Source organism: Kitasatospora sp. NPDC059973, from assembly GCF_042737525.1.
Classification (GTDB): Bacteria; Actinomycetota; Actinomycetes; order Streptomycetales; family Streptomycetaceae; genus Kitasatospora.
The window spans coordinates 1-45111 of sequence record NZ_JBHWUI010000060.1; the positions used below are offsets into that span (position 1 = coordinate 1).

The following is a 45111-nucleotide window of genomic DNA, read 5'->3' on the forward strand; positions in this document are numbered from 1 at the left end:
CCCCAGCCGCCCGCCGCCCCGCCCACCGGCCGGCGCCGCCGGCTGGCCGTTCCGCCCGGCCCCGACACCGAGGCCCGGGAGGCCGCCGCGCAGCCGCCGTCGGCGCACGGAACGGCCGAGGGCGCTCCCGGCGCCCTGGAGCTCGCCCGGCCCTCGCTGCCCGCAGCCGGCTCGGACGGACCGGCCACGACCGGCCCGGACGGCCCGCAGCCGGTCGGCACCGGCCTGGCCGAGCTCGCTCCGCCGCGCCCGCTCGGCGCCCCCGGTGCTCCGGGCGGCTCCGGTACGGGCGTTCCGGCCGGACCGGCCGAGGCCTTCCAGGCCGCCCCGGCGGCGCCGGCCGCCGCACCGCAACTGCCCGCCGCGCCCGAGGCCAGGACGGCGCCGCGCCCGATGGCCGAACTGCCCGCCGCCGGTCACGACGACCCCGTCGAGCACCCCGCACGCCCCGTCCCGGCCGGGGACGGCGGCCCGCGCCGGCTGCTGGTCTGGCCCGAGCCCGACCCGGCCACCCGGCAGGCCCTGCAGGACCGCGGCTACCGGCCGGTGATCGTCCGCTCCCGCGAGGAGGTGGACGCCCAGATCGCCGGCTTCCCCGCCGCGCTCTTCGTCGACCCGCTGACCGGCCCGATCACCCGGACCGCCCTGCAGTCGCTGCGCACCGCCGCCCTCAACAGCAGGGTCCCGGTCCTGGTCACCGCGGGCCTCGGCCAGGCCACCCGGGACGCCGCGTACGGCGCCGACCCCGCCGTGCTGCTGCGCGCCCTCGCTCCCCGCGACGGCGAGAACCACGCCCCCCGGGTGCTGCTGGTCGAGGGCGATCCGGACATCGCCGCCGCCATGATCAGCAGCCTGGAGCGGCGCGGCATGCACGTCGAGCACGCGGTGGACGAGACCGACGCCGTCGCCCGCGCCAGCAGCGTGCAGCCGAACCTGGTGGTGATGGACCTCTTCCAGATCCGCCGCCGCCGGGTCGGCCTGCTGGACTGGCTGCGCGCCAACGACCGGCTGCACCGCACCCCGCTGGTCGTCTACACCTCGGTCGACCTCGACCCGCGGGAACTGCCCCGGCTGCGCACCGGCGAGACGGTGCTGTTCCTCGCCGAGCGCTCCACCAGCGCCGACGTCCAGTCCCGGATCGTCGACCTGCTCGGGCGGATCGGCGCGATGGGCGAGGCGGGCGTCGCGGCCGCCGGCTAAACGACCGGGGGCCGGCCACCCGTGGTGGCCGGCCCCCGGGCCCGGCTGTTCCCGCCGCTGTCCGCTACTCCTTGCCGAGCACCGTGACGTCCAGCTCGTCGGCCGCGTAGCCGGCCCGGATGACCTTCTTGTCGAACTTGCCGACCGAGGTCTTCGGCACCGCGTCGACGATCGCCCAGCGCTCCGGCAGTTGCCAGGAGGCGATCCGCTCGGCCAGGAACGCGCGCAGCTCCCGCAGTCCGGCCGTGGCGCCCGGCCGCAGCACCACGGTGGCCAGCGGGCGCTCGCCCCACTTCTCGTCCGGGACGGCGACCACGGCGGCCTCGGCCACCTCCGGGTGGGCCATCAGGTGGTTCTCCAGGCCCACCGAGGAGATCCACTCGCCGCCGGACTTGATGACGTCCTTGGCGCGGTCGGTCAGGGTCAGGTAGCCGTCCGGGGTGATGGTGCCCACATCGCCGGTGCGCAGCCAGCCGTCCTCGGAGAACTTGTCGTCGGGGCGCTCCGGGTCGTGGCCGGCGCCGCCGTAGTACGCGCCGGCGATCCACGGCCCGCGCACCTCCAACTCGCCCGCCGAGACGCCGTCGTGCGGCATCCGCTCGCCGCCCGGACCGGTCAGCCGGGCCTCGACGGAGGCCGGGAAGACGCCCTGGGTGACCCGGTACGGCCACTCCTCCTCGGGGGTGAGGCCGCCGGGGGCCTGGGCGAAGGCGCCGAGCGGCGAGGTCTCGGTCATCCCCCAGGCGTGCACGACCCGGATGCCGTGCCGCTCGTCGAACGCCTTCATCAGGGCGGGCGGGCAGGCGGAGCCGCCGATGACCACCATGCGCAGGCTGGAGGTGTCGTACTCGCCCGCGTCCAGCTCGTCGAGCAGACCGCTCCAGATGGTCGGCACCGCGGCGCTGACGGTGGGCCGCACCCGGGCGATCATCTCGGCCAGCGGCTTCGGCTGGAGGAAGCGGTCCGGCATCAGCATGCCGGCACCGGACATGAAGGCGCCGTGCGGGATGCCCCAGGCGTTGACGTGGAACATCGGGACGACCGGCAGCGCGATGTCGCGCGGGGTGAAGGCGAAGTTGTCGCCGGTGTTGACCTGGAGGGCGTGCAGGTAGACCGAGCGGTGGCTGTAGAGCACGCCCTTCGGGTCACCGGTGGTGCCGGAGGTGTAGCAGAGCACGGCGGCCTGGCGCTCGTCGATGTCGGTCCGCCACGGGAACGTGGTGGGCCGTCCGGCGATCAGGTCCTCGTAGTCGTGCACGGCGCCGGTGAAGCCGGCCAGCACGGACCGGTCGCCGGGGCCGCTGACCACGATGTGCTTCAGGGTGGGGGCGAGTTCCGGCAGGACGGCCGCCAGCAGCGGCAGCACGGTGCCGTTGACGATGATCACGCGGTCGGCGGCGTGGTTGACGATGAACGACAGCTGGCCCGGCGGGAGCCGCAGGTTGAGCGTGTGCAGCACCGCTCCCATGGACGGCGCCGCGAGGTACGCCTCCAGGTGCTCGGCGTTGTTCCACATCAGCGTGGCCACCCGGTCGTCCCCGGTCACCCCGAGCTCGTCCCGCAGCGCGTGGGCGAGCTGCGCGGCGCGCGCGCCGACCTCCGCGTACGTCCGGACGACCGGGCCGGTGCCGTCCCAGGTCGTGACGGTCGACCGCCCGTGGATGGTCGACCCGTGCTCCAGGATCCTGGCGACGGTGAGCGGGACGTCCTGCATCGTGCTGAACACGGGTCCTCCTTGACCGGGCGGCACTGCGGCGGCGACTGCGACGGTCACCGGGCGGCTACTGGGCGGTAATAGCGGCAGTCGAGCCCGATTGTGCCTCTCCACCTGCCCGCTGTCAGCATTCCGGCGCCGTTGCACGGGTCACGGATTCGCCGCGTCGGCCGGGGGCGGGGTCCGTGGGCCGCGTCGGCCGGGGGCGGGGTCCGTGGGCCGTGCCCGCCGCCCGTGACGCTACGGGGCCAGTCCGTCCCGCTCGCGCTCGCGGGCCAGGGCCGCCAGGTCGTCGAAGGTCCGCAGCAGGACGGCCCGCCGCTCCTCCTTGTGCCCGGGGGCGGGCTCCAGCCCGTCGATGCTCTGCTCCCAGACCGCCATGAAGTCCGCCTTCCAGCCCTCGATCGTGGCCGCGGCGGGCAGACCGGCGCCGACGTAGTGGCGGGAGGCGATCAGGTGGAGCAGTTCGAGGTTGCACGGGACGGCCGTGCCCCAGTACTCGTCCGCCTCCAGCTCGACCCGGTCACCGGCCATCGCCTGCTCGACCTCGCCGATCAGCCGGGCCGTGAACTCGCCGAGGTGATCGGCGGCCGTGTCGCTGTCGAAGTTGCCGCTGCCCCAGGTGCCCATGAGTCCTCCGTGATCGGGTCGATCGGTCAGCCCTGTTGTAGCGGGCCGCGCTGACACTGCCGCGGCCGGTCGCACCGACAGCGGCACGCGATACTGGGCGGCATGAGCGACAGTCATGACGATCGCCGGGTACAGCCCGAGCCGGCCGGGTTCCGCGTGCCGTGCCCGTGCTGTTCCGACGGGGTGCGGACGCGGGCGCGGCTGGGCGTCCGGGCCGACCGCTCGGGTACCGGGCACATCCCGGAGACCTGCCGGGACTGCGACGGGCGCGGCTGGCTCTCCCTCGGCCTCCGGGACTGAGCCGCGCCCGCCGGCCCGAGCCGCGGAACCGCACCGGGTGGCCGGGCAGGGGTCGGCGGGTGAGCCGTACCCGCGCGGGCGGGCGGGGGCAGCGACCGGTCAGACCTGCCGGTCGGGGCGGTACAGGCGGACGCAGACCCCGGGGTCCGGCAGGTAGGCCGGGTCCAGGACGTACCCCTGCTCGGCGGCGACCCGCAGGACGTGCTGGGCGCCCGCGCCACGATAGGTCGCGAGGTTGACGCGGATCCGCCGGGGCGCCTCGGCGCCCTTGCCGTTGCCCGGGCGGACCTCGCGCGCGACGATGCGGCGGACGTGGCGGTCCCAGGCGGCGGCGCTGCCGGTGAACTCCGCCCGGAAGGCGCGCGGCCCGACCGCCCAGCGGGCGCCCCAGCGGTCCCAGTAGTCGGGCTCGGGGTGCTTCACCCAGAAGGCCAGCAGGCTGAGCACCCCGCAGACGGGGACGTAGGCGATCTGCAGCACGAGCATGAACGGCAGCAGGAACGCGGACCGGCCCGGCCGGGCGCCCCACGGCGTGCCCGGGGCGGCCGGCGGATCCTGCGGCCCGGGTGCGGACACCCGGGCCGGGGCGGGGTACCGGCGGCTCAGCCGGACACGCGCCAGGTCGCCGCCGGCGGGCACGCCCTGCCAGCCGTAGCGCTCCGCGAGCCGGACCACCCCGGCCGCGCCCAGGCCCCGGTAGAGGCGGACCGCCAGCTTCACCCCGACGGTGCGGCCGAAGTCGGCCCCGACGTCGCCGTCACCGGCGGCGTACCCCGCCTCGGCGAGCCGGATCCGGCGCTCCAGGATCGGGCCGACGTACCGCTCCCAGTCCTCCGAGCGGCCGGTGAGCTCGGCCTTGAGGCGGCGCGGTGGGACGAAGGTGCGGTTGACCTTCAGCCAGGAGTCGGACTCGGGGCCGGACGGGCCACTGGCACCGGTCCAGAGCAGGATCGCGAACAGGGCGACCAGGGCGGCGATCCAGACCGGTGCGTAGATCCACTGGAGGGTGAACTGCAGCAGCACGGAGATCCGGCTGCGGCGCGGCCGGGGGCCGGGGAAGCCGTCGTCGAAGGACGCGGCGGCGGGTGCGGCGAGCCCGGCGGGCGCTGGTTGCGGGGGGAGCGGCTGGGCGTACGGGTTCGGCCCGGCGTACGGCTGGGGCTGGGGCTGGGGGTACGGCTGGGGCTGCCCGTACGGGTCGGCGGCCGGGCTGTACGGCTGCGGGTACGGCTGCGGCTGCGGCTGCGGGTACGGCTGCGGCTGGGCGTACGGGTTGGGGCCGGTGTACGGGCCGCCCTGCGGGTACGGCCCGGGCGGTGGGATCGCGCCCTGCCCACCCGCTCCGGCGTGGTGCCCCTGACCCTCCGACATGCCCGTCCCCCTCCGTGCGGCCGATCGACGGGACACCCTATCCGGCCCGGGTGCCCGGCCCGTCAGCCCGCCAGCGGCGCGTCCACCTGGTTGCGGTCGACGGTGAGCGTGGCGCCGCCGTACGTCTCCGTCACGTTGCCCCGGTACTGGTGGACGCGCTGGCGGTCGGCCCAGAGGTCGGAGGTGAGGGCGCCACTGTCGGCGGTGTCCGCGTGGTCGTCCCAGCGGGCGTACCAGAGCGTGTCGGGCAGCGGGGAGCTGCCCGCGCGGGCGGCCGCGGCGAGGTCGGCGACGCCGGAGTCGAGGCTGGAGTAGAAGCCGGACCGGTAACCGACCGCGTGCAGCCCCTGGGTCCAGCCGAGCGCGAAGTCGACGACGGCCTGGCCACAGGCCGGGTCCTGCATCGGGTACGACTCGATGTCCAGGAACACCGGGCTGCCGTTGCCGAGTCCGACGGCCGTGAGGCCGCGGACCGCCTCGGCCGCTTCGGCCCGCCCCTGCTGGGCCGCACGGGCCGGGTCGATCCGCTGCGGCTTGCCCTTGAGCTCGCTGCACGGCGCCTGCAGCCCGACGTGGACGGGGAGGAAGCGCCAGCCCATCGCCCGCGCCTGGCGGACCCAGTCGGCGGTGAGCCCCGGCTGCGCGCAGCCGCGCTGGGACCCGCTGGTGTAGATGCCGACCGCGCCGTAGGGGGAGGTGCCGCGCCAGGCCCGGAGGGTGTCGAGCGGGGGTGCGGTGCAGGCGTCGAAGGCCGCGCCGCTGTAGAGGTCGCGGACCCGCTGGGCGGGCGGGCCGGACCGGTCGGGCAGGACGGTGGCCCGGATGCGGGGTGCCGCGGCGGCCACCGGAGCGGTCGCCCCGGCGCTCACGCCTGCCCCGTCGATCGCGAGCAGGAGCACGAGGGAGGCGGCGGCCAGGGCCGCGGGGCGGAGATAGCGCACCCCGCCTTGATACTGACGGGCTATCGGACGAATACGGCAACCGCGCCGCATGCCCCGGAGAAGCTCACCCTTTCGGGCGCACCCGTCCGCATCCGTCCGCATTTTGGTAACGAGCTTGCCCCCACGTCACTCCTTACGGCAAACTCGCCACTATGCCCACGTCCCACACCGGCCAAACCACCTCCCCGACGCCGGCCGCCGCCGTCGCCGAGGCCCTTGCCATGCCGCCCGCCCCCAAGGGCGAGCCCGCCGGCGAGCGCGGTGGTTGGCGACGAGGCGGGGCCCCGGGCCAAGGGCTGTCACCGGGCAGGCGACCCGCCGAGCCGTCCGGCCGGCGGTACTCGAAGCTCGTGCGGCGCCCGGAGCGAATCCCGGCGCCGTTCCTGTGTCTGGCCGCGATGTTCCTGGTGCAGCTCGGCATCGCGCTGTCCAAGCCGCTCTTCGACCCGCTCGGGGTGAGCGGCACGACCTTCCTGCGGCTCGGGTTCGCGGCGGTGATCCTGCTCGCCGCCACCCGCCCCAGGCTGCGGGGCCGGCGGCCGCGCGACCTCGCCGCCGCCGGTCTGCTCGGGGTGGCGTCCGCCGGGATGACGCTGCTCTTCGCCGGAGCGATCGACCGGCTGCCGATGGGCACCGCCGCGACGATCGAGTTCCTCGGCCCGCTCGCGGTCGCGCTGATCTTCGCCCGCCGGGCCAGCCATCTGGTCTGGGCGCTGCTCGCGGCCGGCGGAGTGGCCCTGCTGACGCTGCTCGGCGAGGGCGGCGGCGGATCGTCGCTCGACCCGGTCGGCCTGGCCTACGCCTTCGGCGCGGCCGCCTGCTACGCGGCGTACATCCTGTTCACGGACAAGGTCGGCGCCGCGTTCCAGGGGTTCCAGGGGCTGGCGGTGTCGATGACGGTCGGCGCCCTGACCCTGGCGCCGTTCGGACTCGGCCAGGCCTGGGACGGGCTGACCGCGCCCGGCGCCTCGCCGCTGACCCTGCTGCTCGCGGTGGCCGGGGTCTCGCTGCTGCTGCCGGTGATCCCGTACGCGCTGGAGATGACCGCGCTGCGACGGATGCCGCAGCGGGTGTTCAGCGTCCTGGTCAGCCTGGAGCCGGCGGTCAGCGCGCTGGTCGGCCTGGTGGTGCTGGGCCAGCTGCTCGGCGCGGTGCAGTTGGCCGGTATCGGCTGCGTGGTGGCCGCCAGCGTGGGGGCCACGCTCACCGGGCGGCGGTGACGGGGGCGGCGATGACGGGGGCGGAGTGACGGGGGCGGAGTGACGGGGCAGCCTCCTGCACGGAGGGGCCCCGTCGGGCGTCCGTTACGGCCAGAGCAGGGTCCGCGACCACTCCGGGGTGCGGACCGGGCCCGTCCGGGTGTAGCGCAGCCGGACGTGGCGGCGGTTGGCGTCGCCCTGCCAGTACTCCACCTCGTGCGCCCAGAGCGTGTAGACGGCGTGCCCGGCCGCGACGGTGTCCGGAGTCGTCTCCAGCCGGCGGCGGGCGACCGCCTCCGCCTCGTCGTACTCGGCCAGCGAGGCCAGCGGCTCGCTCTGCCGGCCGACCAGCGCACCGACCCGGGCGGCCGGGGAGCGGGTGGCGAACTCGGCCGCCGCGACCTGGTCGGCGGCCCGCTCGACCGTGCCGCGGACCCGGACCTGACGGCCCAGCGGCGGCCAGTAGAGGGTGAGCGCGGCGGCCGGGTGATCGGCGAGCTGGCGGCCCTTGGGGCTGTCCGCGGCGGCCGAGAAGACCCAGCCGGTGCCGGAGGCGTCGACATCGCGCAGCACCAGCACCCGGGCGTCCGGCAGACCGTCGGCGTCCACCGTGGAGAGCGTGGCCACCTGCGGGTCCAGCACACCGGCCGCGAGCGCGGTCGCCAACCACTCGGCGAAGAGCAGGCCGGGCTCGGCCGGTGCCGACTCGGCATCGAAGGACGGCAGCGGGCGGGCCATCGGCGGGCGGCCGAGCAACAGCTCGGGTACGGACCTGGGCGCCGGCCTCGACTCCGGCCTCGGCTCCGGTCCCGGGGCAGGCCTGGCCTCGCCCGGGCCGCTCAGGCCCTCCTCCTCCGCTGCCATCGCGCCCTTCCTTCCGGTTGCCGCGGACGCAGCCCCTCGCCGGCGGGGCCGTCGGGGCCCCGGGCGCGAGGTGCGCTGTCGGAGCGCAACCGTACCGCCGACGGGTGACCGCTCGGTGCGCGCCCTCGTCGGGAGCGGGCGTGGGGACCGGCGCGAACCGGCCGGAGGCGGCTTCCGGCGCGCGTGGGTGGCGGCCGCGCTCCGTCCGGGGCTCCGGGCACGGCGCTCCGGGCACGGCGCTCCGGGGCCGCGCCTTCCGGGCTGGGTGCGTGAACGCACTCGTGGGCGGTGCCGATCGACGGCACCGCCCACGAGGCCGGTTTGCGGTGACCCTTTCCGCTACCCGGTTCCCTGCATCGAGTTGTCTCACTTCGAGCCCCACCGCGAGCGCTCGACCCACTCGCGGTCACCCACCTCCGGCGCCCCCGCCGGCGGTGGCACCCGTTCCCGTCAGTTGAAGACCGGAGCAAAGACGATGTTGAAGTTCTTGTTGGACTGACCGGCCAGGATGGTGCCCGAGTTGTCCTTCACCGCGAGGGTGTTGGCCTGGTTCGAGGCACCGGACCCGGTGGCCGTCTGCTGGGTGGACACGTAGTTGCCGTCGACGGAGCCGAAGACGTTGCCCGTGCCGACGTTGGACACCACACCACTGTTGGAACCGTCGTTGGCCAGCGCGCCGTTGTCGGCGGCGGCGGCGCCGGCGCCCGCCAGCAGCAGACCGGCCGCAAGCGGGGCCGCGACCAGAAGACCGGCCAGCCGGCGGTGGCGAGTGCGAACCATGAGAGCCTCCAAGAAAGCTGTAAATCGTGCATTGTGTGCGGGAGTTCGTCGGCCAGACGAACCCCTGCGGGCTGCGACGCCGAGAGACAGACTTCCGCAACAAATCGACAAAGCACCACCTAGCGCCCCCGTTTTCGCCCGTTAGCGTGATATCCAGGGCGACGGTGAATAACGAGCGCTCCAGCGGACAGTGCGCCGACACACCGGCACTCACCTGGCATTTCGCCCGAACGGTGGCGCCTGGCGCGACGTCGGGGAGCGGCGCGCGGGGAGCACACGAAGAACCAGGCGCACCACCCTGGCGCACGACATAGGCGAACGCGCCCCCTTTGCGGAGGGCCACTCGACCTTGTCGATATATCCAGCCATCCTGCGACTATTCCACCATCCTACTTAGCCCAGGGGAATGCGGCAGCCGAAGGCCCTGGAAAGTCACTCAGGGCTGATTATCAGACCGCCTTGCCGGGGTTGAGAATGCCCAGCGGATCGAAGACCGCCTTCAGCTGCTGCTGCAGTTCCAGCGCCACCGGCCCCAGCTCGCGTGCCAGCCACTCCCGCTTCAGCAGCCCGACCCCGTGCTCCCCGGTGATCGTGCCGCCCAACTCCAGCCCCAGCGCCATGATCTCGTCGAAGGAACGCTGCGCCCGGGCCGACTCCTCCGGATCGTCCGCGTCGAAGATGACGATCGGATGGGTGTTGCCGTCGCCCGCGTGGCTGACCACCCCGATGGTCAGCGCGTGCCGCTCGGCGATCGCGGCGACGCCGTTCAGCATCTCGGCCAGCCGCGAGCGCGGCACCGCCACGTCGTCGATCATCGTGGTCCCCAGCCGGTCCATCGCGGGCAGGGCCAGCCGGCGTGCCTGCAGCAGCAGTTCGGACTCCGCCTGGTCCTCGGCCGGCACCACCTCGGTCGCGCCCGCCGCCCGGCAGATCTCGCCCACCACCGCGAGCTCGGCCGCCGGATCCGGCCCGTCGAAGGCCACCAGCAGCAGGGCCTGGGTCGACTCCGGCAGCCCCATCTGCCCCAGCTCGTTGACCGCCCGCACGGAGACCGTGTCCATCAGCTCCATCAGCGACGGCGTGAGGCCGCGCGCCATCACCTCGCAGACCGCCGCGCCCGCCGTGTCCGCGCTCGGGAACTCCGCGGCCAGCGCCAACTGCGGTGCCGGAGCCGGCCGCAACGCCACCACGGCGCCCACCACCACGCCCAGCGTGCCCTCCGAACCGACCAGCAGCCTGGTCAGGTCGTAGCCCGCCACCCCCTTGGCCGTCCGACGACCGGTGGACAGCAGCCGCCCGTCCGCCAGCACCACGTCGAGGCCCAGCACGTACTCACTGGTGACGCCGTACTTGACGCAGCAGAGCCCGCCCGCGCCGGTGCCGATGTTGCCCCCGATGGTGCAGGACTCCCAGCTGGACGGGTCCGGCGGGTAGGCCAGCCCCACCTCTCCGGCCGCCCTGGACAGTTCCGCGTTCACCACGCCCGGCTCCACCACCGCGATCCGGTTCACCGGATCGACCTCCAGGATGCGGTTCATCTTCACCATCGACAGCACGATGCAGCCGTCCACCGCGTTGGCCGCGCCGGAGAGCCCGGTCCGGGCGCCCTGCGGCACCACCGGTACGCGCAGCTCGGTGGCGGTCCGCAGGACGTGCTGCACCTGCTCGACCGTCTCCGGGAAGACCACCACGGCGGGGTTGCCGGCCGCGCAGAAGCCCGCCATGTCGTGGCTGTAGGCGGCCATCACGTCCGGGTCCACCACCAGGGCCCCACCCGGGAGCCCCGTCGCCAGTCGGTCCGTCAGATCACTCATCGCCGCCTCCGATCGCCGCCCGGCACACGCCGCCCCGGCCTCACGCCGCCGGTCGTACGCGGTCGCGCCGCACGCCGCCGAGTCGTAGGAGATCGAGCCGTACGCCGCCCATCGCCTCTGCCCGCACTCTGCCCCGCCGCCGCACGACCGGCAAGTACGCCGCTCCGGCCCGCCCCTGTCCGGTTCTCGGCCCTCGGTCCACGAAGCGACGGCGCGGGCCGCGGCTCAGACCCGGCGCAGTGCGGAGGACGCCCAGGCCGCCAGCCCCGCCCCGCCGGCGGCGAGCGCGCAGAGCGTCGTCGGCCACCTGGCGCCGGCCACCTCGGCGAGGAGACCGAGCAGTCCGGTGGACAGCACCAGCGCCGCACTCTGGACCAGCGTCAACAGGGCCTGGACCCGGGCGAGATGGTCGACCGGGGCACCGCGGAGCACCAGCGGTCCGAGGTGGCAGGCGAACAGCCCCGACCCCGCCCCGGCCAGCACGCTGCCCGCCACCGCCGTGGCCGGTGCGGACGCCCAGGCCAGCACCGCGGTCCCCACCGAGGCCACGCAGAGCCCGGCCGCCGCCCCGGCTCCTGCCCTGCGCAGGCCGCCCCGCCAGGAGACCAGCCCCGCCACCGCGAGCACCCCGGCCCCCTGTCCACCGGCCGACAGCCCGGCCGACCAGGCGCCCCAACCGTGGGCGCGGGCGAGCAGCGGCGCGAGGAGCGGGACCACCGGCAGCAGCGCCCCGGCCGCGGCACCGGTGAGCAGCAGCGCGGCGCGCAGCAGCGGATCCGCCAGGGCCAGCCGGACCCCGGCCGCCGCCTCGCGCAGCAGCCCCGGCCCGGACGGTCCGCGCCCCGCCGCCTCCCGGTCGGTCGGCCGCGCCGCCGCCGGCTCCACCGGCCGGATCCTCAGCAGCACCAGGAGGAGCACCCCGAAACTCGCCGCGTCCACCAGGGCCGCCCCCGGCAGGCCGCCCGCCGCGACCAGGACACCGCCGAGCGGTGCGCCCAGCAGGGCGGCGGTCTGCCCGCCGGCCTGCCGCAGCGCGAGGGCCCGCGACAGCTGCGCCGCGCCCACCAGGCGGCAGGGCATCGATCCGCTCGCCGGGAGGTAGAACGCGTCGACGGTGCCGATCACGGCAGCCGCCAGGAGCAGCAGCCGGAGCGGCGTGCCCCAGAGCGCCGCGGCGGCCGCGAGGGCCAGGGTGGCGACCAGCATCACCGCGTCCCCGGCGAGCATCACCCGGCGGGCACCGAACCGGTCCGCCACCGCGCCGCCCAGCAGGACCAGGACGGTGCGGGGCAGCGTGATCGCGGTCAGCACCAGACCTGCCGCGCCCCCGCCGTGCGCGGAGGCCGCCCAGCCCAGGGCGAGGTACAGCGCGGCGTCGCCGAGCAGACCGGCCTGGGTGCCGGCCAGCCAGAGCAGGTACGGGCCCGGGAGCGCGGCCCGGGCGGGAGGGTCGGCGGGCTCGGTGCCGGTGTCCGTCGCGGGTGGGTCGGCGGGCGTGGTGCCGGTGTCGGTGGCCATGGCCGCCGACCGTAGGGGCCTCGACCAGGTCGAGGGCAAGGCCACCGACGGCCCCGCCGCGCCCGCTCCCGCGCCTGGCCCCCTCCCCTTGCCTCCCCTCCCCTCCCCTCCCCTCCCCTCCCCTTTCCTCCTCGCCTGACTACAGGCGGACCACCGGCTCCTGGAACTCCGTCACCCAGTCCGCCGGCGCGTCCGGGCACTCCAGGTACAGCTCCCGCGCGTAGCCCGTGGAGCGGTAGCCGTTCTCGTCGATGAACCGGGCCAGCGTCTGGAAGGCGCCCAGCGCGTCGTCCATCGACCCCCGGTGCACGATGGTCGCCGCCTCCGGAATCTCCGGCAGGTCGACCACTTCGAAGCCGTGCTCCGCAGCGCCGGAGACCGTCGCCCCGACCGGCACCGCCACCCGGATCAGCACCGCGCCGTCCCCCTCCGGGATGTCCTCGTAGCGGGCCACGGACGGCCCGGCCTCCGCCACCCCGGCCTCCGCCAGCCGTCGGCAGAGCTCCTGGAACAGCGGCCCGATCACCGGTCCGATGTCCTCCGGCTCGTAGCCGGCCGCGACGGCGGTCAGCTCCGCCACCCGGACCGACGGCACCCGCTTCACCACGACGTCCTGTGCAGGCATGGTTCCCTCGCTCTCGATCGTTCGGAGCCTCGCCTCGACCCGGGCCAGCCGCTGGGCGTCCGCCGCCATCGCGGCGGCCAGTTCGGCCTGCCGCAGCCGCAGCATCCCGCGCAGCTCGGCCGCGTCCACCCGCTCGTCCAGGACGGCCCGCACCTGCTGCAGGGTGAAGCCGAGGTCCTTGAGGGCGATGACGCGGTTGAGTCGGGCGAGCTGGGCGGCCTCGTAGGAGCGGTAGCCGCTGACCGGGTCGACCCGGGCCGGGTGCAGCAACCCGATCGCGTCGTAGTGGCGCAGCATCCGGACCGACACCCGGCCGTGCTTGGCGAAGTCTCCGATGTTGAACATGATGCCTCCAGTGCAGAGCCTCACACCGTGTCATGGTCAAGCACCGGCGCCCACGGCCGGGTCGGGCACCCGGCCCGGCCGTCCGCGCTTCCGTCCGTCCGCCCGTCAGTCCGTCAGTCCGTCACGTCGAACCCCCGCCGCTGCCCCAGCTCCCGCAGACTCCGCTGACCGGGGATGCCGTTGGCGTCCGAGCCCGCGTAGCCGAGGCTGCGCTGGAAGGCCGCGTACGCCTGCACCGTCGTGCTGCCCAGCGAGCCGTCCACCCAGCGCTGCTCCAGGAACCCCTCGTCGACCAGCGCCTGTTCGACGATCCGGACCTCGCCGCCGTAGGTCTGGTGGCCCTGCTCGGCGCCCGGGTCGGTCCGGGCCGCCGCGACGACGTGGGCCAGCGAGACGCGGCGCGGCGAGGGGAGCCGGCCGAGCAGCCGGCGCAACGACTGCTCGCCCGGGACGCCGTCCGCGTCACTGCCCGAGTACCCCAGACTGCGCTGGTAGTCCTGGTAGTTGAGGGTGTCGGCGTCCCGCCAGTCCTCGTCCGGACCGGTCGTGTAGTGCGCACCGTGCCCGGCCGCCACCAGCGCCTCGCCCACCTCGCGGACCTGCGGCCCGTGCGCGCCGTAGCCGTACTCCAGGCCGTTGATCGTCACCCGCCGGCGGACCGGCGCGGTGTCGGACCGGGGCGGCGGCGGCAACGGACCGCCGCCCGCGGCGGCGGCGATCCCGGGCAGCACGACGTCGTAGAACTGCCGCACCCGGGCGTCCCCGGGGCACGACGTACCGCCGTCCGACCACTCCGGGAAGAGCCGGTGGAAGCCGAAGCCCGGGTCGTTCGCGCTCCGGCAGGCCCGCACCGGGATCCCGTGCCGCCCGTGCAGCCAGACGCCGAGCGCGACGAGGGCGGCGACCTGCGCGTCCGTCCACGGATCGGTGTTCTGGTCGTTGCTGGCCGACTCGACGCTCACCGCCCCCGTGCCGTCCGCCCTGCGGTTCGCCCCCATGTTGGCGTCCGCCCGGGTCTCCGTCCCGATGAACTGGCCCACACTGCCGTCGTATCCGACCCCGAAGTGCGACTCCAGATTGGTCGAGTCCCGCCAGTACTCGTAGATTCGGCGCGGCGCCCACGGCGCCGCGATGCTGTGGAAGATCACCTGCGTCGGCACGATCGCCGGCTGGTCGTCCGACTCGGGCTGAAGCTCCAGCTTCTCAGCGCCGGGGTACCAGGCCATCAGTCTCTCCTCGCCGGGCCCAGGGCAGTCCGCCCCTTACGCCCGACACACGAACCCCTCACCCCCTCACGAGCACACCCCCACCCCAAACCCCCCGTTCAGGTGAATTCCACCCCCGGAAACGCAGAAGGCGGGTGCCGACTCGACGTCGGCACCCGCCTTGAGCAGGTGGTTCTCCAACCAGCGGAGAGCGTGGGATTCGAACCCACGGTACGGGGTCACCGCACGACAGTTTTCAAGACTGTTCCCTTAGGCCGCTCGGGCAGCTCTCCAGGCGGAGGTCAGCCTAACGGGTCCGGCGGGGTTCGGTGCACCGGTTTCGGGGTGGGGGTCAGTCGCCCACGCGCTCGGCGAGGGTGACCTTGGTGGTGCTGGTCTGGCCGTTGCGGGTGTACTCGACGTCGACGGTCTCGCCGGGCTTGTGCGTCCAGATCTTGCTGACCAGGGCCGGGCCGTTCTCGATCGGGCTGCCGCCGAGCTTGGTGATGACGTCGCCGGGCTTGAGGCCGGCCTTGTCGGCGGCGCCGCCGGGGGTGACGGCCGGGGTGCCCTGGATGTCGCGGGTCTGGATCTGCGCGCCGTCGCCCTTGTAGTCGTCGTTGCGCAGGACGTCCAGCTTGGCGTAGACCGGCTTGCCGGTCTTGATCAGGGTCTCGGCGACCCACTTGGCCTGGTTGATCGGGATGGCGAAGCCCAGGCCGATGCTGCCGGCCCGGCCGTTGGCCGAGGCGTTGGACTGGATCGCCGAGTTGATGCCCATCACCGCGCCGCCGGCGTCCAGCAGCGGGCCGCCGGAGTTGCCGGGGTTGATGGAGGCGTCGGTCTGCAGCGCGTTCATGTACGAGGACTGCGCGCCGGTCTCGTCGCCGGAGGCGACCGGGCGGTCCTTGGCGCTGATGATGCCGGTGGTGACGGTGGACTCCAGGCCGTACGGCGCGCCGATGGCGATCGTGGAGTCACCGACGTTGACCTTGTCGGAGTCGGCCAGCGGAAGCGGCGTCAGCTTGTCCTTGGGCGGGTTGTCGAGCTTCACCACGGCGACGTCGTAGCCCTCGGCGCGGCCGAGTACCGAGGCGCTGTAGGAGGTGCCGTCGGCGAACTTGACGGTCAGTTTGCCGCCGTTGGAGGCGGGCGCGACGACGTGGTTGTTGGTGAGGATGTGGCCCTCGGTGTCGAAGACGAAACCGGTACCGGTGCCGGACTCGCCGTTGCCCTGCGCCTTGATCGTGACGACGCTGGGCAGCGCCTTCTGCGCGATGCCGGCCACCGAGCCGGGGGCGGGCTCGTTCTTCTGGGTGCTGGCCTGGACGGTGGTGCTCCGGTGGTCGTCCGCGGCGCTGATGCCGTTGTCGTTGCGGTCCGCGACGGCGACGCCGAGCGCCCCGCCCGCCACACCGGCGACCAGGGCGACGGCGGCGATCAGCGCGATCAGGCCGCCGCGCTTCTTGCGCGGGCCGCCGGGCCCGGGGGTGCCGGGGTACTCGGCCGGGTAGCCGAGCGGCCCGCCGGGGTAGCCCGGGCCGCCGGGGGCGGCGGGGCCACCGGGGGCGGCGGGGCCACCGGGCGGGACCTCGTGGCCGCCCCAGCCGCCGAGCGGCTGGCCGGCGCCGAACGGGTGGTGCGGCGCCGGCGCGGCCGGCGCTCCGTACGGGTCGTGGGACGCCGCCGCGACCGGGGCGCCCGGTGTGGCGTACGGGTTGGTGACCGGTGCGGCCACCGGCGCGGCCGGCGCGGCCGGGGCCGGCGGCAGGACGGGCGGAGGTGCGTCGATGTACCCGGCCTCGGCGGCCGGAGCCGCCACCGGCTCGGCGGGCACGGCGGGCGCCGGGTCCGGGGCGCCGACCTTGCTGAACGCCAGCGTCGGCGTGAACCCGCCGGACGCGGGCGCGGCCGGAGCGGCGGGCGCCCCGGCGACGGTGTCCGTCACGGTCCGGTCCGCCTCGGGCGCCGCCTGGACGGGACCGGGCGCCACCTGCGCCCGACCGTCAGGAGCGGGACCCACTACCCCCTGGCCGTCGGAGGGCTGCTCCCCCTGTGGCCCGGTGGGCCCAACCTCGCGCTCGGTGCTCACGGACGACCTCCATAGCTGACAGGACCAACAACCATAGTTTTTCGCACACTCGATTCGATTGCCGTAAGGACCCCTCTGAAGAAGTCATAAGAATCCTTAGCCCGGCCCGACAACGGCCCCCACGCAGGCCCCCGCGGCGGCCCCCCGGCACCCCGTGCGAGGCCGCCCCGCGGCGTCCCGCGATGCGGACCGCCGGACGCCTGGCCTTGGCGTTCACTCCCGCGCCGGTTAGCCTGTCGCTCCAAACTGACACGCGGGAGCTTGGACCCACCAGGCTGAGAGTGCGCCGGTCGACCGTACGCCACGAGCTCCGTGGACGGACCGTCGAGGGGGCGCAGACCGCCGGAACCTGTCCGGGTAATGCCGGCGTAGGGAGTATCGGCCATGCCGCCTGCTTCGCCATCCTCTTCTTCGGGCGCGCCCGCGTCCAAGGGTTTCCCCGAATCGTCCGCGACCGATCCCTGCGACGCCACCGGCGGGGCGGCCGGTTCCACCGGAGCGGGCACCGCCGTCCTGGACCGTCCGGACCGGGCGGACCGGGTCGAGGCCCCGTTCGTCCTCGACACCGAGCCGCCGCGCACGCTCCGCTTCCGGGACCACTTCGCGCTCTGGATGAACCTCGGCGTCAGCCTGATCGGCTTCACCACCGCCGCCACCGTGCTCGGCGCACCCGGCAGCGAGCTGTCGCTGGCCGCCGCCGTCACCGCGATCGTGGTCGGCACCGTGGTCGGCACCGCGATGCTCGGCGTCGCCGCGCTGATCGGGGCCCGGACCGGCGCGCCGGCGATGGCCAACCTGCGCGGACTGTTCGGGACGAAGCTCTCCTACGTGCCGACGGTGCTGAACATCGTCCAGTGCGTCGGCTGGGGCGTGTACGAGCTGCTGGTCATCGCGATGGGCGCGCAGACGGTGGCGCACACCGACGGCTACCGCTGGCTCTTCGTCGTCCTGGCGGGCGCGGTGACCACCGCGCTGACCATCTGGCCGCTCGGCGCGATCGCGGTGCTGCGCCGCTTCGTCGCGGCGGCGGTCGCGGTGGCGATGGTCTACTTCACCGTCCAGCTGGGCCGGGGCGGCGTGTCCGACCCGGGCGCGGGCAACTGGCACGGCTTCCTCCGGGCCACCGACGCGATGATCGCGGTGTCGATCTCCTTCGTCCCGCTGGCCGCCGACTACACCCGGCACTCCCGCACCGCCCGCTCCGCGTTCTGGGGCAGCTTCTCCGGCTACACCGTCGCCCAGGTCTGGTGCTACGTGCTCGGCCTGTTCGCGCTGCTGCAGGCCGACGGCGACGCCTCCCGGATCTTCGACTCGTTCCTGGGCGTCTGGGCCGGCTGGTTCTTCCTGCTGGTGCTGGTGCTGCGCGAGACCGACCAGTCCTTCGCCAACGTCTACTCGACCGCGATGTCGGTCCACAACCTGCTGCCGAAGGTGGACCGCCGGGTGCTGACCGGCGCCACCGGCCTGCTGATCACCGTGCTGGCGCTGCAGATCACCGAGTTCACCGACTCCTACTACGCCTTCCTCGGTCTGATCGGCTCGGTGTTCGTGCCGATGTTCGCGGTGCTGGCGGTCGACTACTTCCTCGGCGCCGGCCGGCGCGGCTGGAACCTCGCCGCCGACGCCCCGTCCCGCTGGCTGATGCTGCTGCCCTGGGCGCTCGGCTTCGCCGTCTACCAGCTGATCGCGCCGACCGCGATCGCCGGCTGGTGGACGGACTTCTGGACCTCCGTGCAGGAGGCCCTGCACTTCACGCCCCAGGAGTGGACCTCGGCGTCCCTGTTCGGCTTCCTGGTGCCGGCCCTGGTCACCTGGGCGCTCACCCCGCTCACCCGCCGGACCCCCGCCGCCTGACGCCCGAGAGGCCCGAGGCCCGACCCGGGCCCGCGGCAGCGCGCCGGGAGGGCCGGACGACGAGGCGCGCGGGCGAAGACGGCCCCGCAGGTTGGGGCCGTCTTCGCCCGGGTGTCACTTCCGCCGCCTATCGTGGACGGCGTGACCAGCCCTGACCTCTCCCCGGCGGCGGCGCGCACCGCGCGGCCCGTCCAGGTGATCGCCCACCGCGGTTCCTCGCACGCCCTGCCCGAGCACACGCTCGCGGCCTACCGCCGGGCGCTCGACGAGGGCGCGGACGCGGTCGAGTGCGACGTCCGGGTGACGGCCGACGGGCATCTGGTCTGCGTGCACGACCGCCGGATCGGCCGGGTCTCGGACGGCCGCGGCACGGTCTCCTCGATGACGCTGGCCGAGCTGGAGGCGCACGACTTCGGCGCCTGGAAGACGGGCGAGCCGAGCGCGGACCCGGACCTGCGCGGCGTCCTGCGGCTGGAGAGCCTGCTGGAGCTGGTCACCGACTGCGGGCGGCCGGTGGACCTGGCGATCGAGACCAAGCACCCGGTCCGTTTCCGGGGCCGGGTGGAGTCCGAGCTGCTGCGGATGCTCGACCGGTTCAAGATCGGCGGGGCGCCGGAGGGCGACCGCCCGCAGGCCCGGATCATGAGCTTCTCCTCGCTGGCGCTGACCAGGGTGGCCGCCGCCGCGCCGGAGTACCCGCGGGTCTTCCTGTTCGAGCGGACGCTGCCCCTGCAGGGCCGGCTGCGCCCGGGCGCCTCGCTGCCCGGCGGGGCCGGGATCGCCGGCCCGGGCATCGACCTGGTGCGGGCCCGGCCCCGGTTGGTGACCCGGCTGCGGGAGCTCGGCCACCAGGTGCACGTCTGGACCGTGGACGAGCCGGCCGACGTCGAGCTCTGCCTGGAGCTCGGGGTCTCGGGGATCATCACCAACCGCCCGGCGGAGGTCCTGGCCCAGCTCGGTCGCTGAACCGGTCCGCCGCGGAACGCCGTCCCTCGCGCCCCACGGGTTTCTCCGGGTATTTCCGGCCCCCTGAGACCCGGTGGCCGCGCGCCCCGCTCCGGAATCACCCGGCACTTCCGCCCCGGCGGACCGCGATCGCTTGGGTAGGGCTCAAACCTTCATCCGCCGTTTTCTGACGGAAATCATGCGTTCTCACGACAGAGGGTGAGCGGGGAATCACCTGCAGCGCACCGTGTGTCGCCCGGCTTGAAATGTCCGCGCGGGATCGCCGTACGGTCGTTTCCGACCCATTACCAAGGGGCATCCATCCCTCGGCATACGCTGAAGGAGGTCCGGGGGTGGCGTTGATGGTGGCGCGTGAAGTGCCGACTTCATCGACCATGGCAGTGCCGCACGGCCCATCGAGTGTCGGGGTCGCACGGCGCCGACTGCGTCGAGATCTACGTGACCGGGAGATACCGGAACCGGTCATCGATGATGCTGTTCTGATCCTTTCCGAACTGCTGAGCAATGCATGTCGTTACGCACGGCCGCTCGGCCCGCTGCCCGTGCTCGGACGCAGCGCCCGGGCCGAGATCGTCGACCAGATCCTCGTCGGCGTCCCCTCCGGTCCGGCCGAGCCGGCCAGGCCGGCCGGTGCTCCCGCGACGGGCGGCCCGGCCGTCCACGCCAGGAGCCGGGACGCGGGACAGGCCCGGCCGCAGGCCCACCCGGACGAGGGCGAGGACAACGGCGGGGTGCTGGTCCGCTGGCAGCTGCACGCGGATGGGGTCCTCACCCTGGAGGTGACGGACGGCGGCGCGCAGACCCGGCCGTCCCCCGCCAGTCCGTCGCTGACCTCGCGCGGCGGCCGCGGGCTGAGCATCGTCGACCAGCTGTCCAGCGACTGGGGCGTGCGCGACGCGCCCGGCGAGGTCACGGTCTGGGCCGCCCTGCCCGCCCGGGCCCGGCACGCCCGGCGCACCGGCGGTGACGCCCGCAGCGCCTGAGCGTCGCCCCCGGCCGTCGGAGCGGGGCCCGGTGGGGCCTCCGCGGGGCGCCGCCCACGGCGGTCCGGGCGTCGCCCCCACGGGGTGCTCCCCGCCCCGGCGCGTGCCCACGGGCCGGGGGAACGTCAGTAGGCTGCCCGGAGCACACCGAAACCGCCACCGGGAGAGCCGCACCATGGGCAAGAAGGCCGCCAAGAAGGCGCCGCAGCGCAGCCAGTCCACCACCGCCGTCACGGGCGAGATCCCCGTGGTCGGGGCCCGCGAGAACTGCCCCTGCGGTTCGGGCCGCCGGTACAAGGCCTGCCACGGCCGGGAGGCCTCGCACGCCGTGCAGGAGCTGGTGCACCGCCCGTTCGAGGGGCTGTCCGGCGAGGCCGACTGGGTGGCGCTGCGCGAGCTGGTCCCGGCCGCGACCGTGCCGCTGACGCTGGCCCCCGGGGTGGCCGAGGCCGCCAACGGCGACGTCCCGTCCGTGACCCTGGCCACCGTGCTGCCGCTGGCCTGGCCGGCGCTGCGCCGCCAGGACGGTTCGATCCTGCTCGGCCTGCAGACCCAGTCCGCCTCCGGCGACCTGAGCCGTGACCTGGCGGACGCCTTGGAGCTGGCGCTGGCCGCCGAGCCCGGCTCGCCCGTGCCGGCCCGCCGGACCGTGCCGGGCGGCCGCCGCCTGCAGGACCTGCTGGACACCACGGCCGAGTTCACGCCCGCCGTGCACACCGGCTTCGAGTTCTGGCTGGAGGACGCCGAGACCGCCACCGGTGAGGTGGCCGCCTCCCTGGAGCGCGCCAACGCCTCGGCGATCCCGACCGAGAAGCTCACCGGCGTGGACTCCGCGTACTGGTGCGGCACCCCGGACAAGAACCACCTGCGCTGGGTGATGACCGTGCCGGAGGAGGAGCTGCTGGACGCGCTGGCCCGGCTCACCGCCGCCGACCTGTCCTCGCTCGGCCCGGACACCCGGCTGGTCGGCTCCTTCCGTGCGCACGGCCTGACCGTCCCGGTCTGGGACCTGCCGCTCGCCATGACCGCCACCGACTGCGAGAAGCCGGCCGCGGAGTTCGCCGAGCGGCTCGCCGCGACGCTGGCCGACCCGGCGCCGCTGACCGGCGAGGAGCGGCGGGCCCGCGCCAACCTGGTGAACCGTCAGGTCACTTTGAACTAAAGGGGACTCGGATCCGGGTGATACGCGTCACATTGGCCGCCGGTACCGCAATTTCCGGGCGGGCAGGGGCTCTTGGAAATTGGCGCGGGCGCGGATCCTTGTTACTGTCTAAAGAGTCCGGTCGCTGGTGCATCCCCCGTCGCCAGCGGCCGGATCTTTTGTTTTCCGGCCCCGGCCCGCTCCGACGGGTGGACCGTGCCCGATCAGTACCCCGGCCGATCGGCCCGCCGGCCCGGCCGCGACGAACGCACCGGCCCCCGCCGCACCGGCCACGGGGGCCGAACGACAGGGGCCGGACGAGGCGCGGAAGCCCCGTCAGTACGCCGAGCGCCCGCTGTCCAGCTGGACCGTCGCCTCGACCAACTCCCCCAGCAGCGGCCCGACCTCGGGCAGCCACACACCGCCGTCGGCCGCCGGACGCGGCGGCAGCACCCAGCGCACCCCGCCGCCCGAGCCGCCGCCCGGCGGCAGCGCCAGGAAGCCGCCCGAGCCGTGGTAGCGCAACGAGCCCGGGACCCAGGGAAGTTGGGCGAGCATCTCGCCGAGCGCCTCCAGTGAGTAGGGGGCGACGAGCATCGCGTAGCGGCCGGGCATCGACAGGACCGGGCCGAGCGGGAGCCGCAGCGCGGCGAGGTAGGCGAGCGCCCGGGCACCGGCCGCCGCGGGCAGGCTGACCGCCGAGACCGTCCCACCGGTCGCCGCGAGCACCGGCGCGTCCGGGCTCTGCCGCTCCCACCACCACCGCACCATCCGGGCGTCGGTGGTGGCCGCCAGCAGTGACGGGTCGTGCGGGTGGGCGCCGGGGACGGAGCAGTCCGCGTCCCCGCACGAACAGTGGCCGCCGACCAGCAGCGTGCCGGGCACCACCGGCCAGCGGTGGTCGACGGCGGCGGCCAGGGCCGCGGCCAACCGGACGGAACGGACTGTCGACCGGCTCCTTGAGTTCTCGCGCATGGCGCTCGTTCCTTTCCGTGACCGCTCGGGTCGCTCCGGCCCCGCCGGCCAGGGGCCGGGGAGACGCCGCACGGGCCCGTTCCGGGCCGGTGGGCTTGGCGGACGGCGTGGCGGGGATGGAGCACGGTGTGGAGCACGACATGAAAGAGCCGCGATGCGAACAGCCCTTGGAACGAGAATCCCGTATGCGACCGGATGGACGCCGCCCGGGCGCGGTTGGTTCCACCGTACGAGTGAGTGACTTCCGGCCGACCCGGCCGACGGGCGGCGAAAGCATACGATCCGGACGGCCGCGAGAGCCGTCCTGACGGTTCTGCCCGTTCTCCGGCGCTCCATGCCCGCGGGCCCGGCAGGGGCGCGCACGAACGGAGCGGGCCCCGGCCGGGCCCGGCGGGGCGGAGAACCGGCCACCCGCGTCGTCATGGATCTGGACATGCCCCGAATGGCCTGTGTAGAAGTGGTGGCATTGCTGTCGATCAATGACGAGTAGTAGCGAATCGAGGCGAATCACGCCCTTTGGCCGTGCTCGCTCCCATCGGCCGTACCTGGGGGATCCGCATGACACGTACCACCGCGTCAGGAGTGGCGGCATGACTGAGTCCCACCCGTCGTCGACAGCCTCCGAGCCGGGCGATCCCCGTCGCCCCCGCGGGCTCTCGGTGCTCGACCATCCGGGCTTCCCCACGCCCCCCGCCGGACCGGCCGGGCAGCCGGGCTGCGCGGCCGACGAGCCGCCGGCCCGTACCGAACCGGCCGGCGGCACCGAACCGCCCGGCGCCCCGGAGGCCCGCCCGGCACCCCCGGCCGGGCTGCAGGACCGTTTGGCCGGACGGCTGTCCGATTTCACCAGCCTCCATGAGCACTCCGAGCGGCTGGCCCGCGCCCGCGGCCTGACGGCCACCCTGGAGGCCGTGCTGGCCTCCGGCGCCGCGCTGCTCGGCGCCGACCGCGCCCTGCTGGTCACCGCGCTGCCCGGCGGCGGCCCCAGCCAGCCGGTCGGGTACGGGCTCGACCGCGCCAGCCTCGGCGCGCTGGAGACGGTGCCCACCGAGCAGAGCCCGCTCGCCCGGCTGCTGCGCGAGCACGACCGGCCCGACCGGCTGCAGTCGCGCGACCTCGCCACCGACCCCGCGATCGGCGCCCGGCTGCGCGAGCTCGCCGGCCACCTCCGCCTCGGCGGCTGCCACGGGCTGCCGCTCGCCACCGCGGAGGACGGCCCGCTGGCCGCCGTCCTCTGGTTCTACGACGAGCCCGCCGAGCCCACCGAGCGCCAGTGCGAGCTCGTCCGCCGGTACTGCGACGTCGCCGCCCCGCTGCTGGCCAAGGAACTCGAAGCGGACCGGGTCCGGCGCACCACCGAGGCGCTCTGCCGCGGCCTGCTCCCGGACCGCCTCCCGCAGCCCGCCGGCCTGCGGCTGGCCGCCCGGCTCGTCCCGGCCGGGCTGGACCGCTCGGCCGGCAGCGACTGGTACGACGCCATCCCGCTGCCGGACGGCACCGTCGGCCTGACCGTCGGCAGCGTCTCCGGCGATGGTCCGGGCGCCGGGCCCTGCTCCGCCCCCGGCGCGGCCGCCGCGATGGGCCGGGTCCGGGCCGCGCTGCGGGCGTACGCCGTCCTGGAGGGCGAGGACCCGGTCTCCGTCCTGGGGGACCTGGAGCTGCTGCTCAAGACCACCGAGCCGGCCCGCAGCGCCACCGCCCTCTACGCCTGGATCGAGCCGGACGAGCGCCGGATCACCCTGGCCGGGGCCGGGCACTGCCCGCCGGTGCTGGTCACCCGGCAGGGCGCCGAGTTCGTGGAGACCTCGCTCTCCGCACCGCTCGGCATGCTCTCCTGCTGGGAGGCGCCGGGCGTCGAGCTGACCGCCGGGCGCGGCGACACCCTGGTGCTCTACACCGAGGGCCTGGCCCGCCGCTGCGGCCCGACCCTGCACGCCGGACAGGCCAACCTGCGCCGGGCCGCCGCCGACGCCCCGCGCGACGTGCGGATCGACCCGGACCGGCTCTGCGCCCACCTGCTGGCCGTCTGCGCGACCCGGGAGGCCGGGCCCGCCACCGACGACCTGATGGTGCTGGCCGCGCGCTTCGAGTAGCCGGCCGCGCCCGTGGCCGCGGCCCCGCGGCGGGGCTTCCCGGGCCGAGGCCGCCGGAGGCCGGGCGGCCGGGCGTCCGTACCATGGACGCACGGCCGCCCACGTGTGTCGCGATCCGACGCCCCCCGGCCCTTCGCCCGGGGGACCCCCATGGGCGGCACCCGCGCAAGGAGGCGACGTACGTGACCGAGGACCGCACCCCGGCAGTGGCCGAGAACCCCGAGGCCGCCGGCGGCGAGGAGCCGCAGGAGTTCAAGGGCCGCAAGAACGGCCTGTACTCGGAGGTCTCCGACGAGCTCGCCGCCTCGATGAAGTCCGGCTGGGCCGACACCGAGCTGCACGGCCTCACCCCGGTCGCCCAGGCCCCGTACGCCGCCGAGCGCCGCGCCCGGCTCTCCGCCGCCTTCCCCGGCGAGCGCCTGGTCGTGCCGGCCGGCACCCTGCGGGTCCGGGCCAACGACACCGACTACAACTTCCGCGCCGCCAGCGAGTACGTGCACCTCACCGGTGACCAGACCGAGGACGCGGTGCTGGTCGCCGAGCCCACCGGCGCGGCCGGCCACGACTTCGGCCTCTACCTGCTGCCGCGCTCCGACCGCGAGAACGGCGAGTTCTGGCTGGACGGCTACGGCGAGCTGTGGGTCGGCCGCCGCCACAGCCTCACCGAGCAGGAGCAGCTGCTCGGCCTGCCGGTCCGCGACGTCCGCAAGGCCGCCGAGGAGCTGGCCGGGCGCGCCAAGGCCGACGCCGTGCCGACCCGGATCGTGCGCGGCTACGACGCCGGTCTGGAGTCCGCGCTCGCCGAGGTGCTGGACGCCGACAAGGACGCCGGGCTCAAGGAGTTCCTGAGCGGCCTGCGACTGGTCAAGGACGAGTGGGAGATCGGCGAGCTGCGGGCCGCCTGCACCGCCACCGTCAACGGCTTCACCGACGTGGTGCGCGAGCTCGGCCAGGCCGTCGCCACCTCCGAGCGCTGGATCGAGGGCACCTTCTGGCGCCGCGCCCGGGTCGAGGGCAACGACGTCGGCTACGGCTCCATCTGCGCCGCCGGCCCGCACGCGACCACCCTGCACTGGGTGCGCAACGACGGCGAGGTCCGCCCGGGCGAGCTGCTGCTGCTGGACGCCGGCGTGGAGACGCACAGCCTCTACACCGCCGACGTGACCCGCACGCTGCCGATCAACGGCCGGTTCAACGAGCTCCAGCGCAAGATCTACCAGGCGGTGTACGACGCCCAGGAGGCCGGCATCGCGGCGGTGAAGCCCGGCGCCCGGTTCCGTGACTTCCACGACGCCTCGCAGCGCGTGCTGGCCGAGCGCCTGCTCGCCTGGGGCCTGCTGGACGCCTCGGTGTACGACCTGGAGAAGGTGCTGGAGCTGGGCCTGCAGCGCCGCTGGACGCTGCACGGCACCGGCCACATGCTCGGCCTGGACGTCCACGACTGCGCGCACTCCCGCACCGAGGAGCACGTCGACGCGCTGCTGGTGCCCGGCATGGTGCTCACCGTCGAGCCCGGCCTGTACTTCCAGCAGGACGACCTGACCGTGCCCGAGGAGTACCGGGGCATCGGCGTCCGGATCGAGGACGACATCCTGGTCACCGCCGACGGCAACGAGAACCTCTCGGCGGGCCTGCCCCGCCGCGCCGAGGACGTCGAGGCGTGGATGGCCTCGCTGGCCTGAGCCCGACCGGCACGCCACGGGCCCAGTTCCCCGGTGGGGGGCCGGGCCCGTGGCGCGTGCGCTACTTGGCGACCACCCGGACCGGGACGGTGCGGGTCCCGATGACGGTGGGCGGCCCCTGCTCGGGGGTCAGAAGCGCGCTGACGGTGACCGGCATGACTCCGGCGCCGTCCTGGGCCGTCAGCTTCATCCGGTACCTGATGGTGAAGGCGTTCCCCGGCGCCAGCGGGCCGGCGTCGTCGAAGACCGGCTTGCCCGCCGCCGGCGGGGCGATGGTCAGGGCCTTCCACGATCCCGCGCCGTTCGCGCGCTCCAGCGTTCCGGTCACGGCGCCCTTGCTCCCGGCGTAGGACTCCGCGACCAGCTGGGGCACCACCTGGGCGTAGCCGGTCCGGCCGGTGTTCTTGAAGGTCACGACGAACTCCACCGGAGTGCCGTCGTTCGGGAGCTGCTGACCCGTGGTGAGACCCTCCACGGTGACGCTGATGTCGTTCTGGCCCGCCACCGAGGGTGCCTGACGGCCGCTGAGGTCGATGGTGTCGAGGATCGACACCAGACCCGGCTGGTAGTCCGGCTTGAGACCGTTCGCCGTGATGAACACCTGATCGTCCTTCAGGCCCCACATCTGGGCCGTGAAGTCCTCCCCGGGCTTGCAGGTCACCTGCCACTGCGTCTTCGAGATCGCCCGCCCGGCCACGATGTCACGGCTCTTGGCCGGCTCGCCGATCTTCGTGTAGGGCGCGGTGGGGACGTAGGGGTGTCCCCAGACCGGGCAGCTGGGCTGGTGGCTGAAGCCGGACGAGGAGTCCAGGTCGAACGCCGTCGGCCAGATCGCGTGCTCGGCCTCGTCGGCGGTGTTGTACGCGGTGATCAGCACGCCGTAGGGCGCACAGGCCTCCTGGGTCCAACCCGGCTGGGCACCCGTGGGCGCGCCCGGGCTCAGAACGCACAGACTGGTCCCCGCCGGGTCCGGCGGCGCGACCCGCCAACCCGCCGGCACCTTGAACTTCACGCCCCGGAACGTGTACGGGGTCGCGGGCGCCGTGGGTGGGGCGGCGCTGCTCTGGGTGCTGCGCGGGGTGGCGGCGCCGCCCGGGGCGGCCGGCTCGCCGGTGCCCGTGGGGTCGGCCGCCGGGGCAGAGGTCTCGGTGCCGGCCGTCGTCGGAGTGTCGGCGGGGGTCGGCTCCACGGTCGGGACCGCGCTGGGGCTCGGGCTGGCGGAGGCCGTGACGGTGGCCGCCGGGCCGGGATCGCCCCGGTCGGCCACCGTGTCGCCGCGGAAGCCGAGCACGCCGAACGCCATCGCGGCGGCCAGGCCGAACAGCAGCACGGCGGCCAGGTAGACCGGCTTGAGCCGGCGCAGCCGCCGACTGGGCGGTGCGGCCGGGCGCAGGTCGTGTGCGGTGATCTGCATCGCTCGGGCGTTCATCGCCTCGCGGAGCAGCCGTTCCATCGGGGTGTCGTCCGGCCCGTCACCGTCACCGCCGGTCCGGCGGGGAAGCTTGTCGGTCATCGAACCTTCTCCAGATGCTTTTCCAAGGCGTCCAAGGCCCGGCTGGCGGTGGACTTCACAGCGCCCCGGGAGAGCCCCAGGGTTTCCGCTATCTGTGCTTCGGACATGTCCGACCAGTAGCGCAGGACGAGTACCTCGCGCTGGCGGGAGGTCAGCTCCTGCAGGGCGACCAGGACGCGCCGGTGCTCGTCGTTGAGTACCGCGTGGTCCTCGGCCGACGGTGCGTCGGCCTCGTGCGGGGGGACGTACTCGCGGGCGGTCTTGCGGCGGCGCAGCATCGAGCGGGCGCCGTTGACCACGCTGGTGCGCAGGTACCCGAGGGCGTTGTCGAGGTCGTCCAGCTGCTCGCCGTGGCGCTGGTAGAGCTGGGTGAAGGCCTCCTGCACGACGTCCTCGGCGAGGTCCTGGTGGTCGACCAGCAGGACGGCCATCCGTACCAGGCCCAGCCGGTGCGCGTGGTAGAGGCCGGTCAGGGTGGGGCGTTCCTCCGCCTCCTGCTTGCGCCCGCCGCGCAGCAGCCGCAGCCCCGACCGGCGCTGCACCGCCTCCTGCTCGGAGCTCGACGGGGCGCCGTCCGACGAGGCGTCCCGGGGAGCCGCCGCCCCGCCCGCCTCCCGCGCGCCGAAGAGCAGTCCGACCAGCCCGGCGCGGAGGAAGCCGCCGCTCCTCCCGCCTCCCACGATCGGCCCGATGGCCATGGACATCCGCGTTCTGCTTTCCCCCAGGGACGGTTCCCGGCGTGGACCGGACCGTCATGACACATGATCAAGATCGTGATCGGCGGGAATCCTGCCATCGCATCGACCGCTGGCGGAACCCGCCCCCCACTGGTGATGGACGTGCGAGGAGGGCGGAGGTTGCAGGTGGCTTCGCAGAAGATTTCGACCTGGCCGGAACGGCTACACTCACCCGCATCCCGCCACCGCCGCCCAGTCCGAGGGGACCTCATGGCCGACCAGCAGACCACCGGCCCGGTGGCCGTCGCGATCGGACGGCGCCCGGAGCCGGTGCACGATGTCGCGGTGTACGCCTTCGACGGCATGACGCCGTTCGAACTCGGCGTGGTGGTCGAGGTGTTCGGGCTGGCGCGGCCCGAGCTGAGCGGCCTGCTGGCCGCCCCCTGGTACGGGCTCAAGGTCTGCGCCGACCGGCCGGACACCGCGCTGCGGTCGGTCGGCGGCTTCTCGCTGACGGCGCACCACGGCCTGGACGACCTCGCCGCCGCCGACACCGTGGTGGTCCCCGGAGTCCCGAACGCCTTCAGCGGCGAGGTCTCCCCCGGGCTGGTCGCCGCGCTGCGCACGGCGCACGAGCGCGGTGCGCGGATCGTCTCGATCTGCTCCGGCGCCTTCGCGCTGGCCGCCGCCGGCCTGCTGGACGGCCGCGAGGCCACCACCCACTGGCGGTACGCCGAACTGCTCCAGCGCCGCCACCCGTCGGTCCGGGTCAATCCGGACGTGCTGTACGTGGACAGCGGCTCCGTCCTGACCAGCGCGGGCAGCGCCGCCGGGATCGACCTCTGCCTCCACCTGGTCCGCCGGGACCACGGTGCCAAGGTGGCCAACAGCGTGGCCCGCCGCTTCGTGGTGCCGCCGCACCGGGACGGCGGGCAGGCCCAGTTCATCGAGGCGGCGGTCCGGCCGGTCGACGAGGAGGACGACGGGATCGCCCGTTCCATGCAGTGGGCGCTGGACCACCTGTCCGCCCCGCTGACGATCTCCCTGCTGGCCCGGGCCGCCCGGATGTCCGACCGCTCGTACCTGCGGCACTTCACCGCCCGCAACGGGACCAGCCCGATGCGCTGGGTGATCAGCCAGCGCGTCGCGGCCAGCCTGCCGCTGCTCGAATCGCCGGACGGGTCGGTGGAGGAGATCGCCACCGCCGTCGGCTTCGAGAGTGCCGCGACCTTCCGGCACCACTTCGGCCGGGTGATGCGCACCTCCCCGACCGCCTACCGGCGCGGCTTCGGACGCGGCGTGGCCTGAAGCCGGGCGTGGCCCGAAGCCCAGCGTGGCCCGGGCCTGGGCGTGGCCCGGGCCCGGCGGCCCTACGCCTGCTCTCCGGTGCGGAAGGCCGCGTTGGCGAGCATCGCGTCGTGCAGCCACTGGGCGAGGCCCGGGGCGAGCTCCTCGTAGGTGGCGGTGAACCGCGGGTTCGCGACGTACATCCCGGCGATACCGCGGTGGATCTCGAAGGTGCAGTCGTAGAAGTTGTCGCAGATGTGCTGCCGGTGCACCTCGGCGAGGTCCATGGCCGGACCGCCGTCGGCCGGTTCGCCGGCGGTGAAGGCCGCCACCAGACGGGCGTTGAGCGCGTCCGTCTCGGCCTTGATCCGCTGCCAGTCGCCCTTGTCGTAACCACCGGTGCGGCGCTGGGACTGCGCCCAGGCGTCGGTGTCGCCCCAGCGCTGCTCGGCCTCGGCCTCCCACTCCTCCCGGTAGGACTCGCCGAAGACCTCGAACTTCTCCTCCGGGGTCAGCTGGATTCCCATCTTCTGTGCCTCCATGGCGTGTTCGACGGCCGCGGCCAGGTCCTGGAGGTGGCTGATGCGGTCGGTCAGCAGTCGGTGCTGGCGCCGCAGGTGCTCGCTCGGGCTGACCGAGTGGTCGTCCAGGATGGCCGCGATCTCTTCCAGGGGGAACCCGAGTTCGCGGTAGAACAGGATCTGCTGCAGCCGGTCGAGGTCGGTGTCCTGGTACCGGCGGTAGCCGGCCGGGGTACGCCCCTGCGGGGCGAGCAGTCCGATCTCGTCGTAGTGGTGCAGGGTGCGGACGGTGACCTTGGCGATCTTCGCCACGGCACCGACCGAGTAGCCGCCGCTCATCCGGGCGCTCCCTTCTCGTTGGCCACGACTCTCCCGCCTCCCGTTGCGTGAGGGTCAAGCCCAGTCTTCCGGCGCGGCGGCGCGGGGGCGGCCCGCGCCGCGACGCCCGCCCCGCCCGGTCCGACCCGTCCTGCCACGCCCGTCCGGTTACGTCGCGCCACGCCCGCCCCGCCCGGCCCGGTCCGCCCCGGGGGCCGTCGGACCCGTGCGAGTCTCCGAGCGGACGGCCCCGGACGGGCCCCGGCTTGGACGAAGCCGCCTATTGCCGGGCCGGACGGCAGCCGCCAGCATGGCGCCATGACCACCACCGCTGCGCCCCTGGTACGACGGCTGGCCGCGGAGGCGGTCGGTACGGCCGCGCTCGCCGCCGTCGTGGTCGGCTCGGGCATCCAGGCCGCCGCGCTGAGCCAGGACGGCGGGGTCCGGTTCCTGGCCAACGTCGGTGCCTCCGCGCTGGCCCTGGCCGTCCTGATCGAGCTGTTCGGCCCGCTCTCCGGCGGGCACTTCAACCCGCTGGTGACGGCCGGCGCGTGGTGGGCCGGCCGGCGCGACGGCAGCGGGCCGACGCTGCCCGAACTCGGCGGGTACGCCGCCGCGCAGCTGGCCGGCGCGGTCGCCGGGACGGGCCTGGCCAACGCGATGTTCGGGCGGCCGTTCGTCGAGCCCTCCGGACACGGCCGGGACGGCGGAGCGCTCTGGCTCGGCGAGGCGGTGGCCACCGGGACGCTGCTGCTGGTGGTCGCCGGGCTGACCGGCAGCGGACGCGGCCGCCTGGTGCCCGCGGCGGTCGGTCTCTGGGTCGCGGCGGCCTGCTGGGCCACCTCCTCCGGCGGGTTCGCCAATCCGGCGGTGACCCTGGGGCGGGCGCTGACCGACAGCTACACCGGGATCGCGCCCGGCTCCGTCCCCGGCTTCGTGCTCGCCCAACTGGCCGGGGCGGTGGCCGCGCTGGCGCTGGGCGCGGTGCTGTTCACCCGCTCCGGACCGGTCCGGAGCGAGTCCGTGCCGGACGACGCGCGGGAGCTCGTCGCGGGCCGGTCCGCCGCGACCGGCTGAACCGCCGGCCGGCACCCGAGCACCCACCGCCGTTCAGCCCACGGCCCCACCGCCGTTCAGCCCACGGCCCCCGCGGGCACGCGCTCGCGGCGCCGGGCGGCCCTGCCCCCGGTGTCTCCCCCGGGGCGCGGCCGGCGGCCCCGCCGGGTGGGCCAGAGCAGCACGTACGCGGCCGACAGCACCACGAAGGCCAGCCGGACGAAGCCGCGCGCCGAGTCGGAGGGGATCAGCAGCGTGCCGCCGTACAGCGCGGCCAGCGCGATCCAGCTCCACCACGGCACCAGCCGCTGCTGGCCGACCGCGTCCCAGAGCAGGGTGCCGAGCAGGATCGAGGCCGTGTAGTAGGTGTAGACGCTGGGGTCGAACAGGATCCGGGCGTCCGCGCCCAGCAGGACGACGGCCGGCCACCGGCCGCGCCACACCGCGATGCTGCCCAGCGCGAGGCCCAGGCCGAACTGCAGCGGCCGGTCCCACCACGGCGTGGTCGGGTCGGTCACCCCGAACCACCGCAGCGCCGAGGCCGGCTGGTTGGGGATGGTGAACTTGGCGGCCGCCACCGTGTCCAGGTCGCCCAGGTAGAACGGCAGCCAGGCGACGGCCACCAGCCCGGCGAACCACAGCGCCGTGCGCAGCCAGGCCGGCCGGGGCAGCGCCAGGATCAGCGGGGCGAAGGCCAGCGCCCAGGGCTTGGAGTCCACCGCCAGCGCCAGGTAGACGGCGACCTGGACGGCCCGGCCCCGGCTGAGCGCGTGCGCGGCGAGGGTGGTGAAGAAGAGTGCCAGCACGTCGTCCAGGTGCGCGAAGCGGACCGAGACCTCCACCCACATCGGGATGAACGCCAGCCCGGCGACCAGCAGCCGCTGCTGCAGCCGGCGGTGGTTGGTGCCGGTGCCCAGGTAGTACCAGGCGGCGGTGCGGCCGACCAGGACGAGCATCACCAGGCCGAGCCCGGACATCGCGGCCTCGGCCACCAGCTGGCCGGTGTGCGCGGGGAACGGGCTGAAGAGCCGGGCGACGGCCAGGCTGACCGGACCGATCTGCAGTTCGGGGTGGTGGGCGTAGAGCGCGAGCCCGCCGTCGGTCTGGCCGCTGAAGAGCAGCTCCTCGCCCTGACGCAGGTAGTGCCAGGAGAAGCCGCCGCTGGGCTCGACCAGCAGGAACCAGAGGACCGTCCAGGCGACCAGCAGGACGTGGTGTCTGCGCACCGGCAGACCGGCGATCCGGCCGGTGGCGGCCTCGTAGTCGGTGGTGGACCGTGCCGACCGTGCTCCCCGCACCCCTGTACCTCTCCCGCGCCGAGCCCCCCTTCGGCCGGTCATCCTATGTGACCCGACGGAAACGACCGCGCCCCTGGGGTGTCCCTGGCAGGACACCCGAGGGGCGCGGTCGTCGGCCGGGCCGGGCGGACCCGGCGGTGCCGGGGCCCGGCGGGCCGGATGCCCGGGCTCGGCCCGGGCCGGGGTCAGCCCTGCTGGGCGGCCTTGCGGCGGCGGAGCAGCACGAGGGTGCCGGCGCCGACCGCGAGGACGGCGCCACCGGCGATGGCGATGCCGGTGGTGTCGTCACCGCCACCGGTCTGGGCCAGTGCCTTGTCGGCGTTGTCGGCCGCGTTCTTGGCCTTGGCGACGGCGGCCGGGGTGAGCTTCGGCGGCGTCACGGTCGGCACGGTCACCGGGAAGTCGATCGGCTCCTGGGCGCCGGTGCCGCCGGTGGACGGGGCGGAGGTGGTCGCACCGGTCGGCTGCGCGCTCGCCGAGGACGACGGGCTGGTCGACGCCGACGGGCTGGTCGACGCCGAGGTGGTGGCGGTGGGCGTCGCGGTGGCGGTGGCCGTGGGCGTCGCCGTGGCGGTCGCGGTGGGCGTGGCCGTGGCGGTCGCCGTGGGCGTCGCCGTAGCGGTCGCGGTGGGCGTCGCGGTGGCGGTGGCCGAGGGCGAGTGGCTGGGCGAGTGGCTCGGCGACTGGCTCGGCGAGTGGCTGGGCGACGGGCTGCCGGTCGGCTTGCCGGTGGTCTGGCTGGCGGTCGGGCTCGGCTTGCCGCCCCCGGCCTTGATGGTGAAGCCGGCGCCGGTGATGCCGTCGCAGCTGAAGTGACCGTTGCCGACGGGCTCGTGGGACTGGTCGTCGAGCTGCTCGGAGAAGACGACCGGCACCACGCCGGCCTTGCCGAGCGGGGCGTCCTTGGTGAACGAGGCGCGGACCTTGATGGAGACGTCCTTGCCGCGGTTCACCGCGAGCATCGCGTCGTCGGAGTCGGCCCCGCCGAGCAGGATGAGCACCGCGTCGTCGTCGGAGTCCCCGCCGCCGGGGGCGACCGAGCCGGGCAGCCAGGCGCCACCGGGCAGCTGGTACTCGACCTTGAGGTCGCCGGCCTCCAGGCTGCCCGCGCGGTTCTTGAACTTGAGCAGCGGGTAGAACACGAAGTCGTGCCGGGTCGAGTTGTCGATCCGGAAGGTGAACTCCCGGGCGTCGCCGCCCGCGATGAAGGTGTCCGGCACCCCGCGCACGGAGAGGTCCAGGCTCTGGCGCGAGGACTTGTCGGCCTGCGGTGCCGCGGTGGCGGACGGGGAGCCGGTGGTGCCGACGGCGACGGCGCCCTGGGCACCGGCCAGCACCATCGAAGAGGCGAGGGCGGCGGCACCGGCGAGGGCGAAGCTGCGACGTATGGACATGGGCAAGGAAGACCTCACGGATGAGTCCGGGCGTGGCCCGGGAGCGCGGAAGGACTGGGTTGTCCGAACTGTGGTCCCCCCACGAAGCTGAAAGTCCGACGGAGACTACCGAAAGATCCAGCCAGATCGTAAGGCGGGTGCCACCCTTCGTGCACCACCCTGACCGGATAGTGTCCGATTGGCCCAACTCCGTCACTCGGTAAGGCTTTTGTGCCCTACCGTCAGATGACCGCAGGGTGACCGGTACACGTCCGGAACACCGCGTCCGACGGCGCCGCACTGGCGGGAAACCGCCGTCGGGCGGCCATGCTCCCACGGATCGCCGCCGGGGCCGGCCGACCGGGCCTCCCCGCCCTCGTCGGAGAGGTCCGGCCGGTGGGTGGGCGTCAGCCCGCGAAGAAGGACTTGGCGGCGACCAGCGCCCGCTCGTCGTTCAGCACGTCGCCCGGCCGGGTGCCGTTGCCGAGCAGCGCGCCGCCCCAGCGCATGCCCATGTAGTCGGCGCAGAGCCGCAGGGTGGCGATCAGCGGGTCCGCCTTGTCCGGCTCGGTGGCCAGGGCGGTGACGGCCCAGATGGTGCCGCCGGAGAGCCGGGCGCGGAAGTCCGCCCCGGGCGCCCGCAGCCAGGCGGACCAGTGGTCGAGGTAGAGCTTGGCGCTGGTCGGCAGCGAGTACCAGTACACCGGGGCGACGAAGACCAGGTCGGTCGCGGCCAGGGTGGCGTCCAGCAGGGTGCGTTCGTGGCCGGCCGGCTCGGGGAAGCCGCCGTCCTCGCTGTGCCGGCGGTCCTCGAAGGGGGGCAGCGGGTGCTCGCTCAGCCGCAGCCACCGCTGCTCGGCACCGGGCGGCAGACTCGCCCCCGCGGCCAGCCGGGCCAGCTGTTCGGAGTTGCCGTCCGGGCGCGAACTGGCGTTCAGGAAGAGGAACGAACGCGGCGCAGCGGCGCCGGCGGTGTGCTCGGACATCAGGACCCCCGTGCGGATGGCGACAGAAGACCCGAGCGTACGACAGCCTCCGACGGGCCCGGCGGCGACTACTCCGGCAGGCCCGCCCGGCGGCGGGCGACGGCCGCGACGGCCGCCCAGTCCTTCTCGCCGTCACCGTGCGCCAGGGCGTCGAGGAAGGCGTCCCGCAGCACGCTGCCGAAGGGCAGCGGCACGTGCGCCGCGGCGCCGGCCGTCAGCGCGAGATCGACGTCCTTGAGACCCAGCGGAAGCTTGAAACCGGCCGGTTCGTACCGGCGCTCGGCGACCATCGCCCCGTAACCGGAGTAGACCGGCCCGGGGAAGAGCGTGGCGGTGAGCATCTCGACCAGATCGGTCGGGCGGACGCCGTTGGCCTCGGCCAGGCTGCACGCCTCGGCCATCGACTCGATCGCGCAGGCCAGCAGGAAGTTGGCGCTGATCTTGGCGGTGTTGGCCTGGCGCGGGTGGTCGCCGAAGTGCCACGTCCGCCGCCCCATCGCGGCGAGCAGCGGTTCGGCCAGGGCGAGCGCCTCCGGGCCCCCGGCGGCCAGGATGTTCAGCTCGCCGGCCGCCGCCACCGGGGGCCGGCCGAGGACCGGCGCGGCGACGTAGCCGATGCCGTGCTCGGCGTGCAGGGCCTCGGCCCGCTCCGCGAGCGCCACCGAGACCGTGGCCATGTTGACGTGCAGGGTGGCCCGGGCGCCGGCCAGCAGGGCCGGATCGAGCAGCAGCCGCTCGAACGCGGCGTCGTCGGCGAGCATGGAGACCACCGCCTCGGCGGCGAACGCACCGGCCGGCCCGTCGGCCGCCTCGGCGCCCCGGTCGACCAGCGCGGCCACCGGCCCGGGCGAGCGGTTCCAGACCCGCACCCGGTACCCGGCCCGCAGCAGGCTGGCGGCCATGCCCTGCCCCATCGCGCCGAGCCCCACGAAGCCGACCGTCGTCACTGCCATCGCCCACTCCCGTCGTCGCCGCCCGGCGGACCGCGCCACGGACCGCCGGGCCGGAGCCACCGGTACGGCGAACCGGGCACGTCGAAGCGGGCGGGCCGGTCCGACAGAGCCGTCGGATCACGATCCATGCCGCCCCGACTGTACGTCAGCCCGTCGCCCCGGCCGTGCTCAGGCGCACGCGTGCTCCGGCAACCGGGCCCGGCCCGACTCCAGTTCGGCGACGACCCGGTGGCGCAGCAGTTCGTACTGGGCCTGGAGCCGGCCCGGGCGCTGCGGGCGGGCGACCGGCCGGCCGGGGCCGACCCGCTCGTCGGGGCCGAACTGCTCGCGGGTGAGGTCGATCTCGAAGCCGGTCGCGAACCGGTTCCACCAGTGCAGGTCCGTCCGGACACCGCCGACGTGCACCTCGCCCATCATGAGCTCGCCGCCGAGCAGGTCGTGCAGGACCATCGCGGTGACCCCGCACTGGCCGCGGGCGGGATTGTCGGGATGCCAGTGGGCCAGGTCCTCGGGCGCACAGGTGTCGACACCCCAGGAGGAGCGGATCGCACGTTCGATGTCGTTGAGGGTCCACGCCGTCATAGCGGGAAGCCTGCCACGCCCCACTGACAGCGGCACGGGCTTTTCAGTGGGCCACCCCGTGTTCTGCGGTGACCTTCTCGATCTTCACCCGTACGAGCAGCTCGCCGGGGACGCCGTTACGGGCGCCGTACTGCTCGGCGAGTTCCTCGCCCATGTACCGGGCGGCGATCCGGGTGGCCCAGTCCCGCACCTCGGGCAGATCGTCGCTCAGCCGGGCGGTGCCCTGGACGAGGGCGTAGGAGAAGGGCGGCCGGTCGTCGTCCACGCAGAGCATCACCCGGCCGTCGCGGGCCAGCGTGCGGCCCTTCACCGTGCCGGCGCCGGTGTTGAACACGATCTCGTCGCCGTCCAGCAGGAACCAGACCGGCGCGACGTGCGGGCGGCCGTCGGCCCGGGTGGTGGCGATCTTGGCGGTACGGGTGCCGGCGGCGAGGAAGGCGCGCCACTCGGTCTCGGTCATGTGAGGCATGCGCCCATCCTGACCGCTGCGGTGCTCCGGCGCACCGGGTTCCTGGGGTGACCGGGCTCCCGGGTTCCCGGGGTGACCGGGCTCCCGGGTTCCCGGGGTGACCGGGCTCCCGGGTTCCCGGGGTGACCGGGTTCCCGGGTTCCCGGGGTGACCGGGTTCCCGGGTTCCCGGGTGACCGGGGCGGATGCGCCGAGCGCGGGCGGGCGGCGGGCAGCGGCGCGCGGGCAGGCCGGCGCACCGGAGCGGTCGGGGGTCCGCTCCGGTGCACCGCGTCGCGTCGGGCGCCCGCGCGCCCGCCGGGCGCTACTTGCCGAGCGCCGCGACGCCCGCCTGGGCGAACTGCTCGTCCAGGTCGCCGCTGGGCGCGCCCGCGACGCCGATGCCCGCGATCGGCGCACCCTTGGCCTGCACCGGGGCGCCGCCGGCCAGGAACAGCGTGCCCGGGATGTCCTTGAGGTTCGGCGCCTGCGCCAGCCGCTTGGCCAGCTCGGAGGTCGGCGCGTTCCAGGAGACCGCCGTGAACGCCTTGCGCTCGGCGGACTCCGGCGACTGCGGGCCGGCGCCGTCACCCTTGAGCAGCACCCGGGTGATGCCGTCGCGGTCCACCACCGCGACCGTGACGTGCTGGCCGGCCTTGGTGGCCGCGTCCAGGGTGGCCTGGGCGGCCTTGGTGGCGGCCTCGATGGTCAGGCCGGTGGTCTGGGTGAGGTTCTTGTTCTGGGTGTCGGCCTTCACCGCGGCGGCGGCGGCCGGGGCCTCGGTGGTGTCCGCACTGGCCGAGACGGCGCCGACGGTGGCGGTGGCCAGCGCGGCGGCGGCGACGGCACCGGTCAGCACACGGGTACGCAGGGAGGTCTTCTTCATGGTCGGGCTCCTCGTCGGATCGGTCGGTGCCACGGCCGGGATCTGGGGGCCAGGTCGGGCTCGGCGGCTTCGGTACCGATCCTCCGGCCGCCGGGCCCCCGGGCACATCGACGGTCCGGCGGCCGCTCGCGCGCAGGATGGAGGACGGTCCCGTCAACCGATCGGCTGATGCGCGGCCCGGTCGGACGGGTCACCATCGAGGGATCGGACCAGGTCAGCGCGGTGGGCCGGAGTGCCGACCGCAGAGAGCCGCCCGCAGAGAGCCGCCCGCAGAGCGGCGACCGCAGAGTGGAAGGAGCCGCCCCGTGCCGCAGGACCGTCCCGCCGGCGGCGAACCGGCCACCGGTGCCACCGCCCCGGCCCCCGCGGGCCCGGCGGCAACCCCCGACCCGGCGGTCCCGGCGAACCCGCCCGACCCGGCGGACCCGCCCGACCCGGCGGACCTCTCCGGCCCCGGGGCCGACAATCCGGACGACGGCCGGCTGGCCGTCCTGCTCGACTCCGCCTTCCTGCTGCTGCTCGCCACCTCGCTCAGCCGCTACCTCAGCCACCACCCCGGCAACCCCCGCATCCCCTGGGTGATCGGCCTCGGCCTCGCCCTGGCCGTCGCCCAGCCGGTCGGCTCCTGGCTGGCCCACCGCCGCCCGCCCGCCCCCGGGCGCCGGCGCAGGCTCTGGCCGCTGGCCCTGGTGGTCGCCCTCTGGGTCGTCCTGGTGCTGGTCGCGCCGAGCTTCGCCTGGTGCGCCGTCCCGCTGGTCTACACCGCCCTGCGCACGCTGCCCGCCCGGGCGGCGATCCCGCTGGTGGCCGCGCTCACCCTGCTGGTGGTGATCGGCGAGGTCCGGCTGCCGGGCGGGGTGGACGCCAACCTGGTGCTGCTGCCGCCGGCCGTGGCGGCGCTCGCCACCGCCGTCTTCCTGTACATGGAACGGCAGGCCGAGCGGCAGCGGGCGCTGATCGCGGACCTCGTCCGCACCCGGCGCGAACTCGCCGCCACCGAGCGCCGGGAGGGCACTCTGGCCGAGCGCGAACGGCTGGCCATGGAGATCCACGACACCCTGGCGCAGGGGCTGTCCAGCCAGCAGATGCTGCTGCAGGCCGCCGACCGCACCTGGGAGGCCGATCCGGCGACCGCCCGCACCCATGTCCGGACCGCCGCCGAGGTGGCGGGCCGCAACCTCGCCGAGGCCCGCCGCTTCGTCCACGACCTCGCGCCCGCCGAACTCGCCGACGGGCGCACCCTCGACCAGGCGCTGCGCTCGCTCGCCGAGCGGGAGTCCGCCGAGAGCGGGCTGCCGGTCCGGTTCCACCTGGACGGCGCCCCGGTGCCGCTGCCCGCCGCCGCGCAGTCCGCGCTGCTGCGGATCGCCCAGGGCGCGCTGGCCAACGTCCGGGAGCACGCCGGGGCCTCGGCCGCCGCGCTGACCCTGTCCTTCCTCGGCGACCAGGCCGTCCTGGACGTCGCCGACGACGGCCGGGGTTTCCGGCCCGCCCGGCCGGGCGGCGGCTCCGGCGCGCCGGAGCCCGGCAGCGGCGGGCGCGGTCACGGTCTGCCCGCGATGCGGGCGCGGCTGCGCCAGCTCGGTGGCACGCTGACCGTCGAGAGCACCCCCGGCGAGGGCACCGTCGTCTCCGCCGCGATCCCGCTGGAGCCCCGACGAACCCCCCTGGAGCCCCGATGAGCACCGCCCCCTCGACCCCGCCGGTGCGGCTGCTGGTCTGCGACGACCACGCCGTGGTCCGGGCCGGCCTGCTGGCGCTGCTGGCCAGCGCCGGTGACATCGAGGTGGTCGGCGAGGCGAGCACCGGCGAGGAGGCGGTCGCCCTGGCCGGTGCGCTGGCGCCGCAGGTCGTGCTGATGGACCTCCAGCTCGGCGAGGGGATCGACGGCGTCGAGGCCACCCGGCGGATCACCGCCGCACCGGGCGCGCCGCACGTCCTGGTCCTCACCACCTACGACACCGACGCCGACATCACCCGGGCGATCGGGGCGGGCGCCACCGGCTACCTGCTGAAGGCCGAACGGCCCGAGGAGCTGTTCGCGGCGGTCCACGCGGCCGCGCGCGGCCGGACCGTGCTGTCACCGCCGGTCGCCTCCCGGGTGATGGCTCAGATGCGGGCCCCCGTACCGCAGTTGACCGAGCGTGAGCAGGAGATCCTGGCGCAGCTCGGACAGGGGCTCGGCAACCGGGAGATCGCCCGGGCGCTGTTCATCAGCGAAGCCACCGTGAAGACCCATCTGGGCCGGATCTACGACAAGTTGGGCGTGGACACCAGGGCCGGCGCGGTGGCCGTGGCCAAGGAGCGCCGGCTGCTGCGCTGAGCGCCCGTCCGGTGCCGCTGCGTGCCCGTCCCGCCCCGGAGTGTCGGATTCCGCGCCGCCGGGTGCCCCGCTCCCGAGTGTCGGATTCCCGGCCCCGGGAGCCTCGCCCCGGGAGCCTCGCCCCGGGCCCTCCGTTCGCCCGGACGGGTGAGGCAGGAGACCTTGGCCGCCCTCCTCCGACACCGTTTCCTTACGCACCCGGAGCACCCGCGCCGGAGTCGGCACGCCCCGGCACCCGGCCGCTGACGGCGCACCGCCCACCTGCGTCCCACCCTCGGCCCGCCCTCGGGCTGCCCTCGGGCCCCCGAACACGCCCGCCGGAATGTGGATGTTTCGTGGAACTCTCTATTGACAAACCAACCACTCGGTTTGTTAGCGTGGAGATCAACGACGCCTCCGGTGGTGGGGCCTCGCCGGGGTCTGTGCGAACCATCCTCGCCGGAGGGTGGCTGCCAGGGGGGTGCGGCGGGGGACCGGAGAGTCGGGGGGTACGGCGCGCCGATGCCGTGTGCGGAGAAGGCGCGGAGCGAGTCCGGGGGGACTCGCTCCGCGCCTTCTCAACACCCACCGGCCCAGGTCAGCCCAGGGCGCTCCAGAACGGGCAGCGGATCTCCGGCAGTGCCGCCGATCCGCCTACCGCGTACGGGACTTCGGGACCGCCGGGCGCGCCCCGCACCGGCTCCGAACGGGCCACCCCCGGCGAGGTCGCGGTCAGCCGGGCCTCGCCCAGGACACCGAACTCCAGCGCCAGCCGGTAGCCGTCCGGCGTGACCGCGGCGACTCCGGGCAGCTCGCGACAGGCGTTCACCGAGGTGATGGTCCAGCCGCGCCGCCGCCACCCCGCCTCCACCATGGCCGGCAACTCGCCCCGCCGGGCGCCCGAGATGATCGTGACGATGTCCCGGCCGCGGCCGACGTACCACTGGACGCCGCCGTCGGCCGGTCCGGAGCCCGGCGGCGGCAGCCGCGCACCCGCGCGGGGTGCGGCGTACCGCCAGGACAGCGCCGGCCGGACGGCGTCCAGCGTCCGCTGCAGCAGCCACTCACAGCGTTCGCCGGCGGCCGCCTGGTCCACGACCGTCCGCGCGGGCCGCGCGAACGGCCCGGCGGGCTCCGGGCACCGGGGACCGGCCGGGTTCTCGACGTTCACTTCGGTTCCACCTGACTGCACCGGGCCCTCCGCGCTTCTCCCGGTGTTCGGCCCGGGAAGGGATTGCGTCACTCCGTGGACGGCGTGCCGAACCGGCACAGTTCCCCGCCCCGCCCGACACGCCGGACCGGCCCGGTCGACCGCCCTGCCCGGCCGCGCCGAACCGGCACCGGACACCTCGTGGCCTTCGAGCACTCCGAGGCCTTCACCCCCACGGTCCGCACCTTCCTCGCCGCCGCGCGACCTGGCAGTGACCTGCGTCACATTCACGGCCGCCGCCGTCACATTCCCGGCGTCCGATCCGCTCAGAGGGTGTCGCGAACGAACGCCACCCCTCACAGACAGGAGGCAGCCGCAGATGAAGCTCACCATCCTCGCCGCCACCGGCGGCATCGGACGGCACCTGCTCACCCAGGCCGTCGCGGCCGGCCACGACGTCACCGTCGTGGTCCGCACCCCGGCCAGGCTGGCCGACCCGGCCGGGAGCGGCCGAGCCCCGGCCGGCGTCCGGGTCGTCCGCGCCGATCTGGCCGTCGCCGAGCCGGCCGAACTGCAATCCGCGGTCGCCGGCTCGGACGCCGTCCTCTCCGGCCTCGGCGCCCGCTCCAGCGCCGAGGCCGGTGTCGCCTGGCGCGGCACCCGGGCGGTCATCACCGCGATGCGCGAGGTGGGCGCCCGGCGCCTGATCGTGGTCAGCGCGGCCCCGATCGGCGCCGTCCCCTCCCCCGCCCGCCCGCGGCCGCCCCGGCACGACCCGGGCGACGGCTTCTTCATGCGCCACCTCGCCGCCCCGCTCACCCGGGCGGCCCTGCGCACGCACTACGCCGACCTGGCCCGGATGGAGGACGAGATCCGCGCCGGCGGGCTGGACTGGACGATCGTCCGCCCGCCCCGGCTCACCGACCGTCCGCTCACCCGGGACTACCGGACGGCGTACGGGCGCAACCTCCGCCGCGGCCTGTCGGTCGCCCGCGCCGATGTCGCCCACTGCATGCTCGGCCTGGTCGACCGGCCCGATTCGGTCCACCGGACCGTCGGCATCGCCGACTGACCGGGGCCCCACCCCTGTTCCCGACCCATCGTCAGACCCCCGGCCGAACTCCGCCGACCGCTCCGGCCGGCGGGCCCACGACGGATTGCGACGGCGCGCCCGATGAACGACAACGACTTCCTGGCCCGGCGGTTCGAGCAGCACCGCCCCCATCTGCGGTCGGTGGCCTACCGGATGCTCGGCTCCCTGAGCGAGGCCGAGGACGCCGTCCAGGAGACCTGGTTCCGGCTCAGCCGCTCCGACGCCTCCCGCGTCGACAACCTGCCCGGCTGGCTGACCACCGTCGTCGGCCGGGTCTGCCTGGACCTGCTCCGCTCCCGCACCGCCCGGCGCGAGGCCCCGCTGGACACCCATGTGCCCGACCCGGTGATCGCCCGCGCGGACACCGCCGACCCCGAACAGGCCGCGCTGCTGGCCGACTCGGTGGGCCTGGCCATGCTGGTGGTGCTGGACACCCTGCCGCCGGCCGAACGGCTCGCCTTCGTCCTGCACGACATGTTCGCGGTGCCGTTCGAGGAGCTCGCCCCGATCGTCGACCGCACCCCGGCCGCCACCCGCCAGCTCGCCAGCCGGGCCCGCCGCCGGGTCCGGGGCGCGGCCGCCCCGGAGACCGACCTCACCCGCCAGCGGGTCGTCGTCGACGCCTTCCTCGCGGCCTCCCGCAGCGGTGACTTCGACGCCCTGGTCGCCCTGCTCGACCCGGACATCACCCTGCGCGCCGACGTCGGCGCCACCGGGGCCGGCGGCTTCCCCGGCATCCAGCACCTCGTCCACGGGGCGCCCGACGTCGCCCGGCAGGCGCTGCTCTTCCGCGGCCTGGCACCCTTCGCCCGCCCGGCCCTGATCAACGGCGCGCTCGGCCTGGTCACCGCCCCCGACGGCCGGCTCTTCTCCGTCCTGGCGCTGACCGTCGTGAACGACCGCATCGCCGAGATCAACCTGCTCGCCGACCCCGACCGCCTTCGCGACCTCCCCGTCCCGCCGCTCTGAGCGGGACCACCGGAGGAAGAGCAGGAGCAGGAGCAGGAGCAGGAGCAGCAGCAGGAAGAGCAACAGGAAAGAGCAGCACACTTCACCTTCGCCCGCAAGACCCGTGACAGAACGTCCGATAATCGATCCTGCCGGGAACAGGAACTGATCGGTCGTCAGTTCACGGAGAGAGCGGGCCCACTCGTACCGCCAGCCCCGTTCGACCCGAATGAACGACCAGGAGACGATCGTGCGCATACTCTTCACCGGCCCGGCCGCGCCCAGCCACCTCTTCCCGATGGTGCCGACCGCGCAGGCCCTGCGCGCAGCCGGACACGATGTGCTGTTCGCCAGCCCGAAGCCGATGGACCAGCTCCGGCAGGCCGGCTTCCCGATAGCCGAGATCGGCGACGGCCGGCCACTCCGGGAGGCCTTCGAGGAGGCCACCGGCGAGGAGGCCCGGTACTCCAGGCCGGACCTGGACCAGGACCAGATCTTCGACATGGCCGCCGCCGCCTTCGCCCACGCCTCCCGCTCCACCGTGGACGACCTGCTCGCCGTCGCCGGCGCGTGGGAGCCCGACCTGCTGATCCACGACTCCTGCCTGGCCTCCGCCCAGCTGGTCGCGGCCAAGCTCAAGATCCCGGCGGCGCTCCAGAACTTCGGCCTCACCTCCGGCCTCGACCTGGCCGGCCGGCTGGCCACCCACTTCACCGACGTCTACGAGGCGCACGGCGTGGCCGGCCCCGCCGAGACCACCCCGCTGGACATCGTCCCGGCCTCGCTCGGCGGCGACGGGGGCGGCCTGCGGATGCGCTACCTCCCCTACAACGGCGGCGGTGTCGTCCCCGGCGACCTGCTGCGCCGCGGCACCCGGCCGCGGGTCGCCGTCACCCTGGGCACCGTGGTCGCCGAGATGGACGGCGTGCACGCCATCAGCCGGCTGATCGAGGCCGCCGCCGGGGTCGACGCCGAGTTCCTGCTCGCCGTCGGCGAGGCCGACCTCAGCCACCTCGGTCCGCTCCCGGCCAACGTCCGCCCGCTGCCCTGGGTCCCGCTCGCGGAGCTGCTGCGCGTCTGCGACGCCGTGGTCCACCACGGCGGCTCCGGCAGCACGCTCACCGGTCTGCAGGCCGGCGTGCCCCAGCTGCTCCTCCCCCAGGGCGCCGACAACTTCGCCGTCGCCGACATCCTCACCGCCACCGGGGCCGCCCTGCGCTCGGCCTCGGCCGACGTCGACACCGCCCTGCTCACCCGCCTCGTCGAGGACCCGGCGCTGCGCGACGCCGCCGCCCGCCTCCGGGCCGACAACGAGGCCCTCCCCACCCCGGCCGCCCTCGTCCCCGACATCGAGGCCCTCGCCGCTGCCCCGCGCTGACCCGGCCCACCCCGCGGGGACGCCGCAGCCGCAGGTCGGGTGACCTGCGGC

At 74.9% G+C, this 45111-nt stretch carries 38 protein-coding genes, 1 tRNA gene, 1 pseudogene and 1 riboswitch; of the genes and pseudogenes, 16 read left to right on the top strand and 24 right to left on the bottom strand.

What is annotated here, in order from left to right; translation table 11 throughout:
- A pseudogene (locus ACFWA9_RS18080) lies at positions 1-1200 on the top strand (hypothetical protein); the annotation flags it as partial.
- A 64-nt stretch (positions 1201-1264) separates the two neighbouring features.
- Here ACFWA9_RS18080 and ACFWA9_RS18085 read toward each other — a convergent pair.
- Positions 1265-2926 carry a long-chain fatty acid--CoA ligase gene (locus ACFWA9_RS18085; RefSeq protein ID WP_380388194.1) on the bottom strand — a complete coding sequence of 554 codons (1662 nt, stop codon included), beginning with the start codon at positions 2924-2926 and terminating at the stop codon, positions 1265-1267.
- Positions 2927-3154: 228 nt separating this feature from the next.
- Positions 3155-3544 carry a DUF4259 domain-containing protein gene (locus ACFWA9_RS18090; RefSeq protein ID WP_380388196.1) on the bottom strand — a complete coding sequence of 130 codons (390 nt, stop codon included), beginning with the start codon at positions 3542-3544 and terminating at the stop codon, positions 3155-3157.
- 102 nt (positions 3545-3646) lie between these two features.
- Here ACFWA9_RS18090 and ACFWA9_RS18095 point away from each other — a divergent pair, with 102 nt between their 5' ends.
- Positions 3647-3844 (top strand): hypothetical protein, encoded by a 198-nt coding sequence (locus ACFWA9_RS18095; RefSeq protein WP_329488661.1) that lies wholly within the window; start codon positions 3647-3649, stop codon positions 3842-3844.
- 99 nt (positions 3845-3943) lie between these two features.
- Here ACFWA9_RS18095 and ACFWA9_RS18100 read toward each other — a convergent pair whose 3' ends face one another.
- Together ACFWA9_RS18100 and ACFWA9_RS18105 are read right to left on the bottom strand one after the other, a co-directional pair.
- A complete protein-coding gene (locus ACFWA9_RS18100) occupies positions 3944-5215 on the bottom strand; it encodes a hypothetical protein (protein ID WP_380388198.1) in 1272 nt (423 codons plus the stop codon).
- A gap of 62 nt (positions 5216-5277) precedes the next feature.
- Positions 5278-6156, bottom strand: coding sequence for a DUF1906 domain-containing protein (locus ACFWA9_RS18105; protein WP_380388200.1), 879 nt, complete (start codon positions 6154-6156; stop codon positions 5278-5280).
- 152 nt (positions 6157-6308) lie between these two features.
- Here ACFWA9_RS18105 and ACFWA9_RS18110 point away from each other — a divergent pair, with 152 nt between their 5' ends.
- Positions 6309-7376, top strand: coding sequence for a DMT family transporter (locus ACFWA9_RS18110; protein WP_380388202.1), 1068 nt, complete (start codon positions 6309-6311; stop codon positions 7374-7376).
- A gap of 84 nt (positions 7377-7460) precedes the next feature.
- On the opposite strand, the gene ACFWA9_RS18115 is transcribed toward ACFWA9_RS18110, so the two are convergent.
- The 8 genes from ACFWA9_RS18115 to ACFWA9_RS18150 form a co-directional block, all read right to left on the bottom strand.
- The gene (locus ACFWA9_RS18115; protein WP_352290467.1) at positions 7461-8219 is read right to left on the bottom strand and encodes a pyridoxal 5'-phosphate synthase; all 759 of its coding nucleotides are present in this window, start codon (positions 8217-8219) and stop codon (positions 7461-7463) included.
- Positions 8220-8669: 450 nt separating this feature from the next.
- Complete coding sequence (locus tag ACFWA9_RS18120) at positions 8670-8999, bottom strand: hypothetical protein (RefSeq protein ID WP_329488666.1); 330 nt, start codon at positions 8997-8999, stop codon at positions 8670-8672.
- 449 nt (positions 9000-9448) lie between these two features.
- On the bottom strand, positions 9449-10813 hold the full coding sequence (locus ACFWA9_RS18125; RefSeq protein WP_380388204.1) for an FAD-binding oxidoreductase: 1365 nt from the start codon (positions 10811-10813) through the stop codon (positions 9449-9451).
- A 225-nt stretch (positions 10814-11038) separates the two neighbouring features.
- Positions 11039-12331: an MFS transporter gene (locus ACFWA9_RS18130; protein ID WP_380388206.1), complete on the bottom strand. Its 1293-nt coding sequence runs from the start codon at positions 12329-12331 to the stop codon at positions 11039-11041.
- A 139-nt stretch (positions 12332-12470) separates the two neighbouring features.
- A complete protein-coding gene (locus ACFWA9_RS18135) occupies positions 12471-13301 on the bottom strand; it encodes a MerR family transcriptional regulator (RefSeq protein WP_352290461.1) in 831 nt (276 codons plus the stop codon).
- A gap of 113 nt (positions 13302-13414) precedes the next feature.
- Entirely contained in the window at positions 13415-14527 is a 1113-nt protein-coding gene (locus ACFWA9_RS18140; RefSeq protein WP_359804062.1) for a peptidoglycan-binding protein, read from the bottom strand.
- 184 nt (positions 14528-14711) lie between these two features.
- Positions 14712-14799 (bottom strand) — tRNA-Ser (locus ACFWA9_RS18145).
- Between the two features lie 59 nt (positions 14800-14858).
- The gene (locus tag ACFWA9_RS18150) at positions 14859-16454 is read right to left on the bottom strand and encodes a S1C family serine protease (protein WP_380388208.1); all 1596 of its coding nucleotides are present in this window, start codon (positions 16452-16454) and stop codon (positions 14859-14861) included.
- A gap of 387 nt (positions 16455-16841) precedes the next feature.
- A riboswitch (TPP riboswitch) is annotated at positions 16842-16990 on the top strand.
- On the opposite strand from ACFWA9_RS18150, the gene ACFWA9_RS18155 reads away from it, so the two are divergent.
- From ACFWA9_RS18155 to ACFWA9_RS18170, 4 genes are all read left to right on the top strand, one after another.
- On the top strand, positions 16983-18452 hold the full coding sequence (locus ACFWA9_RS18155; protein WP_380388210.1) for a purine-cytosine permease family protein: 1470 nt from the start codon (positions 16983-16985) through the stop codon (positions 18450-18452). Its footprint overlaps the riboswitch before it by 8 nt.
- Positions 18453-18593: 141 nt before the next feature.
- Positions 18594-19418, top strand: a complete 825-nt coding sequence (locus tag ACFWA9_RS18160; RefSeq protein WP_380388212.1) for a glycerophosphodiester phosphodiesterase family protein — start codon at positions 18594-18596, stop codon at positions 19416-19418.
- 542 nt (positions 19419-19960) lie between these two features.
- On the top strand, positions 19961-20401 hold the full coding sequence (locus ACFWA9_RS18165) for a hypothetical protein (RefSeq protein ID WP_380388214.1): 441 nt from the start codon (positions 19961-19963) through the stop codon (positions 20399-20401).
- A 175-nt stretch (positions 20402-20576) separates the two neighbouring features.
- On the top strand, positions 20577-21563 hold the full coding sequence (locus ACFWA9_RS18170) for a DUF5926 family protein (protein ID WP_380388215.1): 987 nt from the start codon (positions 20577-20579) through the stop codon (positions 21561-21563).
- Between the two features lie 315 nt (positions 21564-21878).
- Here the strand turns inward: ACFWA9_RS18170 and ACFWA9_RS18175 are convergent, their stop codons facing one another.
- Entirely contained in the window at positions 21879-22517 is a 639-nt protein-coding gene (locus ACFWA9_RS18175; RefSeq protein ID WP_329488676.1) for a bifunctional DNA primase/polymerase, read from the bottom strand.
- Between the two features lie 590 nt (positions 22518-23107).
- Here ACFWA9_RS18175 and ACFWA9_RS18180 point away from each other — a divergent pair.
- Positions 23108-24610, top strand: a complete 1503-nt coding sequence (locus tag ACFWA9_RS18180; protein WP_329488677.1) for a PP2C family protein-serine/threonine phosphatase — start codon at positions 23108-23110, stop codon at positions 24608-24610.
- Between the two features lie 182 nt (positions 24611-24792).
- Positions 24793-26292 carry an aminopeptidase P family protein gene (locus ACFWA9_RS18185; protein ID WP_380388218.1) on the top strand — a complete coding sequence of 500 codons (1500 nt, stop codon included), beginning with the start codon at positions 24793-24795 and terminating at the stop codon, positions 26290-26292.
- Between the two features lie 61 nt (positions 26293-26353).
- Here the strand turns inward: ACFWA9_RS18185 and ACFWA9_RS18190 are convergent, their stop codons facing one another.
- Complete coding sequence (locus ACFWA9_RS18190; RefSeq protein ID WP_380388220.1) at positions 26354-27805, bottom strand: hypothetical protein; 1452 nt, start codon at positions 27803-27805, stop codon at positions 26354-26356.
- Positions 27802-28509: an RNA polymerase sigma factor gene (locus ACFWA9_RS18195; protein ID WP_380388222.1), complete on the bottom strand. Its 708-nt coding sequence runs from the start codon at positions 28507-28509 to the stop codon at positions 27802-27804. The genes ACFWA9_RS18190 and ACFWA9_RS18195 overlap by 4 nt, the downstream gene beginning before the upstream one ends.
- 243 nt (positions 28510-28752) lie before the next feature.
- On the opposite strand from ACFWA9_RS18195, the gene ACFWA9_RS18200 reads away from it, so the two are divergent.
- Positions 28753-29790, top strand: coding sequence for a helix-turn-helix domain-containing protein (locus tag ACFWA9_RS18200; protein WP_329488681.1), 1038 nt, complete (start codon positions 28753-28755; stop codon positions 29788-29790).
- A gap of 62 nt (positions 29791-29852) precedes the next feature.
- On the opposite strand, the gene ACFWA9_RS18205 is transcribed toward ACFWA9_RS18200, so the two are convergent.
- Positions 29853-30629, bottom strand: coding sequence for a MerR family transcriptional regulator (locus ACFWA9_RS18205; protein ID WP_380388224.1), 777 nt, complete (start codon positions 30627-30629; stop codon positions 29853-29855).
- A 297-nt stretch (positions 30630-30926) separates the two neighbouring features.
- Here ACFWA9_RS18205 and ACFWA9_RS18210 point away from each other — a divergent pair, with 297 nt between their 5' ends.
- A complete protein-coding gene (locus tag ACFWA9_RS18210; RefSeq protein WP_352297925.1) occupies positions 30927-31685 on the top strand; it encodes an aquaporin in 759 nt (252 codons plus the stop codon).
- 56 nt (positions 31686-31741) lie between these two features.
- On the opposite strand, the gene ACFWA9_RS18215 is transcribed toward ACFWA9_RS18210, so the two are convergent.
- From ACFWA9_RS18215 to ACFWA9_RS18245, 7 genes are all read right to left on the bottom strand, one after another.
- Positions 31742-32962 carry a hypothetical protein gene (locus tag ACFWA9_RS18215; protein ID WP_380388226.1) on the bottom strand — a complete coding sequence of 407 codons (1221 nt, stop codon included), beginning with the start codon at positions 32960-32962 and terminating at the stop codon, positions 31742-31744.
- A 185-nt stretch (positions 32963-33147) separates the two neighbouring features.
- The gene (locus ACFWA9_RS18220) at positions 33148-34356 is read right to left on the bottom strand and encodes an LPXTG cell wall anchor domain-containing protein (RefSeq protein WP_380388228.1); all 1209 of its coding nucleotides are present in this window, start codon (positions 34354-34356) and stop codon (positions 33148-33150) included.
- Positions 34357-34742: 386 nt separating this feature from the next.
- A complete protein-coding gene (locus ACFWA9_RS18225) occupies positions 34743-35321 on the bottom strand; it encodes an NAD(P)H-dependent oxidoreductase (RefSeq protein WP_329488685.1) in 579 nt (192 codons plus the stop codon).
- Positions 35322-35389: 68 nt separating this feature from the next.
- Positions 35390-36274, bottom strand: coding sequence for an NAD(P)-dependent oxidoreductase (locus ACFWA9_RS18230; protein ID WP_380388230.1), 885 nt, complete (start codon positions 36272-36274; stop codon positions 35390-35392).
- A gap of 168 nt (positions 36275-36442) precedes the next feature.
- On the bottom strand, positions 36443-36856 hold the full coding sequence (locus ACFWA9_RS18235) for a hypothetical protein (RefSeq protein WP_329488687.1): 414 nt from the start codon (positions 36854-36856) through the stop codon (positions 36443-36445).
- Between the two features lie 43 nt (positions 36857-36899).
- Complete coding sequence (locus tag ACFWA9_RS18240) at positions 36900-37316, bottom strand: PPOX class F420-dependent oxidoreductase (RefSeq protein WP_329492168.1); 417 nt, start codon at positions 37314-37316, stop codon at positions 36900-36902.
- A gap of 312 nt (positions 37317-37628) precedes the next feature.
- Positions 37629-38189, bottom strand: coding sequence for a heme-binding protein (locus ACFWA9_RS18245; RefSeq protein WP_380388232.1), 561 nt, complete (start codon positions 38187-38189; stop codon positions 37629-37631).
- A gap of 305 nt (positions 38190-38494) precedes the next feature.
- On the opposite strand from ACFWA9_RS18245, the gene ACFWA9_RS18250 reads away from it, so the two are divergent.
- Positions 38495-39871 carry a sensor histidine kinase gene (locus tag ACFWA9_RS18250; RefSeq protein ID WP_380388234.1) on the top strand — a complete coding sequence of 459 codons (1377 nt, stop codon included), beginning with the start codon at positions 38495-38497 and terminating at the stop codon, positions 39869-39871.
- Positions 39868-40512: a response regulator transcription factor gene (locus ACFWA9_RS18255; protein ID WP_352297915.1), complete on the top strand. Its 645-nt coding sequence runs from the start codon at positions 39868-39870 to the stop codon at positions 40510-40512. Before ACFWA9_RS18250 ends, ACFWA9_RS18255 begins: the two co-directional genes overlap by 4 nt.
- A gap of 577 nt (positions 40513-41089) precedes the next feature.
- On the opposite strand, the gene ACFWA9_RS18260 is transcribed toward ACFWA9_RS18255, so the two are convergent.
- Complete coding sequence (locus tag ACFWA9_RS18260) at positions 41090-41662, bottom strand: hypothetical protein (protein ID WP_352297913.1); 573 nt, start codon at positions 41660-41662, stop codon at positions 41090-41092.
- Between the two features lie 358 nt (positions 41663-42020).
- Here ACFWA9_RS18260 and ACFWA9_RS18265 point away from each other — a divergent pair, with 358 nt between their 5' ends.
- The 3 genes from ACFWA9_RS18265 (at position 42021) to ACFWA9_RS18275 (ending at position 45060) form a co-directional block, all read left to right on the top strand.
- Entirely contained in the window at positions 42021-42713 is a 693-nt protein-coding gene (locus ACFWA9_RS18265; protein ID WP_329488692.1) for an NAD(P)-binding oxidoreductase, read from the top strand.
- Between the two features lie 102 nt (positions 42714-42815).
- Entirely contained in the window at positions 42816-43703 is an 888-nt protein-coding gene (sigJ, locus tag ACFWA9_RS18270) for an RNA polymerase sigma factor SigJ (protein WP_380388237.1), read from the top strand.
- Positions 43704-43932: 229 nt separating this feature from the next.
- Positions 43933-45060, top strand: a complete 1128-nt coding sequence (locus ACFWA9_RS18275; RefSeq protein WP_380388238.1) for a nucleotide disphospho-sugar-binding domain-containing protein — start codon at positions 43933-43935, stop codon at positions 45058-45060.
- The last annotated feature ends 51 nt before the right edge of the window (positions 45061-45111 follow it).

Coding starts and splice junctions, on each gene's coding strand:
- ACFWA9_RS18090 (WP_380388196.1), bottom strand. CDS start 3,544: ATGGGCACCTGGGGCAGCGGCAACTTCGACAGCGACACGGCCGCCGAT.
- ACFWA9_RS18095 (WP_329488661.1), top strand. CDS start 3,647: ATGAGCGACAGTCATGACGATCGCCGGGTACAGCCCGAGCCGGCCGGG.
- ACFWA9_RS18100 (WP_380388198.1), bottom strand. CDS start 5,215: ATGTCGGAGGGTCAGGGGCACCACGCCGGAGCGGGTGGGCAGGGCGCG.
- ACFWA9_RS18110 (WP_380388202.1), top strand. CDS start 6,309: ATGCCCACGTCCCACACCGGCCAAACCACCTCCCCGACGCCGGCCGCC.
- ACFWA9_RS18115 (WP_352290467.1), bottom strand. CDS start 8,219: ATGGCAGCGGAGGAGGAGGGCCTGAGCGGCCCGGGCGAGGCCAGGCCT.
- ACFWA9_RS18120 (WP_329488666.1), bottom strand. CDS start 8,999: ATGGTTCGCACTCGCCACCGCCGGCTGGCCGGTCTTCTGGTCGCGGCC.
- ACFWA9_RS18125 (WP_380388204.1), bottom strand. CDS start 10,813: ATGAGTGATCTGACGGACCGACTGGCGACGGGGCTCCCGGGTGGGGCC.
- ACFWA9_RS18130 (WP_380388206.1), bottom strand. CDS start 12,331: ATGGCCACCGACACCGGCACCACGCCCGCCGACCCACCCGCGACGGAC.
- ACFWA9_RS18135 (WP_352290461.1), bottom strand. CDS start 13,301: ATGTTCAACATCGGAGACTTCGCCAAGCACGGCCGGGTGTCGGTCCGG.
- ACFWA9_RS18140 (WP_359804062.1), bottom strand. CDS start 14,527: ATGGCCTGGTACCCCGGCGCTGAGAAGCTGGAGCTTCAGCCCGAGTCG.
- ACFWA9_RS18155 (WP_380388210.1), top strand. CDS start 16,983: ATGCCGCCTGCTTCGCCATCCTCTTCTTCGGGCGCGCCCGCGTCCAAG.
- ACFWA9_RS18170 (WP_380388215.1), top strand. CDS start 20,577: ATGGGCAAGAAGGCCGCCAAGAAGGCGCCGCAGCGCAGCCAGTCCACC.
- ACFWA9_RS18175 (WP_329488676.1), bottom strand. CDS start 22,517: ATGCGCGAGAACTCAAGGAGCCGGTCGACAGTCCGTTCCGTCCGGTTG.
- ACFWA9_RS18180 (WP_329488677.1), top strand. CDS start 23,108: ATGACTGAGTCCCACCCGTCGTCGACAGCCTCCGAGCCGGGCGATCCC.
- ACFWA9_RS18190 (WP_380388220.1), bottom strand. CDS start 27,805: ATGACCGACAAGCTTCCCCGCCGGACCGGCGGTGACGGTGACGGGCCG.
- ACFWA9_RS18195 (WP_380388222.1), bottom strand. CDS start 28,509: ATGTCCATGGCCATCGGGCCGATCGTGGGAGGCGGGAGGAGCGGCGGC.
- ACFWA9_RS18200 (WP_329488681.1), top strand. CDS start 28,753: ATGGCCGACCAGCAGACCACCGGCCCGGTGGCCGTCGCGATCGGACGG.
- ACFWA9_RS18205 (WP_380388224.1), bottom strand. CDS start 30,629: ATGAGCGGCGGCTACTCGGTCGGTGCCGTGGCGAAGATCGCCAAGGTC.
- ACFWA9_RS18210 (WP_352297925.1), top strand. CDS start 30,927: ATGACCACCACCGCTGCGCCCCTGGTACGACGGCTGGCCGCGGAGGCG.
- ACFWA9_RS18220 (WP_380388228.1), bottom strand. CDS start 34,356: ATGTCCATACGTCGCAGCTTCGCCCTCGCCGGTGCCGCCGCCCTCGCC.
- ACFWA9_RS18225 (WP_329488685.1), bottom strand. CDS start 35,321: ATGTCCGAGCACACCGCCGGCGCCGCTGCGCCGCGTTCGTTCCTCTTC.
- ACFWA9_RS18230 (WP_380388230.1), bottom strand. CDS start 36,274: ATGGCAGTGACGACGGTCGGCTTCGTGGGGCTCGGCGCGATGGGGCAG.
- ACFWA9_RS18235 (WP_329488687.1), bottom strand. CDS start 36,856: ATGACGGCGTGGACCCTCAACGACATCGAACGTGCGATCCGCTCCTCC.
- ACFWA9_RS18240 (WP_329492168.1), bottom strand. CDS start 37,316: ATGACCGAGACCGAGTGGCGCGCCTTCCTCGCCGCCGGCACCCGTACC.
- ACFWA9_RS18245 (WP_380388232.1), bottom strand. CDS start 38,189: ATGAAGAAGACCTCCCTGCGTACCCGTGTGCTGACCGGTGCCGTCGCC.
- ACFWA9_RS18255 (WP_352297915.1), top strand. CDS start 39,868: ATGAGCACCGCCCCCTCGACCCCGCCGGTGCGGCTGCTGGTCTGCGAC.
- ACFWA9_RS18265 (WP_329488692.1), top strand. CDS start 42,021: ATGAAGCTCACCATCCTCGCCGCCACCGGCGGCATCGGACGGCACCTG.
- sigJ (WP_380388237.1), top strand. CDS start 42,816: ATGAACGACAACGACTTCCTGGCCCGGCGGTTCGAGCAGCACCGCCCC.